Source organism: Plantactinospora sp. CA-290183, from assembly GCF_050936375.1.
Lineage (GTDB): Bacteria > Actinomycetota > Actinomycetes > Mycobacteriales > Micromonosporaceae > Plantactinospora.
In genome coordinates this window covers 227192-284529 of the sequence record NZ_JBNJMX010000004.1, presented here as the reverse complement: position 1 = coordinate 284529, position 57338 = coordinate 227192, and the positions used below count along the sequence as shown (strand labels likewise).

Genomic DNA, 57338 nt, shown 5'->3' with positions numbered 1-57338 from the left:
CGTCAGCGACCGGGCGCCCCGGCATGGGCGGAGGACCGCCCGGAGGCGGACCCATCGGCGCGGGAGGGCCGCCGGGCTCCCGGCGGAGGTCCCGATCCGGCAGTCTGATTTCGGCGGTCATGTCCGCCTTGCCGTGCCGGCCCGGCTCGAAGCCGTCGAAGCGCTCGTTCGGCCCCGGGCCGAAGCCTCCACCCGGGCCAGCCGGCCCGCGCGGCGGAACCGGCGGCGCGCCGGTCGCGCGGGTCGAAACCACCCCGCTGCGGCGGCTGGGACGGCTCGAAACCACCCCGCTGCGCCGGATCGAACCCACCGCGCTGCGGCGGCTGGGACGGCTCGAAGCCGCCCCGCTGGGCCGGGTCGAAACCACCGCGCTGGGACGGGTCGAAATCGCCCCGCTGCGGCGGATCGAAACCACCGCGCTGCGCCGGGTCGAACCCACCCCGCTGCGGCGGCTGGGACGGCTCAAAACCACCCCGCTGCGGCGGATCGAAACCACCGCGCTGGGACGGCTCGAACCCACCCCGCTGCGGCGGCTGGGACGGCTCAAAACCACCCCGCTGCGGCGGATCGAAACCACCGCGCTGGGACGGCTCGAAGCCACCGCGTTGCGCCGGGTCGAACCCGCCGTTGAACGTGCCGGTGGGCTCGTCGTACTGGCCGTAGGGGTCGTTCGGGCCACCGGCCTGCGCCGCCATCGGCCGGGGCGGCAGCGACGGCGCCCGGTCGTCGCGGGGCGGACCCATGCGGTCCGGCGGGCCCATCCGATCCGGCGGACCCATCCGATCCGGCGGACCCATCCGATCCGGCGGACCCATCCGGTCGCCCAGCCGAGGCTCACCCTCACGGCCGCGAGCGCCGCCGCCGCGCTCCTCCAACTCGGCGATCTGTCGCTCCACCCGGTCGAGGTGCAGGTCCACCTGCCACTCGTCGTAGCCGCCGAAGCGGACCCGGAAGACGACGTCGTGCACCTCCTGAGAGGCGACGGGCGCGCCCAGCGGCTCCCCGGCGAGCGTGGCCTCGACACGGTCGAGGAACGAGTCCACCTCTTCGACCTTGTAGCCCCGCCGGAGCGCCTTGCGCCGGAAACGCTGACCCTGACTGCCACTATGTCTCCTGGTTCGCTCGCTCACTGTGTCACCGCCGCCGCGGCCAACTGGCCACATGCTCCGTCGATGTCGCGTCCACGGGTGTCCCGGACGGTCGTCGAGACACCGGCCGCGCGCAGTCGCCGGACGAACTCCCGCTCCACCGGCTTGGGACTGGCGTCCCACCGACTGCCCGGCGTCGGGTTGAGCGGGATGAGGTTCACATGTGCCAGCCGGCCGGCCAACAACCGACCCAGTAGGTCGGCACGCCACGGCTGGTCATTCACATCTCTGATCATTGCGTATTCGATGGACACGCGACGCCCGGTGCGCTCCGCGTAGTCCCACGCGGCGTCGAGGACCTCGGCCACCTTCCACCGCTGGTTGACCGGCACCAATTCGTCGCGCAGCTCATCATCGGGCGCGTGCAACGACAACGCAAGCGTCACCGAGAGTCCCTCGTCGGCCAGCCGGCGCATCGCCGGCACCAGGCCGACGGTGGAGACCGTGATGTGGCGCTGGGAGAGACCGAGCCCCTCCGGTGCCGGCGCGCAGAGCCGGCGGACCGCCGCGACCACCCGGGAGTAGTTGGCCAGGGGCTCGCCCATGCCCATGAAGACCACGTGGGACAGCCGGGCCGGCGCGCCGGTGACCACCCCGGAGGCGGCGACGCCGGCCAGGTGGACGGCCTGGTCGACGATCTCGGCCGTGGAGAGGTTGCGGGTCAGCCCGGCCTGGCCGGTCGCGCAGAACGGACAGGCCATGCCGCAGCCCGCCTGGCTGGAGATGCAGACGGTGACGCGGTCGGAGTAACCCATCAGCACGCTCTCGACCAGCGAGCCGTCGTGCAGCCGCCACACCGCCTTGCGGGTCGCGCCGTCGTCACAGGCGACCTCCCGGACCGGCGTGAGCAGGGTCGGCAGCAGGGCGTCGGCCAACCGGTCACGGACCCCCGCGGGCAGGTCGGTCATCCGCGCGGGATCGCGTACCAGCCGACCGAAGTAGTGCGTGGAGAGCTGCCGTGCCCGGAAGCCCGCCTCCCCCAGCTCGGTGACGGCCGCCTGCCGGCCGGGCAGGTCCAGGTCGGCGAGGTGCCGGGGTGGCAGCGCGGCGCGGCGTGCGGCGGCGGAGGTGGTCGGGGCGATCGGGATCATGGGCAGACTCGTCATGGCTTGTCCAGTCTCCCACGCCACGGCGACAACGCACTCGGCCGAGGGAACCGAACCGGCGGACCGGGCCGGATCGCCCGGGTGTGATGCCTCACGTCGCGGCTCAGCCGGGCGGGGCGAAGATCGCCAGTAGGAGGTAGCCGGTCGGCACCGCGAACAGCACCGAATCGAGCCGGTCCATCAGCCCACCGTGCCCCGGCAGCAGATTGCTCATGTCCTTGATGTCGAGATCCCGCTTGATCAGGGACTCACCGAGGTCACCCAGGACCGCCGCCACCGAGACCGCGACCCCGAACAGCGCCCCCCACCAGGGTGCGACGTCGAGCAGGAGTCCCAGCAGCAGGGCGCTACCGACGGCCGCCGCCAGCACCGAACCGGCGAAACCCTCCCAGGACTTCTTGGGGCTGACCGTGGGTGCCATCGGATGCCTGCCGAAGGCGACGCCGGCGGCGTACCCGCCGGTGTCGGAGAGCACCACGGCCGCGAGGGTGACCAGTACCCGCAGGTCGCCGTCCGCCGGCACCGCGAGCAGGGCCGCGAACCCGCCGAGGAACGGCACGTAGACCGCGATCAGGGTGGCCGCCGTCATGTCGCGCTGGTAGCCGGCCGGCCCGTCGCCGAGCCGCCAGACCAGGGTGGCCAGCACCGTCACCAGCAGGCCCAGGCTGAGCGCGTCCGGCCCCGCCCACCAGGCCAGGCCGACCATGAGCAGTCCGCCCGCCAGCAGCGGTACCAGTGGGGGATGGATACCGCCCGGCCGCAGCGCCCGGACCATCTCCCAGATCCCGATCACGACCGCGGCCGCCACCACGACGAGGAAGGCCGGCCGGAGCAGGAAGAGCGGCACCACGATGGCCGCGCCCAGACCGAGCCCCACGCCGACGGCGGCCGGGAGGTTGCGTCCGGCCCGCCCGGAACCGGCGGGCCGCCCCGACCGGGTCGCCCGGCGGCGGCCGGGACCGCGCCGGGAAGGCAACGGCTCCGCGTCGGCCAGCGGCCAACCGACCGGGTCCGGCTCGATCGGGCCCGCGCCACGGTCGTCGAGCGCGCCAGGGTACGGGGAGAGGCCGCCAACCCCCGGACGGGGCCCCGCCGCCGTCACCGGGTCCGGCTGCTCCCCGCCGAGGTGACCGCCGCGGTGGGCGGTCAGCTCCCCCGGCGGCTGGTCGGGCAGCGCGTGGTCGGGCGGCGCGGCATAGGTGTCAGGCGCGGCACCGCTGCGCCGCGCCCGGACCCAGGTGTCGTCGCCGTCGGGCCACTGTCGACCCGGCGCGTCGTCCTGGCGGCGTGGAGACCGCTCGGGGCCGCGCGGCCAGTCCGGGCCGGGCGGGGAACCCGGCCGCTGCCAGCCACGCGGCTCCGCGCTACCGCCGTAGGGGTCGACCTGGGACATCAGACCTCGAGCAATTCGGTTTCCTTGTGCTTGACCAGCTCGTCGACGTGGGCCACGTACCGGTGGGTGAGGTCCTCCAGCTCCTTCTCGGCGCGGCGGCCCTCGTCCTCACCCGCTTCGCCGTCCTTGACGATCCGGTCCAGCTCCTCCTTGCCCCGGCGCCGGATGTTGCGGATCGCCACCTTGGCTTCCTCACCCTTGTGCCGGGCAACCTTGATCATGTCCCGTCGCCGCTCCTCGGTCATCTGCGGCAGCAGGATGCGCAGCTGGTTGCCCTCGTTGTTGGGGTTGACACCGAGGTCGGAGTCGCGGATCGCCTTCTCCATGGCCTGCAGCTGCGAGGCGTCGTACGGCTTGATGAGCGCCATCCGGGGCTCGGGGACGCCGACGGAGGCCATCTGGGTCAGCGGGGTCGGGGTGCCGTAGTAGTCGATGATGATCTTGGAGAACATGGCCGGAGTGGCGCGCCCGGTGCGGATGGCCCCGAACTCCTCCTTGGCGTGCTCGACCGCACGCTCCATCTTCTCCTCGGCCTCGAGGAGGGTGTCGTCGATCACCTGCTCCTTCGCCTCCTTCTGCTGGATGCTGCTCCGATAGAACTCAACCCGTGCCCCGGCCCGATCTCCCGGTCGAGGCCGCGGCTCGATGGTCCCGGCTCACGCCGTGATCAAGGTGCCGATCCGTTCTCCGCCGACGGCACGGATGATCGTGTCGTCGCCCTCGGCGCCGAACACCAGCATCGGCAGGCCGTTCTCCATACACAGGCTGAAGGCGGCGGCGTCGGCGACCCGAAGCCCCCGGCGCAGCGCCTCGTCAAACGTGATCGCGTCCAGCTTGCTGGCGTCCGGGTCGGTACGCGGGTCCGCCGTGTACACCCCGTCCACGCCGTTCTTGCTCATCAGCACCACATCGGCACGGATCTCCAGCGCACGCTGCGCGGCGACGGTGTCGGTGGAGAAGTACGGCATTCCGGCACCGGCACCGAAGATCACCACGCGGCCCTTCTCCAGGTGCCGGATGGCCCGCAACGGTATGTAGGGCTCGGCGACCTGGGCCATCGTGATGGCGCTCTGCACCCGGGTCTCGATGCCTTCCTTTTCCAGGAAGTCCTGCAACGCCAGGCAGTTCATCACCGTGCCGAGCATGCCCATGTAGTCGGCCCGGGCCCGGTCCATCCCGCGCTTCTGCAACTCGGCGCCCCGGAAGAAGTTGCCGCCGCCGACCACCACCGAGACCTGCACGCCCCGGCGTACGACCGTGGCGATCTGCCGCGCGATGGCCTGCACCACGTCGGGATCGACGCCGATGGCGCCGCCCCCGAAGACCTCGCCGGAGAGCTTGAGCACCACCCGTCGGGCACGGCCGGGCGGCGGTGCCGTGGGATCGTCCGCCGCCAGGGTCCGGTCACTCACAACCTGCGTCATCCGACTCGCCTCTCCCACGCCGACACAACCGGCGCCCCGTCACCCAACCTGCCGCTGCTGACCGTAAATGCCGCTGCCGGCCCTGTCCGCGCTGCTGACCCTACGTGACGAAGAGGCCGCGGTGCCTGTCACGTACACCTGCGGCCTCCTCTCCCGTGTCCCGGGCCGGAGCCCGGAACGGTTCACACGTACGGTCGATCGCTCAGGCCTGGCCGACCTCGAACCGGACGAACCGGGTGACCTCGATGCCCGCCTCGGCGAGCAGCTGCTTGACCGACTTCTTGTTGTCGGTCACCGAGGCCTGCTCCAGCAGGACGAAGTCCTTGAAGAAGGCGTTGACCCGGCCCTCGACGATCTTCGGCATCGCGGCCTCCGGCTTGCCCTCCTCGCGGGCCGTCTGCTCGGCGATGCGCCGCTCCGAGGCGACGGTCTCGGCCGGCACCTCGTCCCGGGTGACGTACCGGGGGCGCATGGCCGCGATCTGCATCGCCACCCCGCGCGCGTCGGCGTCGCCCGCCTCGTCGGACTTGCCGGCGTACTCGACCATGACGCCCACCTGCGGCGGCAGGTCCTGCGCCTTGCGGTGCAGGTAGACCGCGACGGTGCCGTCCAGCACGGCGAACCGGTTGAGCACCAGCTTCTCGCCGATCTTCGCGGACTGCTCCTGGATGGTGTCGGCCACCGTACGACCGTCGGACAGCGTCGAGGCGAGCAGCGCCTCGGCGTCCGCGGCCCCGCTCTGCTCGCCGTGCTCGACCAGCCGCTGGGCGAGCGCGATGAAGTCGCTGTTCTTGGCGACGAAGTCGGTTTCGCAGTTGAGCTCGAGCAGCGCCCTGCCGGAGTGCGCGACCAGACCGTTGGCGGCGGTGCGGCCGGCCCGCTTGCCGACGTCCTTGGCGCCCTTGACGCGCAGGATCTCGACGGCCTTGTCGAAGTCGCCCTCGGCCTCGGTGAGTGCCTTCTTGCAGTCCATCATGCCGGCGCCGGTGAGGTCCCGGAGCTTCTTGACGTCCGCGGCGGTGAAGTTGGACATGACTCTCTCTTCGGTGTGTGACGCGGCTGATTCCGTGTTGTGCGGTTTACCCGGCTCCGGGCCCACCGTGTCCTCGTACCAGGTCGGGTTCGCCGGCCGGACGACCGGCCGGCGGACCCGACGGCGAGGTCACTCGGCGGCGACGGTCGCCGGCTCGCCGGCCTTCTGCTCCGAGTCGTCGGCAGCCTTCGGCTCCGAGTCGGCCTTCGGCTCCGAGTCGGCCTTCGGCTCCGAGTCGGCCTTCGGCTCCGAATCGCCGGCAGCCTTCTTCTCGGTGTCCTCGATCAGCTCACGCTCCCACTCGGCCAGCGGCTCGTCGGCTCCGACGACGCCCGGCTCGGGCTTCTCGTCGGTGCCCCGGCGCTTGCCCGAGCGGGCGATCAGACCGTCACCGACCGCCGCCGCGATGACCCTGGTGAGCAGCTCCGCGGAACGGATCGCGTCGTCGTTGCCCGGGATCGGGAAGTCGACCTCGTCCGGGTCGCAGTTGGTGTCGAGCACGGCGATCACCGGAATGCCCAGCTTGCGGGCCTCGTCGACGGCGATCTGCTCCTTCTTGGTGTCGACGACCCAGATCGCGGCCGGCACCTTCTGCATGTCGCGGAGGCCGCCGAGGGTGCGGGTCAGCTTGTCCTTCTCGCGGGAGAGCTGCAGGGTCTCCTTCTTGGTGTAACCCTGCGCGGTGCCGGAGAGGTCGCCCAGCGCCTCCAGCTCCTTCATCCGCTGCAGCCGCTTGTAGACCGTCTGGAAGTTGGTCAGCATGCCACCCAGCCAGCGGTGGTTGACGTACGGCTGACCGACCCGGGTCGCCTGCTCGGAGATGGCCTCCTGGGCCTGCTTCTTCGTGCCGACGAAGAGGATGCTGCCGCCCTCGGCGACGGTCCCGCGCACGAACTCGTACGCCTTCTCGATGTACTCGAGAGTCTGGCGGAGGTCGATGATGTAGATGCCGTTGCGCTCGGTGAAGATGAAGCGCTTCATCTTCGGGTTCCAGCGCCGGGTCTGGTGCCCGAAGTGAACGCCGCTCTCAAGCAGCTGGCGCATGGTTACCACGGCCATGGTGGGGTGCTCCTTCAATGTCCCTGGTTTGTCACGCCGGGCCGGGCGGCCTGGCGTCCTGGCACCTGGTCGCCGGCCATGACCGACCCGATGGAGACATCGGGACCAGGGGGCCGTCGCTCCGCAGTCGGGACCGTGGAGAGGGCGCGCGAGGTCGACCGCGCGAGGCGGTCGCCAGTCGACAAGTGTACGCCCCGCCGTACCCACCGGCGCGCAAACCCCCGTCAGCCCTTCGACCTGGGCCAGGACACCCATATCGGCGCACCCGGGCCGCGCCGGTGGCGGCGTCCGCGGCCGGCGGACCCGGGCCGGCGGCTGCGGCCCGCGGGCGGCCGGTCGGGGCGGACACCGGCGGCAGCCGCGGCCCCGAGTCGGGTGATCAGCCGGCCGAGGCGGACACCGCCGGCAGCCGCGGCCCCGGCCCGGGCGGTCAGCCGACCGCGAGCCCCGCCGCGACGAAGAGCACCAGACCGGTCACCAGGTACCCGACCGGTGGCCGGAGCCAGACCCGGCCGGTGTCGGAGAGGGCGGTGGTGGTGATCAGCCCGTACAGACCGCTGGCGAAGATCGGCAGGCCCAGCGCGAGGAAGGTCCCGGCGAGCACCCCGGACGGCGACACCTGATCACCGACGGCCGAATCCAGGAGCACCCGTACCGCCGGCACCTCGAAGATCACAGTGAGGAGGGCCAACAGCAGCGCCACGGCGGGGCGCCGGGTCCGGTAGATCCCCTCGGCCGGGGCGAACCCCGTCGTGGGCCCGCTATCCGCGCCGAATCCGGCGGGGGCCCCGCCTCCCCCACCGAACCCGGCCGGGTTCACCGCCAACGCGCCCGACGGGCCCGTCCCCGAGGCGGTGCCGGAGGCGTACGACGATGCGGACACCGGCGACGACTGCGACGCCGATCTCCCGGACCTCCCCTCCGGGTAAACCGAGGCGACCTCCTGCCGGGCCTCGCGGTCGGCCGACTCCCGGTACGGCGCCGCTTCCGGGTCCGCGTTGCCGGGATCCGCGCTCGGTCGGGACCCGACCTGCGGCACCGGGCCCGTCGGCTGCTCCAGCGACCCGGTCCGGTCCCCGGCGCCACCCGGCCGCACGATCGGGTAACCGCTCAGCGGGGAACGACCCGGGTCGGCGACGGAGGGAGCCTGGTCGGATTCCGTCCCGACCGGGTGCGCCTCGCCGCGACGGGTCAGCAGCGGAGCGTGTGGGCCGGCGTCGCGGTCGTCGGTCGGGAAGCCCTCACTGCGCAGGCCGCGACCGTCCAGGCCGCGACCGTCCGCGGAGAGTCCGTCGTCTCCCGAGCCGTCGAACCCGTTGGAGTACCCGTACGCGACGCCGGTGGTCCGACCCGGCCCGGCGGCGGAGTCGCCGGAATCGGCGGTGGGGTAACCGGGCTGGGCCGATGAGTAGCCGGGCTGGGCGGCGGCGTAGCCGGACTGGGCCGACGAGTGGCCGGGCTCGGCGGCGGCGTAGCCGGACTGGGCCGACGAGTGGCCCGGCTGGGCCGGGTAGCCGGTCTGGGTGACGGAGTAACCCGGCTGGGCCGAAGAATGGCCGGGCTGGGTGGCGGAGTAACCGGGCTGGCTCGTGGCGGGACGGGACGCATCCGTGGCGGAACCGTCGAGCATCGTGGAGAAGCCGGGCTGGACGGTGGAGAGGGCGGGCTCGACCGCGGAATAGCCGGGCTGAGCCGGTGGGTAACCGGGCTGGGCGGTCGGATGACCGGCCTCGGAGTGCGGGTATCCGCCCCGGGACTGAGTTTCGGCCTGGAGCCCGGACTGGGTTCCGACCCCGAGCCCGGACTGGCCCGGCTGGGGCGTGGACTGATCCGGCCGGAACGCGGACTCACCGTACTGAGCCGTGGGGTAACCGGGCTGCGCCGCGGAGTAACCGGGCTGCGCCGCGGGATAACCGGGCTGAACCGCGGACTCACCCGGCTGGAGCGCGGAATAGCTCGACGGAACGGGCGCCGCCGACGGATCGAGGCGCGGCAACGGCAGTTCCAACGCGGACTCCTGCCGGTGCGGCGCCGAGCCGGCGTAGCCGTCTCCGCCGAGGTGGCCCGCGCCGGATGGCTCCGCCGGGCCGAACCGCTCCGCGACGCCGTGCCGGCCCGGCTCGCCGTACCGGTCGGATCCGGGGTCACCGGGCTGGCCGTACCGGTCCTCGGTCGCCGTACCGCCGAACTGCCCCGGCGCGGCGTGGGCGGCAGCGTCGTAGCGGTCCTCGCCCGGGCCGGGCCACTGCGGGTCGGCGGCGCCCTGCTCGCCGGCTCGCCAGGCGGGCACCGGCTCTTCGGGGGAGTTGCGTCGGGTGGGCCACGGCACGGACGTGCCGTGTGCGGGCAACCGCCAGCCGGCTGCCGGATGCGGGTTGCCACCGGCAGTCCGAGGATTCCAGGTCGATGCCCTCTCGGCGAGAAGGCCTGCTTTGGCAGACCCTTGATCGTCCGGCCGTCCACAGGCTGCCCGGATATCCACAGCTCCGCCCTCGGGGCCTTTCCCGGCCCGGCGGTACCGGCCACGGTTGGCGCATGACGACGGCGAGACAGGCCCTCGGCGCGTACGGCGAGCGGTGTGCCGTGCGGCACCTGATCGAGGCGGGGCTGCGCGTGGTGGCGCGGAACTGGCGGTGTGCGGACGGGGAGGTCGACATCATCGCCTGGGAGGGCGACGTCCTCGCGTTCTGCGAGGTCAAGACCCGCCGGTCCGACGCCTTCGGCACGCCGGCCGAGGCGGTCGTCGGCACCAAGGCGCGCCGGCTGCGCCGGCTGGCCGCCGAGTGGCTGCGGAGCACGGACGCCCACCCGGAGCAGGTACGCTTCGACGTCGTCGAGGTGTACGCCGCGCGGGCCGGGGCGGCACGGGTCGAACACACCCGGTCCGCCTTCTGAGCCGCGCTCCGCCGTTGCGGCGACGGCAGGCTCCGCGTCCGGCGACCCGTCGGATCACCGTCGGTCTCGGCATGTGATGCGCTCATTGCAAGGGTATGCTCGGGGATCGCCCGCCATGCCGTCGGCGACTCCAGCCCGTCCGCCACCGGCCAGGCCATGTCCACGTCGTTCTGGGCTACCGCCCGCCCCGCTGAACGGTTTTCCAGCGCGGTGCTGCGACAACTGCTGGACCACGTCGACGACGACACCCCGCCGTCCGGGCCGCACGGGCCGGTCGCCCGGCTGGAGCGGCGGATCGCCGACCTGCTCGGTACGGAATCCGCGCTGTTCTTCCCGACCGGGACGATGGCGCAGCAGGTCGTGCTGCGGATCCACGCCGCGCGGCGGGCTCGGCCGGGCTTCGCGGCGCACCCGCAGACCCATCTGGAGCTGTGGGAGGGGCAGGGTTACCAGGTGGTGCACGGCCTGCGCTTCCACCCGGCAGGTGACCGGCACCGGTTGATGACCACTGCGGATCTCGCGGCGATCGGCGAACCCCTGGCGGCCGTGCTCTGGGAGTTGCCGCAGCGGGACATCGGCGGGCAACTGCCGGAATGGGAGGACCTGGCCGAGCAGGTCGCCACCGCCCGAACCCGCGGGGCGGCGGCGCATCTGGACGGAGCGCGAGTCTGGGAGGCCCAGACCTACCTGGCGTGGTACACGAGATCGCCGGAGAACAAGGGCCTTCAGGGCATCCGGGGCGCCGTCCTGGCCGCCGATGCCGCGACCATCGCCGAGGCGATGCCGTGGCGTACCCGACTCGGCGGCGCCATCCACGACGCCTGGCCGCTCGCGCTGGCGGCGCTGGTCGGGCTGGACACGCTGGTGCCCCGGATGCCGGCCTTCCGGGAGCACGCGATCGCGATCGCGGCGGCGATCAACGCGGACGGCGCGGCCCTCGCCTGGCCCGATCCGCCACAGACGCCGATCTTCCACGTGCACCTGCCCGCGCCCGTACCCGCTGTCGAACGCGCCGGTGCCGCCATGGTCGCCGAGCACGGTACCCAGCTGTTCGGCCGGGTCCGGTCGGCGCCGGATCCCACCCGGTGCAGCTTCGAGGTCAGCGTGGGCGAGAACGCGATGCAGTTCAGCCCGGCGGAGGTCGTCGAACTGGTTCACGAGCTGCTGCGCCGGGCCGCCGTCGCCTGATCGGTCCATCCCGCTCGGTCTGCTCCGCTCCGACCTCTCGCTCCGGCCTCTCCGCTCCGGTCTGCTCCGCCCCGACCTGCTCCGCGCCGACCTGAAATGACGACCTGCCCGGCGGTGCCGCACCGGCGGACGCTTAGCACACCGAGGGCTTGATCGTCCGGACATCCACAGGGCACCTGGTTATCCACAGTCACCGATCACCGGGTATCGCCGACCGCCACCGCCCCGGCACCGTCGAGGACATGACGCCGCCGAACCAGTCGATTCCCGGGACCCGACGATGAGCTACGCCAAGGTGCTCTGCGTGGGACTCGTCGGGGTGACCGGACACCTCGTCGAGGTCGAGGCCGACCTGGCCCCGGGCCTACCCACCGTCGTCCTGTCCGGACTGCCCGACACCGCGCTGAACGAGGCGCGGGACCGGGTCCGTGCCGCCATCGTCAACTCCGGACAGCGGTGGCCGAACCGCCGCATCACCGTCAACCTGCTTCCCGCCACGCTGCCCAAGCACGGCTCCGCGTTCGACCTGGCGATCGCCGCCGCGCTGCTGGGCGGTGCCGGGGAACTGCCCCTCGCCCCGCTGGACGATGTCGCCGTGCTCGGCGAGCTGGGCCTGGACGGCACCGTCCGCCCCGTCCGGGGCGTACTGCCGATGGTCGCGGCGGCGGCCCGCGCCGGGATCCGCCGGGTGGTCGTGCCGCTGCACAACGCCACCGAGGCGGCGGTCGTGCCCGGGGTACGGATCCGGGCCGTCGACACCCTGCACCGGCTGGTGGCGTTCATCCGGGACGGTGCCCCGCTGCTCGATCCGCCCTGCCGACCGCCCGCCGTGCCCTCCCCCGGGCTCGATCTGGCCGACGTGGCCGGCCAGGGCCTCGGCCGTCGAGCCCTTGAGGTCTCCGCGGCGGGCGGGCACCACCTGGCGCTGCTCGGCCCACCGGGTGCCGGCAAGACCATGCTCGCCGAGCGCCTCCCCTCGATCCTTCCCGAGCTGGACGACGCGGCAGCGTTGGAGGTGACGGCGCTGCACTCCATCGCCGGTGTCCTGCCCCCGGACGGCCAACTGCTGCGCCGGCCACCGTTCCAGGCACCGCACCACACGGCCACGGTGGCCTCACTGGTCGGTGGCGGCAGCGGACTCGCCCGGCCCGGCGCGATCTCGCTGGCCCACCGCGGGGTGCTCTTCCTGGACGAGGCCGCGGAATTCGGCAAGGGGGCGCTGGAGGCGCTCCGGCAACCGCTGGAGAGCGGCCGGGTCATGCTCACCCGGGCCCGGGGCGGCACCGAATACCCGGCCCAGGTGCAGCTGGTGATGGCGGCGAACCCGTGCCCCTGTGCGAAACCGGCCGGCGACGCGTACTGCGAATGCACCCCGCTGGCCCGCCGCCGCTACCTGGGGCGGCTCTCCGGCCCGCTGCTGGACCGCATCGACGTACAGGTGACACTGGCCCCGATGCGCGCCGCCGAGCTGATGGAGGGCGGGCTGACCACCGAGTCCTCGGCGCTGGTCGCCGAACGGGTCGGCAAGGCGAGGGCGGCGGCCGCCGCGCGCTGGGCCGACGGGGGTTGGCGGGTCAACGCCGAGGTGCCGGGGCCGCACCTGCGCCGACCACCGTGGCGGCTGCCGGCGGACGACACGCACTCGCTGCGGCGCCGGCTCGACAGCGGTTCCCTGTCGGCCAGAGGCTTCGACCGGGTGATCCGGCTCGCCTGGACCATCGCCGACCTCGACGGCCGGGACCGCCCGGACGCCCACGACGTCGACGAGGCGACCCAGCTGCGCGTCGGGAGCGCGGGATGACGCCGCCGACGGATCCGGTGGCGGGCCCGGCGACCGATCCGGCGGCGGAGCCGCCGTCGGGGGTACCCGGGGGTGCCGGGATGGACGAGATCCGGCTCGCCCGGATCGCCCTGACCTGGCTCGCCGAACCCGGCAACCGGGCGGTGTCGCTGCTGGTCGCGCGGCTCGGCCCGGTGGACGCACTCCGTCACCTGCTCGCCGGAGAGGCTTCCGACCCGAAGCTGCGGGCGGCCGTGGTGTCCCGGACCGCCGCCGACGATCCCTGGGAGATCGCGGCGGACGCGGCGGAGCGAACCGAGCGGATCGGGGCACGCCTCGTCACGCCCGAGGACGAGGACTGGCCGCCGAGACTGCGGGACCTGAGCCGTCTCGCCCTGGCCAGCGCCGCCCGACGGGTTGACCAGGAGACCGCCCCGCCACTCTGCTTCTGGGTACGCGGCGCCTGGCCGCTGGCCGAGGCGTTACAGCGGTCGGTGGCGGTGGTCGGCTCCCGCGCCGCCACCCCGTACGGCCTGCACGTGGCGACCGAGATCGGTTTCGGGCTCGCCGAACGGGGTTGGACCGTCGTCTCCGGCGGGGCGTACGGCATCGACGCGGCGGCGCACCGGGGGGCCCTCAACGCCGGCGGGTTGACCGTGGCGGTGCTCGCGTGCGGGGTGGACCGGCCCTACCCGGTGGGTCACACCGCGCTGTTCGACCGGATCGCCGAGGACGGTCTGCTGATCAGCGAGTGGCTGCCGGGCGCCGAACCGCTCCGGCCCCGCTTCCTGATCCGCAACCGGGTCATCGCGGCCGCGACCAGCGGCACGGTCCTGGTGGAGGCGGCTGCCCGCAGCGGAGCGACCCAGACGCTGCACCGGGCGCTCGCGCTCAAGCGGCCGGCCATGGTCGTGCCAGGGCCGGTCACCTCGGCCATGTCGGTCGGTGCGCACGAGACACTGCGGGAATATCCCGAGGCCCGGCTGGTCACCGGGTTACCGCACATTCTGGAGGAGGTCGGCCGGATCGGCGCCGACCTGGCCCCGCCCGCGCGCGGTCCGCAGCGGCCGCACGACGCGCTTGACGACGAGTCGGCGCTGGTCCTCGAATCGGTGCCCCGACGGGGCTCGCTCGGTCCGGACGCTCTCGCGGCGCGGTCCGGGCTCGCCCTGCGTACCGCGCTGCGCAAGCTGTCCATGTTGGAGCAGCTGGGCCTCGTCGTACGCCGTGACAACGGGTACGCGCTCCCACCGGCCCGGGTCCGACCCCGGGGACAGCCACCCGGACCACCGTCGGGATGAGCGCCGTCACCGGCTTTGGGCACGGCGATGGCCGGTCGGTCACGTCTCCCCGTCCGGCGCCCCGGCCGGTCCGGGGTGGGCCGGGCCGGGCCGGGTGACAGCCGGGTGGGGGTATCCGTCGGCCAGCGCCGTCGTGCCGGACGAGCTCGCGAGCGGCGACTCGCGCCGGGGGTCGCCGCTCCGGACCGTCAGATCGGAGGCACGTTCACCCAGTACCGGACGTCGTTGCTGCGGTTGGCCGAGTTGGAGTTGAGTTGGTCGCGGATCCAGTAGACGGCCGTCTTGTAGCGGTTGATGTCGGCCGTGTTGGGGTTGTTGATGCCGGTCTCCCCGTTGCGGTGGCCGGCGAACCAACGGTCGGTCCCGTAGTAGCTCTCGCTGGCGTGCCGGCACTGCACGTCCGCACCGAGGTTGCTGTTCAGCGCGGCACCGTTGTTCCAGTTGCTGGCGCTCTGCCCCTGGAAGCGGGAACAGGCGTTGCGCAGCATGAACCAGTTCTGCTTGAAGATCCCGAAGTTCGCGGCGTCCCCGGACTTGTTGTCGCCGTAGGGATAGTTGGTCTGCATGTTGTCGGTTTCGAGCATGGCGATCGCCAGGTCCAGGACGTTGCCGCCCGCGCTGGTGACCGCCTGCTTGCGGGCGCCCAGCCCGCTGACGGTGTACGAACCGCAGGTCGCCCCGGACGGACAGGCGAGGCTCGCGCCACCGCCACCGCCACCGCCGCCACCACCGTCGGCGGGACCGCCGCGCACGACGCAGGACTGGTTGTTCTCCCAACCCCAACCGTCGCCGTCGGGGTCGCTGGCACTGCCGTTCACGCAGTACGGGTAGCCGTTCGGTGCCGGTTCGGCGCTCGCGGGCGCGGCCAGGGCCAGCGCGCCGGCGACCGCCATCGCGGCCATCGTCACGAGCGAGACGAGACGTTTCATCTGGATTGCTCCCCCCTAACAGTGAGGTTAATCGATGTCTGTCTCCGCATGGTGGACGCCTTAAACGGTTAAGTCAATCCCTCCTCCGGCCCGCCGGCCCGATCACCTCTCCGGACAACGACACAGTGGTTAACCGCTCAAGCAAGCGATCACCGAGCTCGGCCTCCTTGGAGCGCGATGGTCTCGGGTCGTGCGGCGAGCCGGCTTGACGTACCGCCCTCGCGGACCCACGGTCGAGGGTGATGAGTCGCCAGGAACGCAGCACCCGATCGGTCCACGAGGCCCTGCCGGAACCCTTCCGGGACGCCGTGGACGAGTTCGCCCGGCACCTGGCCCAGGTCGACAACCGGTCGGTGCACACCGTTCGGGCCTACGTGGCCGACACGGTCTCACTGCTGGACCATGCGGGCCGGATGGGCTGCACGACCCTCGCCGAACTCGACATCACCGTGCTGCGCAGCTGGCTGGCCAAGCTCCGTACGCTCGGCGCCGCCCGCGCGTCGCTGGCCCGACGCGCGGCGTCCGCCCGTACCTTCAGCGCCTGGGCGCACCGGACCGGGCTGTTGGAGACCGACGTCGGTGCTCCGCTCGCGAGCCCTCGGGCACACCGTGAGCTTCCCGCCGTGCTCCGGGCCGACCAGGCCACCGAACTTGTCCTGGCGCCCGGCCAGGAGCCCGCCCCGGTGCTGCTCCGGGATCGGGCCGTGCTCGAACTGCTCTACGGCACCGGGATCCGGGTGGCCGAACTCTGTGGCCTGGACGTCGGCGACGTCGATGCCGCCCGCCGGGTGGTACGGGTGTTGGGCAAGGGCGACAAGGAACGCTCGGTGCCCTACGGGGTGCCGGCGCAGCGCGCCCTCGACGAGTGGCTGGAAGTGGGACGGCCGGCGCTGGCCGGACGGAGCAGTGGCGGCGCACTGCTGCTGGGCGCCCGGGGTGGCCGGCTCCAGCCCACCGTCGTCCGGCGGCTGGTCGCCAACTACGCCCGGGCCGCCGACCTGCCCCGGATCACCCCGCACGGGCTGCGGCACACCGCGGCCACTCACCTGCTGGAGGGGGGCGCGGACCTCCGGGCGGTGCAGGAACTGCTCGGGCACGCCTCCCTGGCCAGCACCCAGCTCTACACCCATGTCTCGGTGGAGCGACTGCGCGCCGCCTACCGCCAGGCGCACCCCCGGGCCTGACGGGAGGCGAAGGAGCCAGCTGCGCGCCACCGTCCCCATCTCGGTAAAACGGCCACCCCAGCTACCGCCAGGCCGCCGGGGCCCTGACGGGAAGCCCAGGAATCAGCCGGGCGTAACCTGCGTCGCCAGCGTCGCCGCCGGACCGGGCGCGCGCCGAGCGGGCTGGAACCCTGCCGGCCAGAACCGCGGCCGACGGGCCGAAGGGACGCGGCGGCGGGAACGACCCCCCGCCCCGGAGCGCGGCCCGCCTGACCAAGGAGGAAGCCGATACGTGATCGTCCGGGCGGTACGATCACCGGGTGAGCGCCGCCGGACCACAGCCGCCCGCGCCGATCCCCGGGGCCCGGCTCCTCTTCTCGCTCGATCCGGCCGTCGCCCACCTCAACCACGGGTCGTACGGCACGGTGCCGATCGGCGTCCAGCGGACCCAGCAGCGGCTCCGCGACGAGATCGAGTCCAATCCGATGCGGTTCTTCAACCGAGGGCTCGTCGATCGGCTCGCCCATGCCCGGCGACACCTGGCCGCCTTCCTCGGCGCCGACCCCGAGGGCACCGCGCTGGTCGGCAACGTGACCACCGGAGTGGCCGTGGTGCTTCAGTCACTGCGGCTGGAGCCGGAGGACGAGGTGCTCTGCACCGACCACGGGTACGGAGCGGTGGCCATCTCCGTGGACCGGGAGACCCGGCGGACGGGGGCGGTACGCCGCACCGTCGCGGTGCCGCTGGACGCGACCGACGAGGAGGTCGTCGAGATCGTCCGCGCCGGCATCCGGCCGGGGCGCACGCGGTTGCTCATCGTCGACCAGCTCACCTCCTCGACCGCCCGTCTCCTGCCGACCGCCGCGATCGTCGCCGTGGCCCGGGAACGGGACGTACCGGTGCTGGTCGACGGGGCGCACGCGCCCGGCATGCTGCCGGTCGACGTGGACGCCATCGGTGCCGACTTCTGGGTCGGCAACCTGCACAAATGGGGGTTCGCCCCGCGCGGTACCGCCGCGCTGGCCGTGGCGCCGCCGTGGCGGCCCCGCATCGAGCCACTGGTCGTGTCGTGGCAGCAGGACACCGGGTTTCCGGCACGGGTGGAATGGCAGGGCACCCTCGACTACAGCGGCTGGCTCGCCGCACCGGTGGGCCTGTTCACCCTGCGCACGCTCGGTCTGGATCGGGTCCGGTCCCACAATGCCGCGTTGGCAGCGTACGGGCAGTGGGTCGTCGGCCGGGCTCTCGGCGTACCACCGGCGGACCTGATCGACCCGGGCGGCCCCACGGTCTCCATGCGGCTGCTCCCGCTGCCGCCCGGCATGGCGACCACCTATCCCGCCGCCATCGCGCTGCGGGACCGGATCGCCGGCGAACTCCGCACCGACGTCGCGATCAATCCGTGGCAGGAGCGGGGTTGGCTTCGGCTCTCCGCGCAGGTCTACAACCGGGCCGAGGAGTACGACCGGTTGGCCGACAGCCTTCCCGCCCTGCTCTCCGCCGCGGCCTGACCACCGGCAGCAGCCGGACCCGGCCGAACCCCAGCAGCAGCAACGGGTCCAGGTAGTCCGCACCCCGGCGCAGCCCCCAGTGCAGGCAGGTCCCCGCCCCGGCCGCACAGCCGGGGTGGCCGGCGACCAGTATGCCGATCGGATCCCCGGGCTCGACCCGGTCACCGGCAGCGACCACCGGTCGTACCGGTTCGTAGGTGGTGCGCAGCCCCCGGGGATGGGAGACGCTCACGACCGGACGGCCGGCGACCATCCCGGCGAAGAGGACCGTCCCGCCCCCCGCGCTGCGGACCGTCGCGCCGGCCCGCGTCGCCAGGTCCACCCCGCGGTGGCCCGGCATCCACGGTCGGGGCGGCGGATCGAACCCGCGTACCGGTCGGGGCGCGCCGTCCAGCGGCCAGCGGAAGCGATCGACGGCCGGTGCCACCCACCAGGCGGCGGGCCCGGCCGTCGGCGACGGCGTCGCCGGCCGGGGCCCCTGCCCGACGGCCGGGACCGACCAGGGCGGTCGCGCGGTCGGGTCGGGCGACGATGACACCCGGGACACCGGTGCCAGCAGCAACGGCAGCGACAGGGTCAGGGCCAGCGCCCGGCTGTGCCATCTCGTGATGTCGGGCAGCGTCATGCCGGCCAGCCTCGCGGCGTCCGGTCGCCGCCACAACCACGCCAGCCGCGAGCTGTGGACAACCGAGCGCCCTGTGGAAAACGCCCAACCAGGCCGATGATCTGGTATGGCGGCACAAACCGGGCGGAGGCCGGCCCGGGCACCGCCGGGCCCTCGATCCACCGCCCGGTCGCCTCGCCTAGGCTGGCAGCCTGCGCGGGTACCCATCCGCGACGGCCGGACGAGGGAGCGCCGATGAGCACTGTGGACGATGTCAGCGGCCCGTCCCGGCTGGCGGAGCCGGAGGAGGGCATCAGCGTCGAGGAGCTCGCGCTCGCCGCGCGCAACCACGCGCTCCCCCTGGAGGCCCTCCGGTACGACGTGACCCCGACCGGGCTGCACTACCTGCTCATCCACTACGACATCCCGGACCTCGACCCCGCCCAGCACACGCTGACCATCGACGGTCGGGTCGACCGGCCGATGACGGTGGACCTGGCCGGGCTGCGGGCACGGCCGAGGGTGACCCGGCGGGTCACCCTGGAGTGCGCGGGGAACGGGCGCGCGCTGCTCACCCCCCGCCCGGTGAGCCAGCCGTGGTTGACCGAGGCGGTGGGCACCGCCGAGTGGACGGGCACGCCGCTGGCCCCGCTGCTGCGGGAGGCCGGGATCGACCCGGACGCGGTGGACGTGGTCTTCACGGGGGCGGACCACGGCGTGGAGCGCGGCGTCGAGCAGGACTACCAGCGCGGCCTGCCGGTCTCCGAGGCGCTGCGCGAGGAGATTCTGCTGGCGTACGAGATGAACGGCGCTCCCCTGCTGCCGCAGCACGGCGCCCCGCTGCGCGTGGTGGTGCCGGGCTGGTACGGCATGGCACACGTGAAGTGGCTGCGCCGGATCACCGTCCTCGACCGGGAGTTCGACGGCTACCAGAACGCGGTGGCCTACCGGCTCCGGGCGCACCCGGAGGATCCCGGGGTGCCGGTCACCCGGATCGAGCCGAGGGCGCTGGTGCGACCGCCCGGTTTCCCCGACTTCATGTCGCGGGCCCGGGTGCTGCGTCCCGGCCCGTGCACAGTGGAGGGTCGGGCCTGGTCGGGGTTCGCCCCGGTCACCAGGGTCGAGGTGACCACCGACGGCGGCGCCACCTGGAGCGAGGCGACGCTGGACCCGGGGACGGTCCCCGCCGGGTCGGGCGTCGACGGCCAGGCCGCCGACGAGCGGTGGGCGTGGCGCCGCTGGCGGTACGAATGGACGGCGACCCCGGGCCGCCACACGCTCGGCGCGCGGGCCACGGACGCGTCCGGTCGTACCCAGCCGGTGGAGCAGCCGTGGAACCGGGGCGGGTTCGCGAACAACCTGGTGCAGTGGGTGGTGGTGGCGGTCGTTCCGGAGGATCTTCCGGCCGGCCGGTGAGCGGACCGGACCGCGCCAGGTGAGCCGGCGGCGGGCGCGCGGTGGGGACCCCGGCTCGCGGGCAGCGGCCGCCGGTCGGCGGGGCGGAAGGGACGGGACGTGGCCCGGCCGGGTCAGCCGCCGAAGCCGGAATCCGCCGGCAGGGAAATGTCCGGCTTTTCGAGCTCCTCGACGTTCACATCCTTGAACGTCATTACTCGGACATTTTTCACGAAGCGCGCCGGACGGTACATGTCCCATACCCAGGCGTCGTGCATCTCCACCTCGAAGTAGACCTCGCCGTCCGAATTGCGGACATGCAGGTCCACCTGGTTCGCCAGGTAGAACCGCCGCTCGGTCTCCACCACGTAGGAGAACTGGCGAACGATGTCGCGGTACTCCCGATAGAGCTGCAGCTCCATTTCGGTCTCGTACTTTTCGAGATCTTCCGCGCTCATCCCACTCCGCCTTCCATGGCCACATCTTCCCCCACCGGCGCGGACGGTCGAGGCCGCTCGCCCAACGCCACGCCGACGGTACCCCCTGCCCGGCCCGCCCGCCCCATCGACTCGATCCCGCTGAGGTGAGCCGGCCGCCTGGTCCGGGGCGGCGACCCGATCCGTCCCGAGACAGCGGCGACATTGACGTACGAGAAGCGATGTTCCGGGCACGGGCCGTGATGCTCCAGCGCCGCGGTGTGCTCGGGCGTGATGTATCCCTTGTGCTCGGCAAAGCCGTAGCCGGGATGGTGGTCGTCCAGCTCCACCATGATCCGGTCCCGGGTGACCTTGGCGAGCACGCTCGCCGCCGCGACGCAGGCCGCGACCTGGTCCCCCTTCCAGACCGCCAGTCCCGGCACGCCGAGGCCGTCCACGCCGAACCCGTCGGTCAGCACGTATTCCGGCGGAACGGACAGCAGAGCCAACGCCCGGCGCATCGCGGCCAGATTGCACACGTGCAGCCCACGCAGGTCCACCTCGGCGGCGGGGATCACCACCACGGCGTACGCGGCGGCCCGGGCCACCACCTCGGCGTAGACCCGTTCCCGGGCGGCCGGGGTCAGCAGCTTCGAGTCGGCCAGCCCCTCGATCTCGCCCCGGCGCCCCTCCGGCAGCACGGCAGCGGCGGCCACCAGCGGACCGGCGCAGGCCCCACGACCCGCCTCGTCGGCCCCGGCCACGTGCCGGAAGCCACGCCGCTGTAGTGCGCGTTCCATCGCGTAGAGGCCGCCCTCGCGGCGGACCACGGTACGGGGTGGGGTAAGCACCCTACTCGCTCCCCAATGCCCGACGCAGCACCTCGGGCAGGTCGGTCGGATAGAACCGCTCGGTCGTCCGGGCCAGCTCGCCCGGCGTCCACCAGCGGTGTGCGTCGATCGTGTCCCGTTCGGCCGGGTCGAAGCCCCTGGTGTCCACCTCCCAGCTCTCCACCCGGACCAGGAAGAACTGCTGATCCTGGCGGTACCAGCGGCCGTCGAAGGAAAACTCGGTGACCTCCTGCCAGACGGGTTCGCCGAACTCCTCGGGCGGCATCCTGAGCCCGGTCTCCTCGGCCAGCTCGCGGGCCGCGCCCAGCGCCGGCGTCTCGCCCGGGTCGAGCCCGCCGCCCGGAGTGAACCAGTAGCGGCGCTCGGGTCGAGCCGGATCCCAGCCGTGGAAGAGCAGCAACCGGCGCTCGGCATCGACCAGGAGCACCCGGGCGGCCCGGCGAGGGGTGAACACGGTCACCGGACCAGACTAGTCGCGCCGCCGGCTCCGTCCGCACACCCCGGCCAGCGGGGGCGGAGCGGGACGCCGTCAGCGCCGCGCCACGGGGTCGGTCGCCGGCTCAGCCCTGCGGTGCCGGGATGTTGTCGTAGGAGGGCGGCACGGAGAGCCAGGTGGCCCGGCCAACCGGCCAGAAGACGGTGAAGGCCCGTCCCACCACCGACTCCTCGGGTATGGTCGCGAGCTGGATGTTCTGGTTGCTCTGCTGCCAGTGCTCCAGCGAGTCGCCCGAGGCGGACCGGTGGTCGCCCATCACCCAGAGCCGGCCGGCCGGTACGGTGATGTCGAACTCCTCGTCGGCGACCGGGTCCCGGACCCCGTTCTCGGTGAAGACGTACGGCTCGTCGAGCGGCTGTCCGTTGATCATCAGGCGGTCCTCGGGGTCGCAGCAGACCACCCGGTCGCCACCGACTCCGATGACCCGCTTGATGAAGTCCTCCCCGTCCGGGTTGCCGCTCCACTCGGTGGGCGCCACGAAGACCACGATCTCGCCCCGGTGCGGTGCCCGGAAGTCGTAGACCAGCTTGTTGACGAGGACCCGGTCGTAGATGTCGAGGGTGTGCTCCATCGACGGCGACGGTATGTAGAAGGTCTGCAGGACGAACGCCCGGACCAGCACCGCGACCAGAATTGCCACGCCCAGCAGAATCGGCAGCTCTTTCCAGAAGGAGCTGCGGGGCTTTGACTTGTCCGTCTGCTCGTCAATCACGAGTGGAGCCTACGATGCCGAGTCCCGGATGAGCGTCGAGAACGCGCGGTAATGAGCAGAGTGCCCATGATTGGCAGTGTAATGGCGGCATCTCCCGTGTTCGCAGTGATAGCTCCCGCATTTTCCGGATTTTCCGGGCTGCCCGGTACGGACGACGGCGTTCCGAGCCCGGCCGCCGCGACGGGCTTCGGCAGGTTGTCGAAGGTCTCCGGCACCGGCAGCGAGGTCCAGTGCGTGGACGGCCAGACGATGACGAAGGCCCGGCCGATGACATTGTCGATCGGCACCGGCCCCTGGCAGCGCCCGTCCTGGGAGACGAGCCGGTGGTCACCCATCACGAAGAGCTGTCCGGGCGGCACCACGACCTCGTCGAACCGGCGCGAGCGACACTCCTGCCGGTTCGGCGGGGGCTCCAATGGGGAGTTCTCCAGCACGTACGGCTCGTCGAGCGGCGCACCGTTGACGGTCACCCGGCCCTGGTCGTCACAGCACCGCACCCGGTCGCCGGGCAGCCCGATGACCCGCTTGATGAAGTCCTTGTCGCCGGGGCGGCTCACCCCGACCAGGTCGCCGATGGTGCGCCCGAGCTTGCCGACGAACCCGGGCTCGGGCTCGTCGGAGAGCTGCGGCGCCCAGTCGGCGGTGCCCCGGAAGACCACGATCTCGCCCCGGACCGGATCGCGCAGGTCGTAGACGATTTTGTTGACCAGGACCCGGTCGCCGATCAGCAGGGTGTCCTCCATGGACCCGGACGGGATGAAGAACGCCTGGAGGAGGAAGGTGCGGATCAGGACCGCGAGGCAGAAGGCGACGATCAGCAGCAGCGGGAGTTCCTGCCACAGCGGCATCTGCCGGCGGGTCCGGCGGGACCGCCGGGTCCGGCGACGCCACGGTTCGACATCGCTCGCTTCGTCCACCCTACGCACCACGCGTCTCCCCGGTCCCGAGATACAGCGCTACCGCCCAGGGAGACCTGGGCGGTAGGCACCGCGAGCGGTGGCGCGGGGCCGTCCCGCAACCTCGGCGGCCGCCGGGTCGCGTCTCGCGTCTGCCCGTGCCGCCAGCGTAGTCGGCGTCGGGGGGAACGGCATCCCGCGGTTGATCGTGCAGTCCGCCGGGATCAGCCGACCCGCTTCTCGCGCCGCTCCTTGATCTTGGCCTTCTTGCCGCGCAGCTCGCGGAGGTAGTAGAGCTTCGCCCGGCGTACGGCACCACGGACGGTCACCTCGATCCGGTCGATCACCGGGCTGTTGACCGGGTACGTCCGCTCCACGCCGACGCCGAAGCTGATCTTCCGAACCGAGAAGGTCTCCCGCAGGCCCGCGCCCTGGCGCCGGATGACGACGCCTTCGAAGACCTGGACCCGGGACCGGCTGCCCTCGACGACGCGGGCGTGCACCTTGACGGTGTCACCGGCACGGAACTCGGGAAGGTCGGTCCGCTGCGACTGGGCGTCGAGGGCGTCCAGGGTGTTCATCGCTGCATCCTTGAAGGCTCACGGCGCACCGGTGGTCGGCGCGCGGATGGGTGATTCTGATCTCCGCTGGCGATCCTGGCTCGGACCCTGGCGGAGATCCTCGCGGTCGTCCCGTGGCACGGGTCGACTGCGGCAACCCCTCTACTTTGCCATATGGTCGGCCGGCGGCTGAAATCCGGCCCCGGCCAACGCGGTGACGTCCCGATTGTCCAGGTCCGCCGGTGGCAGTGCGGCGAGCATGTCCGGGCGCCGTCCGGCGGTACGGATCAACGCCTGGTCCCGCCGCCACCGGGCGATCCGCCCGTGGTCGCCGGAGCGGAGGATCTCCGGGACGTCGTGCCCCCGCCAGCTCGGCGGCTTGGTGTACACCGGGGCCTCCAGCAGCCCGTGCGCGTGCGACTCCTCGGTCAGCGACTCGGCGTTGCCGAGCACCCCGGGCAGCAGCCGGGTGACGGCCTCCATGATCACCAGGACCGCGACCTCGCCGCCGAAGAGCACGTAGTCGCCGAGCGAGACCTCGGTCACCGGCATCCGGGTGGCCGCGTGCTCCAGCACCCGCTGGTCGATCCCCTCGTACCGGCCGCAGGCGAAGATCAGGTGCGGCTCCGCGGCCCACTCGTGCGCCCTCGCCTGGGTGAACGGGACCCCGGCCGGGCTCGGCACCAGCAGGCGCGGCGCCGGGTCCTGGCCGGGAGGCGCCAGCGCGTCCAGCGCCTCGCCCCACGGCTCGGGGCGCATGACCATCCCCGGGCCGCCGCCGTACGGGGTGTCGTCGACCGTACGGTGCACGTCGTGGGTCCAGCCGCGCAGGTCGTGCACGGACAGGTCGAGCACCCCGGACGCTCGGGCCCGCCCGATCAGTGACAGCTCCAGCGGGGCGAGGTAGTCGGGGAAGATCGACACCACGTCGACGCGCATCTGCGGAACGGCCACCTTTATCGTTTCCCGTACAAGAAGGGGCGTCTCAACCGTCCGAGGACGGGACCGCCACGCGGCTCACAGGTCGAGCAGCCCGGCCGGTGGGTCGACGACCACCCGGCCACCCGCGAGGTCGACCTCGGGCACGATCGCCTTGACGAACGGGATCAGCGCGGTGCGCCCCTCCGGTCGGCGCAACACCAACAGGTCCGAGGCGGGCGCGTGGTCGATCCGGGCCACCTCGCCGAGCGCCTCCCCGGTCGGGGTGACGACGGCCAGCCCGATCAACTGGTGGTCGTTGAACTCGTCCGGGTCCTCCGGCGGCGCCACCTCGGCGCTGTCCACCACCAGCATGGTGTCGCGCAGCGCCTCGGCCACGTCCCGGTCGTAGAAACCGTCGAAGGTGACCAGCAGGCGGCCCTGGTGCCAGCGGACGGTCTCCACGGTGAGCCGCTCCGGCACCCGTACCAGCTCACCGTCGGCCGTCATAGGGGGAACGCCGGCCGCCGACGCCCCCGTCGGGTCGGTGCGCAGCACCGACCCGACGGCGAAGCGTACGTCCGGCTCGTCGGTCCGGACCTCGACGGTGACCTCGCCACGAATGCCGTGTGGCCGGCCGATCCGGCCGATGACCAGTTCCATCGATGCCAGCGCGGTCAGTACGAGTCGACGATGTCGACCCGCACCCCGCGTCCGCCGATCGATCCGACCACCTGGCGCAGCGCCTTGGCGGTACGGCCGGAGCGGCCGATCACCGTGCCCAGGTCCTCGGGGTGCACGCGAACCTCCAGGCGCTTGCCCCGCCGGGAGTCGACCATCCGTACCCGTACGTCGTCCGGGTGGTCGACAATCCCCTTGACCAGGTGCTCGAGCGCCGGCCGGAGTGCCACGTCAGGCCTGCTCGCCGGAGGCGGCACCGGCCTGCTCCTCGGGCTTCGCGGGCGCTTCCTCCTTGGCCTCCGCCGCCGGGGCCGCAGCCGCCTTGGCCGCCTTCTTCGCCGGCTTGGCCGGCGTCTCGGCGATCCCGGCCGCTGCCTTGGCCTCGGCCTCGTAGGCCGCCTTGCGGTCCGCGCGCTCCGGCGCCACCAGCAGCGGCGGAGGAGCGGGCAGGCCCTTGAACTGCTGCCAGTCGCCAGTCTTCTCCAGGATGCGCTGCACGGCCTCGCTCGGCTGCGCGCCGACGGAGAGCCAGTACTGCACCCGGTCGGACTTGACCTGGATCACCGAAGGGTCTTCCTTCGGCTGGTAGATCCCGACGAACTCGATCGCCCGGCCGTCGCGCTTGGTGCGCGAGTCGGCCACGACGATGCGGTACTGCGGGTTGCGGATCTTGCCCATCCGCAGGAGCCGGATCTTTACGGCCACGTTGTGTTCGCTCCTGTTGCGATTCGAACCGGCCCGGAAGGGCGGTGCGCGGGTGAGCGGCGACCGGCACAGTGGGGTTGGGCCGGAGGCTGCTCGATGGACTGGCGACACGCCCGGGGTAGAGGGCGCCGAACGTGTGCCGGGTACCAGCGACCCATTCTGCCAGACCCGGCCCCGAGACCTCACACCGGCCGGCGAACTCGCCGTACGACCCGGGCCGGCGGTCACCACAGGCTACGGGTCGACGATCGTGACCGACCGGACCGGCGCCGGGACGGGCGCGACGGGACGGGACGGGACGGGACGGGACAGGTGAGATTCCGCCCGCGCCGTCCCGGTCGTCCCGCCCGTCCCGGTCACCGCCTGCCGCGATGCCTGCCGGGGGGATGGCCCCCGCTGGCCATCGGCGCGACCGCCGGTCTGTCGGGGGTCTCCCCCGGCCGTCGCGCGGGTACCGCCTCCGGTCAGCCCTTGACCGCGCCCTGCAGGCCACCGACGATCTGCTTCTCGGCGAAGGTGAAGAAGAGCAGTGCGGGCAGCATCGCCAGCGACGTGAACGCGAGGATGCCCGCGGTGTCGGAGGTGTACTGGCTCGAGAAGTTCTGGACGCCCAGCGGCAGGGTGTGCAGGCTGGCGTCGCTGAGGACGAGCAACGGCAGGAGGAAGGCGTTCCAACTCGTCACGAACGTGAGGATCCCGACCGTGACGAGTGCGGGCCTCGACAGCGGCAGCACGATGAGCCAGAGGAAGCCGAGCCGGCCCGTGCCGTCGATCGCGGCGGCGTCCTCCAACTCGCGAGGAATGGCGGCGAGGAAGGGGCGCAGGATCACGATCGTGAGCGGCAACGCGAAGGCGACCTGCGGGAGGATCACCGCGTAGTAGGAGTTGACCAGGTTCAGGTCACGCAGCATGAGGTAGAGCGGCAGGATCGCCGCCCCGGCCGGGAAGAGCAGACCGAGCGTGAAGAAGGTGTACAGCGCCTCCCGCCCGCGGAAGGCGTACCGGGCGAGCACGAACGCCGCACTGACGCCGAGCGCCACGACGGCGAGCGTCGTACCCAGGGAGATCACCGCGCTGTTGAACGTCTGTCCCCAGAAGTCGCTCTGCGTCAGCACCCTGGCGTAGTTGTCGAAGACCCACGGGTCGGGCAGCCCGGCCGGGTTCGCGACGATCTGCGGGGTGGTGCGGAACCCGCCGACGATCACGTAGACCACCGGGGTGATCGACACGGCCGCGATCGCAAGCGCCAGCGCGTAGGTGAGCGGGCTCCCCCACGACACCGGGCGGCGCTTGGCTGGTGGGGGCAGGACAGCGTTCCCGGCCACGATCAGTTCACCCTTCTGGTGATGGCGCCCTGGAGGTCGCGACGGAGGAAGAAACGCTGGAACAGCAGCGCCGCGACGAAGGAGATGACGAACAGGATCACGGCCACCGCGTTGCCGTAGCCCCAGAGCCGTGCGAAGAAGCCGTTGTCCACCATGTACGTCGCCATGGTGTTCGACGCGCCGAGCGACCGCACCGCAGGCACCGAGGTCACGAAGATCACGTCGAAGACCTGTAGTGAACCGATCATCGACAGGAACATCCAGATCCGGATCGTCGGGCCCAGCAGCGGAAGCGTGATGTGGCGCTGGATCTGCCACCAGCTCGCGCCGTCGATCGCGGCGGCCTCGGACAGCTCCTGCGGCACGTTCGACAGGCCGGCGAGCAGGAGGATGATGGCGAAGCCGATGTACTTCCAGGTGAGGACGAAGAGCAACGTCCAGATGACGACGTCGAGGTCGGCCAGCCACGCCTGCACCATGCCGCCCAGTCCCAGGGACCGCATCAGCGCGTCGACCGTCCCGCCGTCGGTCAGGAGCAGCTTCCACATGATGCCGACGGTGACCTCGGCGAGCACGTAGGGCACGAACACCAGCAGCCGGAACACGGTGCGCCCGCGGAACTGACGGTTGAGCAGCAGCGCCACGGCCAGCGCGATGGGGCCCTGGATCAGCAGCGACCCGACCACGATGAGCGCGTTGTTGCGCAGCGCGTCGAGGAAGATCGGATCCTGGAACGCCAGGACGTAGTTGTCGAGGCCGACGAACTCGGTGGGCGGACCGACGCCGCGCCACCGGAAGAGGCTGTAGTAGACCGCGAAGCCCATCGGCACGAGCACGAACATGACGTAGACGATGATCGCCGGCGTGGTGAGCCCGATGATCTCGTACCACTTGCGTCGGGTCTCCGCGGCCCGGGAGCGCGACCCCCGGCGCGTGGGCCGGAGGCCCGCCGGCGGCGCGGAGGCGCCGCCGGCGGGATTCAGGGTTGAATTGATGGAGGTCACTTGCGCGCGGCCGCCTTCATAGCCTCGACGACCTGCTCAGCCGAGCCACTGCCCGCGAAGATGGCGACGATCGCGTCGTTCATCGCGTTGCCGACGGTGCTGCCGAAGGCCGTGTCCAACCAGAGCTGTACGTAGGTCGCGCTGGACGTGGCCTCCAGGATGGACTTCAGGGCGGGGTCCGCGACGCCACCCTCCGCGCCCTTGGCGACCGGCAGACCGGTGTTGGTCTGGGCGTACGCCGTCTGCACCTCGGGGCTCACGATGTACTTGAGGAACTCGACGCACTCGGCCGGGGCGTTCTTGGCACAGGAGAACCCGTCGCCACCGCCGAGCGCCGCCTTCGGGTCACCCGCCGCATTGGAGAGCGCCGGTACGGGGAACCAGCCGAGGAACTTGTTGAGCGCCGCCTTGTCCTCGGCGACGGTCTCCAGGGTGCCCTTGTTCCAGTCACCCATGAGCTCCATCGCGGCCTTGCCGTTGGCGAGCATGCCGTTGGCGCTGGTCGGGTCGTTCTGGCCCGGGGTGGCGATGAAGTTGGGCTGAAACGGGTTGGTGCCGATGAAGGCCTTCAGGTCCTGGCCGGCCTTGATGAAGCACGGGTCGTCGAAGACGGTCTCGGCGGACGCCTTCTTCAGGGTGTCGACCGAGCAGGCGCGCAGCGCGAAGTTGTACCACCAGTGCGCGGCCGGCCACTTGTCACCGGCGCCGAGGGCGATCGGAACGACGTTGATGGCCTTGAGCTTCGTGACCGCGTCGTTCAGCTCGTCGAAGGTGGTCGGCGGAGCGGCGATGCCCGCCCGCGCGAACATGTCCTTGTTGTACCAGATGCCCTCGATGCCCATCCGGTACGGCAGGCCGTACTGCTTGCCGTCCACCTGCCAGATCTCGACCGCGCTGCCGATGTTGGCGGTTTCCGTCTTGACCTGGTCGGTGATGTCCTTGAGGTAGTCGGCCTCCACCTGTTCGCGGATCTCGCCACCGCCCCACGCCTGGAAGATGTCCGGCGGGTCGCTGGTCAGGAGTGCGGCGGGGAGCCGGGTGCGCTGGAGCTGGTTGGTCTCGATCGCCTCGATCTGGATCGTGACCGTCGGGTGAAGTGCGGAGAAGTCCTTGGCGACCTTCTCCCAGTAGGTCTTTCCGGGCCCGTCCTGGGAGGCGTTGTGCCACCAGTTCAGGGTCACCGGGTTCTTGTACAGCTCGTTCTCAACGGGGGTCTCTCCGGCGCCGCCGCCACATCCGGCGGCAAGGAGCGCGCTGGTCGTCAACAGCGCGAAGACGGCGCCCGTACGGCGCTTGATCGGCATCGAATGTCTCCTCGACTAGGCAGTCGCGGTACTTCAACCTGAACGGCGAGTTTTACAGCCCCGTAACGGGGTGTCAACCGTTGTCGATAACGTTTTCGACTCCGCTGCGAGCGGCTTCGGACGGGCCTCTATCATCGTCGGCGTGGCGTTTCCGCAGCGTGTCAAGATGTCGGACGTGGCCAGGGCGGCGGGCGTCTCCGTGGCGACGGTATCCAAGGTGATCAATGGCCGCTACGGCGTCGCCCAGGCGACCGTGGAACGCGTCCAACAGGTCATCCAACAACTCGGGTACGAGGTCAGCCTCGGCGCGCAGAGCCTGCGCAGTCACCGGACCAACGTGCTGGGCATCCTGGTCGACGAGTTCGAGCCGTTCTCGACCGAACTGCTCAAGGGGGCATCCAGGGAGGTCGCGGGCACCGGCTACCAGCTGCTGGCCTACTCCGGCGGCGACGGCGACGTCAGGGCCATCGGCTGGGAACGGCGGTCGCTGGCGCGCCTGTCCGGAACGCTCATCGACGGGGCCGTGATCGTCACGCCGACCGTGGTCGAAACCAAGCAGGGCTTCCACGTCGTCGCCGTCGACCCCCACACGGGCCCGTCCGGCCTGCCCACCGTCGACTCCGACAACTTCGCCGGCGCCGTGCTCGCGACCGAATACCTGCTGTCGCTCGGCCACCGTCGCATCGGGCACATCAGCGGACGCCCCGACCTCGAGTCGGCGCGCCTGCGCGAGGCGGGCTTCCGCAAGGCCATGGCCGACGCCGGTGTCGCGGTGGACGAGAGGCTGGTGCGTGTCGGCGGGTTCCGGATCGAGAGCGCCGCCGGTACCGCCGCGGAGCTGCTCGCGCTCCCCGACCGGCCGACCGCGGTCTTCGCGGGAAACGACCTCTCCGCGATCTCCACCCTCGACGTCGCCCGGAGCATGGGTCTGAGGGTGCCCGACGACCTGTCCGTGATCGGCTTCGACAACGTCCCGGAGTCGGCGCTGGTCAACCCGCCGCTGACGACGATCACGCAACCCCTGCAACGCATGGGTGCCGAGGCGTTACGACTGCTCATCGACCTGATCCGCGGCGTCGAACGCGACACACACATCCGGCTCCCCACCGAACTGGTCATCCGCGCGTCCTGTCGCCCCTACGCGCCTGCCCGGCAGCAACAGCTGCCGCTGCCCACCCGTACCGCTCCGGCGGGTGGCTGAGCCGGGCTCGAGGTTCAGCGCGCGGGCGGGCGGTCCCAGCCGGGCGGCAGCGCCGTCGGCACCGTCCAGCCCGGATCGGGTACGAAGTCGCACCAGGTGCCGTCGAAGGGGAACTGCCCCGCCTCGGCCAGCTTGACGACCCGCTCGCCCTCGGCCCGTACCGCGGCGGCGTCGGGCACCCAGTAGTGCTCGGGGACGGCCAGCCGCTCGGCGAACTCCTCCTCGTCCTTCCAGTGCCAACTGCGGTCGGGCCGGACCACCACGTCGAGATCCTGGTCCACCACGTCGACCCCGGCCACCGCCCCGTCATCCCAGCGGACGCCGTGCTCTTCGAGGTTGACGTACCAGTTGGCGAACCGGCCGTCGGCGCCGCGGAAGAACCAGACCGAGTGGTCCGCCCCGGCGGGCAGGAACTTCAACACCGGCGGGCCGTTCCAGACACCCTGCTCGAGCCGGTAGGAGCGGGTCAACCACTCGGTGAAGGGCATCGCCCGCATGCCCCGGCCGTCGTCGGCGACCTCGTACGCCACCGGGGCGCCCCGGGCGATCCAGAGCAGCAGCCCACGACTGTCGTCGCTGACCACCCGGGCCAGCCGGACCCAGCCGATCCGTCCGCGCCGGACGTTACGGTGCAGGATGATCCGACTCGGCGTGAAGCGCACCTCGCCGGCCGCGTCAGTAGGAGCGGGCCAGGATGGCGACCAGCTCCGGCTCGTCCTCCGAGTCCGGCACCGTGCCGTCGGCGCGACGCAGGCAGCGGACCGTGACGCCCTCGGCGTTGGCCCGCGCCTCGCCCTCGACGCCGACCGCCGCCCACGGCACCCGGGCCCAGCCGGTGGCGGCCGCCTCGATCGCCTCGGGCAGCGAATCCACCGACACCGTCCGCGACTCGCGCATGGCGAGCGCCTCGTCGTGCAGCGCCTGCTGGTCGGCCGCCAGGGCGGCGAGGACCGCCGACACCACGTCCGGCACCGGCACCGGCGCCTTTGTCCCGCCGGTCCGGCGTACCACCACGGCGTTGCCGGTGGCGAGATCGCGGGGACCGACCTCGACGCGTACCGGATAGCCCTTGAGCTCGGCGTCGACGGCCCGGCGGCCGAACGGGGTGTCGACCCGGTCGTCAAGTGCGACCCGGACCCCGGCGTCGCGCAGCGCGTCACACAGCTTGGCGGCGGCCTCGGCCACCCCGTCACCGGCCTTGACCACCATGACGTACGCCTGCACCGGCGCGAGCCGGGGCGGCACCCGCAGCCCGTTGTCGTCACCGTGGGCCATGATCAGGCCGCCGAGCATCCGGGTGGAGCTGCCCCAGGAGGTCGTCCAGGCGTGCTCGACGCCGCCGGCCGCCGAGGTGTAGGTGATGTCGAAGGCGCGGGCGAAGTTCTGCCCCAGCTCGTGCGAGGTGCCCATCTGCAGCGCCTTGCCGTCACCCATCATGCCCTCGAGGGTGTAGGTGCGGACGGCGCCGGCGAACCGCTCCCGGGCGGTCTTCAGGCCGGGCAGCACCGGGATGCCGAGGACGCCGACCATGAAGTCCTCGTAGACCTCGTGCAGGATCTTGCGCGCGTACGCCCGCGCGTCGGCGGCGTCGGCGTGTGCGGTGTGCCCCTCCTGCCAGAGGAACTCGCTGGTCCGCAGGAAGATCCGGGGCCGCAGCTCCCAGCGCACCACGTTGGCCCACTGGTTGAGCAGCAGCGGCAGGTCCCGGTAGGAGTCGACCCACTTGGCCATGAACTCACCGATCACGGTCTCGCTGGTCGGCCGGACCACGACCGGCTCGGCGAGCTGCTTGCCGCCACCGTGGGTGACCACCGCCAGCTCCGGCGAGAAACCCTCCACGTGCTGCGCCTCGCGGCGGAGGTAGCTCTCCGGGATGAAGAGCGGGAAGTACGCGTTCTCCGCGCCGGCCGCCTTGATCCGGGCGTCCATCTCCGCCTGCATCCGCTCCCAGATGGCGTAGCCGGCGGGCCGGATCACCATCGTGCCCCGGACCGGCCCGTTGTCGGCGAGCTGGGCCTTGGCGATCAGGTCCTGGTACCAGCGGGGGAAGTCCTCCGCACGGGGAGTGAGCACGCGTGCCATGAGGACACATCCTAGGCGGCGAGGGCCGGTGCGACGCGCCGGGGCGGGCGCGCCGCACCCCTACCCTCTCTTTCAATATCAAACGGTTCATTCGAACATCAATCGGTGCGGGCAGCCGAGCGACCCGCCGCCACTCCGGGCGTCGGCGGCACGATCTCCGACCAGGTGCTCAGCAGGCGGCCGTCGGGTCGCCGATCTGGGCGGCGTAGCTGCCGACCGCGTGACCACCGACGTTGTCCCGCATGACGTTTCCGCAGATCCTGCCCTGTGACCCCGGCTCCTGGACCTTGATCCCGCCACGGGCGTTGTCGGTGATCACGTTGCCGTGCACGGAGTTGCCGATCGCGTCTCCGGGCCGGTCGCCGCCGAGCCGGATACCGGCGGCGGCGTTGTGGTGGATCCAGTTTCCGCGGAAGGTGTTGTCCGAGCCACGCGATTCCATGGCGCCGGAGTTGCCGTTGCGCGGGTGCTGTCCGGTGCAGGTGTTGAGGGCGACGTCGTTGCGGCTCGCGCCCTCCTTGATGTCGACGCATTCGGCGCCGCGGGTGTCGAACACGTTGCCGTACACCTGGTTGTGGTCGCTCGCGTCGGGCTCCGGCGTCGGGTTCAGGTAGGTCTGCTCGGGTGCCGTGCCGATGTAGACCCCCTCACCGTTCTGTCCCGTTGTGGTGTTGGGGATCCCGAAGTCGTACACGCCACACGGGCCGATCTGGTTACCGGCGACGAGGTTCCCGGTGGCCAGGTACTTGATCCGGACACACTCGCCGCCGAGGTTGGTGATCCGCATGCCGATGATCCTGGTGCCGCTGACGCCGTCGCCGGGGACGAGGCTCACCACGTAGATCGCCTTGTCGCGGTAACACGCCTCCACCGGGTCGGCGCAGACCCTGCCGTCGACGGTGAATCCGTTCAGCGTGGTGTCGTCGTGGTGCACCTGCACCACCCGCGTCGAGGTTCCGGCGCCCCGCAGCACTGCGGTGCGCGGGCCGACGATGGCCACGCCGGGCCGCACGGTGGCGATGTCCTCGTCGTACGTGCCGGGGCGGAGCACCACCCGCTCACCGGGCCGGGCGTCGGTCAGCGCCCGGGAGATGCTCCGGAAGGGACGGTCACCCGTTCCGGTGCCGGTCTCGTCGTCCCCGCTGATCGGGTCGACGACGTAGCTGCCGACGCTACCGGCAGTCGGGACCGCGGCGGTCGCGCCGGCAGGGAGCATGGCGACAAACAGCGTGGGCAGGGCGGACAGGGCCAGCCAGCGCCGGACGCGCAGGAGGGCGGAAGGTCGGATCATCGGCGGTGCACCTCTCGGTCGGAGGCGCCCTCACCCGAGCGATTCTTGGACGCGGGAGCGTTCGTCGGACCGAACGCCGTACGTGATGGGGCACGAGGTTAGGCGGAGTTTTGCCGCGCTGTCAACGGGCCGGGCCCGATGACGCCCGGACCACGAGTTCGGGGCGCATCAGCAGTGAGCGCCCCGCCGAGGCGTCGTCGCCGTTCTCGATGCGGGAACGCAGGTGCGCGAAGGCCGCGGCGGCCATCTGCGGCAGCGGTTGCCGGATGGTGGTGAGCGGGGGGGCGGCGAGGTCGGCCAGCACGATGTCGTCGAAACCCACCACCGAAATGTCCTCGCCGACCCGCAGTCCCGCGTCACGGATGCCCGCCGAGACGCCCAGCGCGCACATGTCGTTGATGGCCAGCACGGCGGTTGGCGGCCGGTCGTCGCGGATCAGTTCCCGAGCGGCGGTACGGCCGAGGTCGGCGACATCGAGGTCGCCGTACCGCTCCTCCGGCCCGCCGGACCAGACGATCGCGTCGGCGGTGCTCAGGCCGTACTCCTCGAGGGCGGCCGCGAACCCGCGGAACCGCTCCTTGCGGTTGACGCTGCGCAGTGAGCCGGAGACGAACGCCAGCCGACGGTGGCCCAGCTCCAACAGGTGTCGGGCGGCCAGTTCGGCGCCGACGACGTTGTCGACGCTGATGTTCACCAGGGACGCGGGGTCGCCGACCTGCGCGGTCCGGTCGAAGGCGACCAGGCCGAGCCCCCGCTCGATCAGCGGCAGCACGTGGGAGAGCGAGGGCAGCGACGAGCAGAGCACCACTCCGCGGATTCCGTCGGCCCACAGTTCCTCGACGTAGCCGCGCTCACGGTCGGGGTCGCGCTCGCTGTTGCACAACAGCACGTGGTAACCCTCCGCGAGCGCCGCGCCCTCGAGATGCCGGGCGAAGGTCCCCCAGAACGGGTTGGCGACCGAGGGCACGACCAGACCGATGACCTGGATGCGGCCGGTACGCAGCTGGCGGGCGGCCCGGTTGGGCCGGTACCCGAGGCGGACGATCGCCTGCTCGACGCGCTCCCGGGTCTGTGGCAACATCCGTCCGGGCCGGCCGTTGAGCAGATTCGACACCGTGCTGGGCGAGACCCCGGCTTCCCGCGCGACCTGGTAGATCGTCACACCACTCATGCCTCGGCGCTCCCAGCAGTGCATCGGTTTCCTGTCGGCCCCGAACATTCTAGGTCGGCACCGCCGTAGCGGATTCGGCGTGCCGGCCGTAACGCCTGAGCTCGCGCCCGCACCCGGTTACGAATCGGCGTCAACCGCGTTCCCGCCCCGTTGACAGCGTCGAACGCCGGCCCTAGCCTCTGCTGCATCGATGCACCACTGTATCGATGCACCAGCGACCTACCACCGCACGTGCACACCACCGCCCACCCGGTCTCACCGCCGGATCCGTCCGCTCAACCGCCCGCCGATCCCGAGCCGGCAGGCGGTCCGACGGACGGCCGGCCCAGCGCTTTCCCGTACGCCGCCTCGTAGTGCCCAGCGGCCCCGCCGCCGCGGAGGGAGATCAGCATGAGATCCATACCCCGGTCGCCAGCCACCCGTGTCATCGCCGGCGCGACCCTGCTCCTCGGGCTGCTCGGCGCCGCCGCCTGCGGCGGCCCGGCGCCGACCGCCGACGGTGACGGCACCGCCGTCAGCGGCGAGATCCGGCTGCTGACCCCGATCTTCGAAGGTTCCGACGGCGCCGCGGTGCTCCAGGAGCAGCTGGCGGCGTTCAGGTCGGCCAACCCGAAGGTCACGGTCCAGGTCGACTACACGACCTACGCCAAGCTCAACGAGAAGCTGACCACGTCGATCGCCGGTGGCCGCCCGTACGACGTCATGCTCATGGGCATCGGCTGGGTCCCGCCGTTCGCGTCCAAGGGCGTCCTCGCCGACCTGGGCGAGGACCAGGCCACGCTGCGGCAGCAGTTCAACCAGCGGGTGGTCGACCCCGGCATCTACCAGGGCAAGGTCTACGCGCTGCCGATCATGTTGGACATGCGGTTCGGCATCTACCGCAAGGACCTCTTCACCCAGGCCGGCCTGACCTCGCCGCCGAGGACCTTCGCGGAGTTGCGGGAGCACGCCGTCAAGCTCACCCGGCGCGACAGCGGCGGCAAGCTCACCCGGGCCGGGGTGGACATCCTCTCGATCGACCCACGCCAGACCTTCGAGACGTTCCTGTGGGCCAATGGCGGCGAGTTGTTCACCGCCGACGGCAAGGTCGCGTTCAACTCCGACCGGGGCGTCGCGGCACTTCAGACGATGACCGACATCATCCGCACCGACCGGTCCGAGGACTTCGGCTTCACCCAGTCCGGCGCGGCGACCGGAATCCCGCTGGTGCAGGGCCGGTCGGCGATGATGATCGGCCACAACAACACCTGGCTGGAGATCGAGAAGAACGCACCGGACCTGATCAGGGACGACAAGATCGGGTTTTTCCTCCTCGCCAACGAGCGTCCGGCCATGTTCCAGGGCGGCACGCTCGGCACCGTCTCGGCCCGGTCCGCACACCCGGCCGCGGCCAGGGCGCTGGTGCGGTTCCTCGCCGCCGAGGACGCGGCGCTGGCGGCCAACGCGCAGCGCGGCAACGTGCCCGCGCTGAAGAGTTTGGAGAGCTCGGAGTACGTCAAGGGCAACCCCGCGGTCCAGTTCGCCATGCGCAATCTCGACTCGGCCTACTCCGAGGGCGGCGTTCCCGCCTGGCTCGACATCCGCAGTGAGTTCAAGGCAGCGATCGAGTCGGCCCTGCTCGGCAGGAAGACGCCCCGACAGGCGCTCGACGAGTTGGCGGCCCGGGCCGAAACGGCCATTGCCCGGGGCTGACCCCCGATCGTCGCCGCACCGACTCCCACCCCCGTGCACGAGAGGAGCGCCCGTGGCAGTCACCGCGACGGCCGGCAAGGCGCCGGCAGGTCCACGGCGGTTCCGCCGTCTCGGATACGAGCGCCGCCGCGCCGCGTACCTCATGCTGGCCCCGGCGCTGATCCACCTGGGGTGGTGGATCGGTATCCCCACCGTCGTCTCGTTCCTGCTCGCGTTCACCCACTACGACGTGCTCGCCGGTACCGCGTCCTGGGCCGGGCTGGACAACTTCCGCGCGATCTTCGCCGACGAGGTCTGGAACACCTCGATCTGGCACACCGCCGTCTACACGTTCTTCACCGTGCCGGTGGCCATGGCGATCGCGGTGGTCGTCGCGGTGCTGCTCAACACGAAGCTGCGCGGCCGATCCTGGTACCGCGCGGCGTTCTTCCTGCCGCACATCACCGCGACGGTGGCGATCGCCCTGGTCTGGATGTGGATGTTCGAACCGAACATCGGCCTGTTCAACTGGATACTCGCCAGCTTCGGCGTCAACGGCCCGGCGTGGTTGTCGGACCCGGCGTGGGCCATGCCCGCGGTGATCCTGGTCAGCGTCTGGAAGGGCATCGGGCTCAAGATGCTCATCTACCTCGCCGCGTTACAGAGCATCCCGCACGACGTGTACGAGGCGGCCGACCTGGACGGGGCCAGCGGCGTACGGCGGTTCTGGTCGATCACCCTGCCGCTGCTGCGCCCGGCGACGTTCTTCATCTTCGTGATCTCGCTGATCGACTCGTTCCAGGTCTTCGAGCAGGTCTACGTGCTGACCCCGGACGGCGGGCCGGCGAACGCGACCACGGTGATGACCTACGAGATCTACAAGAGCGCGTTCGGCGAGTTCGACCTGAGCACCGCGAGCGCGCAGAGTCTCGTGCTCTTCGCCTTCCTGCTGGTGCTGACGCTCATCAGCAAGCGGCTCACCGGGAGGGACGACGATGTCGACTGACACCCTGCGGACCACCGCGGACGACGGGGCGGGCCGGTCGGCGCGGCCGGGGCCCCCAGCCTCCCGGGCCGACGGCCGGGTCGCGGACCGGGTCCGGGCCGGTCGGGTCGCGCTGCACCTCGCGCTCATCGTCGGCTCGTTCGCGATGGCCGTGCCGTTCATCTGGATGGTGCTCTCGTCGCTCAAGAGCCATACGGAAATCACCTCCTATCCACCCACACTCCTCCCCACCGAGTGGCGCTGGCGCAACTACCTCGACGCGCTCGACTACGCCCCGTTCGGCACCTACTTCCGCAACAGCCTGTTGATCTCGATCGGGCACACCGTGATCAACCTGGCGCTGGCCACGATGGCCGGCTACGCGCTGGCCCGAATTCCGTTCCGCGGCCGCACCGTGCTGCTCGTGGCGGTGCTGGCGATGATGATGATCCCGACCTACACGAAGATCGTTCCCCAGTACCTGATCGCCAAGACGATGCCGTTCTTCGGCGGCAACGACCACCTGGGCCGCGGTGGGTCCGGTTGGCTCGACTCCTGGTGGGCGCTGATCGTCCCGGGCGCGCTGACCCCGCTGGCCATCTTCCTGTTCCGGCAGTTCTACCTGTCCCTGCCCCGCGAACTGGAAGAGGCCGCCCGGATCGACGGGCTGGGCGAATTCGCCATCTTCGCCCGGGTGATGACGCCACTGATGAAGCCGGCGATCGCCACGGTGTCGCTGATCACGTTCGAGAACAGCTGGAACAACTTCCTGTGGCCACTGATCGTGACGACCCGGCAGGACCTGCGGGTGATCCAGGTCGGGCTGGCCGCGTTCCAGCAGAGCGAGCGGACGCTGTGGGAGTTCCTCATGGCCGGCACCGCGCTCGCCACCCTGCCAATGATCATTCTGTTCCTGTTCACCCAGCGGTACTTCGTGCAGGGCTTCGCCACTGCCGGCATCAAGTGAGGGGTAAGAGATGTCCTTCGACCTGACGGGTATGCGCGCGCTGGTCACCGGCAGCGGCCACGGCATCGGCGCGGCCGTCGCGGTGGCCCTGGCCACCGCCGGCGCCGACGTCGTCGTCCATTACGGACGGTCGGCCGACGCCGCCGCCCGGACCGTGGGCCGCATCGAGGCGCTCGGACGTAAGGCGACGGCCGTCGCCGCGGACGTGACCGTCACCGCCGAGGTGGACCGGCTCGTTGACGAGGCCGTCGGTTTCCTCGGCGGCCTGGACATCCTCGTCTGCAACGCCGGGCACATGGTGGGCCGGGTCCCGGTCGCGTCGATGACCGACGAGCACTTCGCCCGGGTCGTGGACGTCAACCTCGGCGCCACGTTCCGCACCGTCCGGGCGGCGATGCCGCATCTCAAGGCCGCCGGTCGGCGCGGCCGGATCGTCACGATGTCCTCCCTCGCGGCGCACAACGGCGGCGGCCCCGGCTCGGCCGTCTACGCCGCCGCCAAGGCCGGTGTACGAGGGCTCACCAAGGGGCTGGCCAAGGAACTGGCCGTCGACGGGGTGACCGTGAACGCGCTCGCACCCGGCTTCATCGGCCAGACCGCGTTCCACGACACCTTCACCGCGCCGGCCGCCCAGGAGGCGATCATCTCCGGTGTGCCGCTGCGCCGTGCCGGAACGCCGGACGAGGTCGCCGCGACGGTCGTCTGGCTCTGCTCGGCGGCAGCCGGCTACGTGACAGGCTCCACGGTGGACATCGACGGCGGCGCGTGGTTCCGGTGATCCGGCTGCCGACGGAGCCGGGTGGCTGGTGGCACGCCTACGTCTGCCCGGCGCACGGCGTCGAACTGGGCCACGTCGGCCTGCTGGACGGCGCCTTTCCCACCGGCGGCGCCCCCTGCCCGCACGGCTGTGCCGTCGACACTCCCGCCGTCCGGGCCGCCTGGACCGTGCTCGCCCACCAGGAGTGCGCCCGCGAGATCCTCAGCGCGGCACGATCCCCGGCCGTGGCGGACCGCACCGTCGCGGTCCGGCTGCTACGCGAGTACGAGGCGCGCTACCTCGCGTTGGGCACCGAGCCACCCGACGGAGCGGCGGACTGGATGCTGCGCGGTCGGCTGTTCCACCAGGCGCTGACCGAGGCGATCTGGGCGGTGTCCATCGGCCGGGCCGCCCGCTGCGCCGACGACGCCGTCCCGGCGCTCCGGGAGGCACTCGTCGAGGCGTCCGCCCAGGCTCGGGACCGGCTCGTCGCCGAAGGCCGGTTCACCTCCAACTACACCGCCTGGCTCTGCGCCGCGGGCGCGGTCTGCTCGGGCCGGCCGGAATGGCTGGACGGCCCGCACGGCATCTACGCGCACGTGCTCGCGGCGACCCACGACGACGGCTGGGAGTGGGAGGCGAGCACCTACTACCACGCCTTCGTGCTGCGGGCGTACCTGCTCGCCGTGCGGGCGGTGCCCGGCGCGGCGCCGCCGGCGCCCGTCCGGGCGCGACTGGCGGCGATGGCGCGGGTTCTCACCGACCTGCGCACGGCGGGCGGTCTGCTGCCGGCGCTGCACGACGGGCCGTACTCCCGCCGGGGCTACGACCGGGAGCTGACCGAACTCTCAGAGCTCTGCGACCTGACCCCCCGGTCGGAATCGAGCGGTGTGACCGTCCACGACGGTGGCGGATACGCGGTCGTGCGCGGCGGTGGCGTGCATGCCGTCCTCGACTTCGGCGGGCACGGCGGGTCGCACGGTCACCGCGACAAGCTCGCGCTCTACCTGTACGGCGCGGACACTCCGTGGCAGCCCGATCCCGGCCAGGTTCCCTACGGCCACGGCGAGTGGCGTCGGTACTACGCCTCGACGGCGGCCCACCCCACCTTCGCGGTGGACGGCGAGGAGCAGGCCGAGTGCACCGGGCGGCTCGTCGCCGTCGACGACACGGCCGTGACGGTGAGCTGCGACCGCGCCTACGACGGCGTCTCGGCCGACCGCCGGGTCGCGGTGACCGCGGCCGGTGGGGTGGTCGACGAACTCACCGTCACCGCCGACCGACCCCGGCGGATCACCGCCCACCTTCGCCCCGACGTCCCGCTGACCGTCCGGGTGACCCCCGTCGGCGATGCCGAAACCGCCTGGTCCGGCTTACAGGCACTGCGCGGTACGCACACCGCCTCGGTGCCGGCGCGGTTCGTCACCCGTCCGGGGCCCGGCCCCGCCGACGACCCGCAGCGGACGCGCACCCACGTGGACTGGACCGCGGACGCGACGACCCGGGTGACCTTCCGATCTGTCTACCGGATGGAGGAGTGATGGAACCGCTGCTCATCGCCGGCCGGCTGGACGCCCTGCGCGCCGGGCTCGGCAGCACCCACGCGGAGCAGTGGCGGCGACTCCACGAGCAGTGCGACTGGTACCGCGGACAGACGCCCCCGGCGGAACACCCGACCGCGAGCATCACCTACCTCGGGCCGGCGGCCGCCAACCTCGCCCTCGCCTACCGGCTGACCGGACAGCGCGGCTACCTGGACGAGGCATGGCGCTGGATCTCCACCGCGGTCTCCTATCCGCACTGGGGAAAGGCGAAGCTGCCCGACCACGACCTGGACGCCGGGTGGCTCCTGCACGGGCTGTCGCTCGCCTACTCCTGGCTGCGCGACGACCTGCCGCCCGAGCGCGCCGAGGCGCTGCGCGACAAGCTGATCCTGCAGGGCCGCCGGCTCCACGACTTCGCCGTCGAGACCGAGGGCAGCTGGTGGTCGTCGAGCTACTGGCAGAATCACAACTGGATCTGCTACACCGGCCTGGCCACCGCCGGCTACGCCCTGGACCGACCGGAGTGGGCGCGCCGCGCGAAGGCGAACATGGCCGACGTGCTCGACCTGATGCCGGCCGACGGTTCCGACTCCGAGGGCGTCGTCTACTGGCGGTACGGCGTGCCCTGGCTGGCCGCCTACGTCGACCTGTTGCAGCACGTCGAGGGCGACGACTGGTGGCATCGTGGATCGTTCCTGCGTAACACGTTCGACTGGCGGCTGCACCAGTGTGCGCCGGGCTTCGAGGAGAACGTCGACCACGGTGACTGCCACGACCGCCGTAGCGGGCACAGCGTCGCGCTCTACTACAAACTGGCGTCCGCGTACCGGTGCGGGGAGGCGCAGTGGCTGGCCCGGACCGTGGCCCGGCGGCACTTCTGGCGCGAGGCGTACGCCTCCGGGGTGAAGCCGGGTGTCATGCCCGAGGCCTACTACGAACTGCTCTGGTACGACCCGGGGGTCCCCGCGCTCGATCCGGCGGCGACGAAGCCCACCACGGCCTTCTTCCCGGACCTGGGCCAGGTCACCGCGCGCACCTCGTGGGCGGACGACGCGACGTACGTCAGCTTCAAGGCGGCGCCGGGCGGCGGGCACGGCGCGTGGGAGGCGGCGGAGCGGTTCCGCCGCGACCGCGGCTGGGAGACGCTCAACGCCGGTCACCACCACCCGGACGCCGGCTCGTTCGTCCTCGTCTCGCACGGCGCGTTCCTCGCCGTGGACGAGGGTTACAGCAACCGCAAGCGGGCGGGCGACCACAACCTCGTGCTGGTGGACGGTCAGGGCTGGGCCGGGGAGGGGCGGTACCACGTCTACAAGGAGTTGCCCTACGAGCGGCAGCCACGGATGCGTGACGTGCACACGGGTGACGGCTGGGTGCACGCGACCGCGGAGTCCGCGCTCATGTTCGACCCCTCGCTCGGCGTACGCCGGGTGGACCGGACCCTCGTCGTCACGCCTGCCGGGCGGCTGGTGCTGCTCGACCTGCTCGCCGCCGAGGAGCCTCGCGAGTGGACCTTCCTGCTCCACTCGGACTGGCCGGCGACGATCGGTGCCGACGGCCGGATCGCGTTGCGGTCCGGCCCGGCGCAGGGCTGGCTGACCCGCTTGGCGCCGGACGACGCGGTGTTGTCCGAGCTGGACACCCCGATCGAGGCCAACCCCACGGCGAGCACGCCGAGCCTGCGCATGACAAAAACCCTGCGGACGCTGCGGATCAGCACCCCGCGCACGACCCGGGCGCACTTCCTCAGCGCGATCGAGCCGACCAGCGCGCTCGATCCCGCGCCGCCCCGGGCGGTCGCCGTCGACTGCGCCAGCGGGTACGGCGTCGACTTTGGCGACGAGGCCGTCTATCTGGCGCCGGTGAGCCGGCGGATAGCCGCGCCGGGTGTCGAGGCGGACGCGACCGCGGTCCTGATCTCCGGCGGTCGGACGGTACGTCTGTGAGCGGGCCGCCGGCCGCGCGGCGGGGGTCGGACCGACGGGCCGGCGGCTGGGAGGCCGTCGCGCTGCGCGGCCTGGAGTACGTCGCCTATCCGGCGCTCGCCGGGATCGCGTTCTGCCTGCTCTGCGTCGGCGTGGTCACCTGGCTACCGGCGCTGGCGGCGGTGGGGAACGCGTTGCAGCGCTGGCGCGTCGAGAACGCGACGCGGCCCTTCGTCGGCGTCCTGACCGCGTTTCCCGGGTACTGGCGGGCACTGTGGCGGCACGCGGTCGTCTCCACGGCGGTGCTGGCCGTGCTCACCGTGAACGGGATCTTCCTCGCCGGCCAACCCGAGCCGGTGGCGATCCCGCTGCTCGCCGTACAGCTGGGCATTCTCGCGGCGTTCGCGCCGTACCACCTCGCGCTGGCGGTCGTCGCCGGCCGCGTTCCGGACGGCGGCCTGCGACTGTGGCGGGGTGCGGCCCTGCTCCTGGCGTTCGGCTCGGCGCGCCGTGGGCTCACGCTGCTCGCGGCCGCCGTGCTGATTCCGATCCTCACCCTGCCCCTCGCACTGGGCCCGTTCCTGCTCGGGACGACCCTGCCGGTCCTCGCCGGACTGGCGCTGGCCGACCACGCCACTGGCACCGCGGCACCACGTCGATAACCCGTTCCGAAAGAGACCCGGAGAGAGGTATCACCGTGAGACACGTTCGCACCCGCACCACCCGCGCCGCCGTCGCCGCGACGGCCCTGATCGGCAGCCTCCTCGTCGCCACCCCCGCCAGCGCGGCCGATCCGTTGGCCGTCTCGGCCGTGACAGCCAGCGGTGATGACGGCAACGTACCCGCCAACACGCTCGACGACGACCTCGGCACCCGCTGGTCCGACGAGGGTGACGGGGTCTGGATCCGCTACGACCTCGGCGCGAGCCGGACGGTCGGCTGGCTCGCCATCGCCTGGCACGGCGGTGACCAACGGGTCTCCACATTCGATGTGCAGACCTCGTCGGACGGCTCGTCCTGGACGACCGTGATCGGCAACCGCGACAGTAGCGGAGCCACCAGCCAACCGGAGAACTACGACTTCTCCGACGTCGCCGCGCGCTACGTGCGGGTGGTCGGTCATGGCAACACCCGCAACGAGTGGACCAGCATCACCGAGGTGGACATCTTCGGCGCGGGCTCGCCGGACGGCGGCGGGAGCGACGACTGCCGGTACCCGGCCGAGATCCTCGACCTGAGGAACTGGAAGGTGACGCTGCCGACCGGCTCGGCGGGCAGCCCCACCGAGATCAAGCAGCCGGCGCTGGCGACGCACGCCACCGATCCCTGGTTCCGGGTGACCCCCACCTGCGACCGGGTCCAGTTCCGCGCGCCGGTGAACGGCGTGACGACGAGCGGTTCCAGCTATCCCAGGTCGGAGCTGCGGGAGATGACCAACAACGGTACGAGCAACGCGAGCTGGTCGTCGACCTCCGGCACCCACACCCTGGTCGTCGACCAGGCGATCACGGACCTGCCGGGCGACAAGCCGCACGTCGTCGCCGGTCAGATCCACGGCGGTTCCGATGACGTCTCGGTGTTCCGGCTGGAGGGCAGCAACCTCTACGTCACCAATGACGACAACAGTCATCACAAGCTCGTGACGAGCAGTTACGTCCTCGGCACCCGGTTCGAGGCGAAGTTCGTCGTCAGCGGCGGACAGGTCAGGGCCTACTACAACGGAGTCCTGCAGACGACGATCAGCAGGAGCTTCTCCGGCGCCTACTTCAAGGCGGGCGCCTACACGCAGGCCAACTGCACCAACTCCGCGCCGTGCAGCGCCACGAACTTCGGACAGGTCCTGGTCTACGGCATCTCGGTGACCCACTCGTAGGCACCCGCTCGCACACCCGCGGCCGCCGGGGCGTCGCCGACCGGCCCGGCGGCCGCGGGGCACCCTCAGGATCAGAGGTACGACGTGCGGAACGGCCACCGGTGGTGGGCGGTCGTGGGGTGGGACCGCCGGGGACACCGGGGCTCAGAGCAGGACGCGGCCCCGCAGGACGATGCGTTCCGGCGCCTCGATCACCCGCAGGTCGAGCCGCGGGTCGGCCCCGTAGACCACCAGGTCGGCGAGGCCCCCCTCGACCAGGCCGGGGAAGCCCAGCCACTCCCGGGCCCCCCAGGAGCCGGCGGCCAGCACGTCCGATGTGGACATACCGGCGCTGGTGTGCAGCAGCAGCATCTCCCGGGCCGCCATCCCGTGGTCGATGCCGCCGCCCGCGTCGGTGCCGACGTAGATCCGCACCCCCGCCTCGTACGCGGCCCGGACCACGTGCGGAAAGCCGTCGCGGAGCGCGAGCATGTGTTTGGCGTACCCCGGGAACTTGACCCGGGCCCGCTCGGCGATCCCGCCGAAGGTGCCGATGTTGAGCATGGTGGGGACCAGCGCGGTGCCGCGCCGGGCCATCTCGTCGACGAGGTCGACGCTGAGCCCGGTGCCGTGCTCGACGGAGTCGACCCCGGCCCGGACCATGATCTCCACCGCCGATTCGGAGAAGGTGTGCACCGCGGCGCGCGCCCCGGCGTCGTGCGCGGCACGCACGGCGGCGGTCAGGGTGTCGGCGTCCCAGGCCGGTGTCAGATCGCCGGCGTCCCGGTCGATCCAGTCCCCGACCAGCTTGACCCAGCCGTTGCCGGCCCGGGCCTGCGCGGCGACGGTGGCCGGCACGTCCGCGGCGGCCACCTCCAGCCCGATGTCCGGCAGGTAGCGCCGGACCGGCGCGATGTGCTGACCGGCGCGGGCCAGCCGGGGCAGCTCCGGGGAGTCGTCCAGCTCCGGATAGGGGTACGGGGAGCCGGCGTCGCGGATCGCCAGTACGCCGGCGTCCCGGTCGATGGCGGCCAGTTCACGGGCCTCGTCGAGCGAGCCGACCGGCCCTCCGCCGGGAGCGATGCCGATGTGGCAGTGCGCGTCGACCAGTCCGGGCAGGACGAACCCGCCGTCGGCGATGGTGACCGCCCCGGGAACGGGGGTGAGGGTGACCCGGTCACCGACCAGCCAGAGGTCGCGGACCTCGTCGTCCGGGAGCACGACCCCGCGTACGTGCAGCGCCATGCCACATTCCTACCGGATCATGGCCGGTCCGGCGCGCCCACCCGCCGCGACTCGCGGGTCACGCCCCGCCCGGCGGCTACTTGTCGTCGGGACGCTTGGTGAGCTTGTTGAAGTCCAGCTTGGGCAGCTTGAACCCGGGCGGCAGTCCCTGGCCGCCGCCGGGCAGCGCGTTCGGGTCCAGACCCGGCGGCAGCTGCGGCATGCCGGCCGGGAAGCCGCCGGCCGGACCGCCGGCCCGGGGACGCCCGCCGCCCTTGGTCCCCTTGCGCTTGTTCTTCGGCGACTTGGTCGCCTTCCGCCGGCCGCCCGGCAGGCCCATCATGCCGCCCATCTGCTTCATCATCTTCTGCGCCTCGGTGAAGCGGTTGAGCAGCTGGTTCACGTCCATCACGGTGACCCCGGAACCGGTGGCGATCCGCGCCCGCCGGGAACCGTTAATGATCTTGGGGTTGGTGCGCTCCCCCGGCGTCATCGACCGGATGATCGCGGTGACCCGGTCGAAGTGCCTGTCGTCGACCTCGGCCAGCTGGTCCTTCATCTGCCCCATGCCCGGCATCATGGCCAGCACGTTGGCGATCGGACCCATCCGACGTACCGCGATGAGCTGGTCGAGGAAGTCCTCCAGGGTGAACTGCTCGCCGCCCATCAGCTTGGCGGTCATCTTCTCCTTCTGATCGGCGTCGAAGGCCTGCTCGGCCTGCTCGATCAGAGTCAGCACGTCACCCATGCCGAGGATCCGGCTGGCCATCCGGTCCGGGTGGAAGACGTCGAAGTCCGCCAGCTTCTCGCCGGTGGAGGCGAAGAGGATCGGCTGGCCGGTCACCTGCCGTACGGAGAGCGCGGCACCGCCGCGGGCGTCACCGTCGAGCTTGGAGAGGACCACACCGGTGATCCCGACGCCGTCCCGGAACGCCTCCGCGGTACGCACCGCGTCCTGACCGACCATCGCGTCGATCACGAAGATGACCTCGTCCGGGTCGACGGCGTCCCGGATCCCGGCGGCCTGCGCCATCATCTCGGCGTCGATGCCGAGCCGGCCGGCGGTGTCCACGATGACGATGTCCCGGGCCGCCCGGCGGGCGTGCTCGATCGAGGCGCGGGCGACCTGGATCGGGTCACCGACACCGTTGCCCGGCTCGGGTGCGAAGACCTCCACCCCGGCGCGCCCACCCAGCACCTGGAGCTGGCCGACGGCGTTGGGACGCTGCAGGTCGGCGGCGACCAGCAGCGGCTGGTGCCCCTGGCCCTTGAGCCAGTTGGCCAGCTTGCCGGCGAGCGTCGTCTTACCGGAACCCTGGAGGCCGGCCAGCATGATCACCGTGGGCGCCTGCTTGGCGAACTGCAGCCGGCGGCTCTCGCCGCCGAGCACGCCGACCAGTTCCTCGTGGACGATCTTGATGACCTGCTGGGCCGGGTTCAGCGCCTGTGACACCTCGGCACCGCGCGCCCGCTCCTTCAGGCTGGCGATGAAGCCCTTGACCACGGGCAGGGCGACGTCCGCCTCCAGCAACGCCAGCCGGATCTCCCGGGCGGTCGCGTCGATGTCGGCGTCCGTGAGCCGGCCCTTGCCACGCAGCTTGGTGAAGATCCCGGAAAGGCGGTCACTCAAAGTGTCAAACACGGCGCAGCATCCCGTTTGTCGTATTTACCCGAGCATGGCATGGCCGGGTGTTGCCTGCCCGGCCCCCGCAAGGGTAGCCGCCCGCGCCATCCGGCGCTCCCACGCCGCCGGCCTCCGGGGCGGCTCAGGGGTCGACCAGCCCCGACTGGTAGGCGTACACCACCAACTGGGCCCGGTCCCGGGCGCCGAGCTTGACCATCGCCCGGCTCACGTGCGTACGGGCGGTCGCCGGGCTGACCACCAACCGGGCGGCGATCTCGTCGTTGCTCAGCCCCTCCCCGACCAGGCCGACGATCTGCCGCTCCCGCTCGGTCAGCGTCTCCAGCCGGGGATGCGGGCGGAGCACCCGGGACGGGCGGGTGGCGAACTCCCGGACCACCCGTCGGGTGACCGAGGGCGAGAGCAGCGCCTCGCCGCCGGCCACCAGCCGGATCGCCCGGAGCAGTTCGACCGGCGGGGTGTCCTTGATCAGGAAGCCGCTGGCGCCGTACCGGAGCGCGTCGAAGACGTACGCGTCGAGTTCGAACGTGGTCAGCACGACCACCCGGGTGCCGGCCAGCGCCGGATCGGCGACGATCCGGCGGGTCGCCTCGATGCCGTCGATCCCGGGCATCCGCACGTCCATCAGCACCACGTCCGGACGCTCCCGCCGGGCCGACCGGACCGCGTCGAGGCCGTCCGCCGCCTCCGCCACCACCCGCAGGTCCGGCTCGCTCTCGATCAGCGTGCGCAGGCCGAGCCGGATCAGGTCCTGATCGTCCGCGATCAGCACGCCGGTCGTCGAGCCGGCCCCCGGGCCGCCCGCGCGATCGGCACCGGCGCCGCTGGCGCCCGCCGGCTCGCCGGTCATCGCGGCGGCTCCAGGGGCAACCGGGCGAAGACCCGGAACCCGCCGTCCGGGCGCGGCCCGGCTTCGAGGTGGCCACCGAGCGCGACGACCCGTTCCCGCATCCCGGTCAGCCCGTGGCCGGCGCCCGGCCCCGCCGCCCCGGGCCCGCCGTGGCCGGTGTCGGTGACCTCGACCGTGACCTCGGTGGGCAGGTAGCCGATCCGGACGGTCGCGGCGGCCGCCCCGGCGTGCCGGAGCACGTTGGTCAACGCCTCCTGCACCACCCGGTACGCGGCCAGGTCGACGGCCGCCGGCAGCGGTCGCCGTGCCCCGGCCAGGGTCAGCGTCACCGGCAGCCCGGTGCCGCGCAACCGCGCGGTCAGCGCGTCGAGCTGGTCCAGCCCGGGTGCCGGGGACCGGGCGTCGTCGCGGCGGACCACCGCCAGGGTCACCCGCAGCTCGTCCAGCGCCTCCCGGCTGGTCCGGCTGATCGCGGTCAGCGCCAGCTCCGCCTGCCCGGGTCGCTTCGCCAACAGGTGCAGGGCGATCTCCGCCTGCATGTGGATCGCGGCGAGTCCGTGCCCGACCACGTCATGCACCTCCTGGGCGATGCGCAACCGCTCCTCGTCCGCGACCCGCCGGGACTGCTCGACCCGGGTACGCGCGGCGGCCTCCCGGGTGAGCCGGACGGTGACCCCCAGAGCGAAGGGTACGACGACCCATGCCGAACCGGGGAGCACGCCGACCAGCCCCTCGGGCGGAAAGCGGACCGACACCACGGTGTGGGCCAGCAGGACGACCAGCGAGACGGCGCCCGCGACCGTCGCCGCCCGCACGGGCAGGTACGCCGCGACCGTGTACACCGCCACCAGATAGCCGAGCAGCACCGGCCCGTACGGGAAGTCGAGCACCAGGTAGGCGGAGGTGGCCACCGTGGCGACCGCGAGCGTGCCGAGCGGCCACCGGCGCCGTACCGCCAGCGCCAGCGTGCAGGCCGCGATCAGGGCGTAACCCCAACCGTCCGGCGGCACCGCCCCGGGCTGGTGCTGGCCGATGAACCTGGTCACCGGCGCGGCGACCGCGAAGAGGGCGACCGCCAGCGCCACGTCGGCCAGCACGGCCCGCGAGTTCGGCCGGAACGCCCCCGACTCGTCGACCGGACGGGCGGCCGGCGGGTCGGGTCGGACGCGCTCGGACGACGCGTGCGCGCCCACCGGCCGGGACCCGGAGACGCCGGCCCGCTCCGGCGTCCGTGCCGGTTCCGCGGTCCGTGCCGGTTCCGCCGTCGGTCCAGCTTCCCCCGTCGGTGCGGGGTCCGGCGTCGGTGCGGGATCCGGCGTCGGTGCGGGATTCGGCGTCCGAGCCGGCTTCGGCATCGGTGCGGTAGCCGGCGTCCGTGCGGGGTCCGGCATCGGTTGAGGGTCCGGCATCGGTCAGAGGATGTCACGGCGACGCAGCAGCGCGCCGGCCAGCAGCGCGAAACCGACCAGGTAGCCGGCGACCGCCAGCGCCGCCCGGCCACCGCCGACGACCTGCTCGACGCCGGGGGTGGCCGGGGCGGCACCGAGCGCGGCCACCAGCGAACCGGCGTTCGGTCCGGGCAGCCACCGTTGCAGCTCCGCTACCCAGTCCAACAGCGGCGCGGCGAGGCTGGCCAGCAGATTCTGTACGGCCAGCAGCCACACCAGGCCCAGCCCGATCGGCAGCGCCACCCCGCGCAGCAGCACGGCGAGCAGGACACCGAGGGCGGCCCACATGGCGGCGACGAGCCAGCCCGCGGCCACCCCGGTCAGCAGTTCGGCGGGCGCCGGCCAGTGCACCGGTTGGTCCTCGACACCGGCGATCACCGCGCTCGTCACCGCCCCGGCGGCAAAGAGCGCCACTACGGTGACCAGCGTTGCCACGGCCAGCGCGAGGAGCTTTCCGGCGTATCCGACCAACCGCGACGGTCCCCGGGTGAGCAGCGTCTTCCAGGTGCCCCAGCCGTACTCGGCGCCGACGGTCAGCACCCCGAGGATCAGCATGATCGCCCCGAGGAAGACCGGCAGGCCGCCGATCGAGTTGCCGACCAGCTCGGCCGGGAGCAGTGTGGCCACCGTCGGCGCGCCGGGCGGTCCGCCCTCCGCACCCGCCGCCCCGCCGGCGTCACCGGCGTACGGGACGAGGTAGCCGAAGGTCAGGCTGAGCGCGACCGTCACCGCCAGCAGCAGCCAGTTGGCCGGCCGGCGTACCAGCTTGACCAGCTCGGCCACCGTCACGTTGCCGAGCCCACCGGCTCGGGGGCGCGGGGCGTCGCGACCGCCCGCCACGGACGTCAGGTCAGCGAACAGTCCGGACATCGCCGGCCTCCTCCCGCAGATCGCCGCCGGCCCGGCCCGCGCCGACGCCGGTGAGTTGCGGGCCTCCGTCCGGGCCGGCCCGCCCCTCGGCGTCGGGCACCCGCCCCTCGGCCGTGAGTTCGAAGAACACCTGCTCCAGGTCGCGTTCCCGGGGGCGCAGCTCGTGGACCGCGACCCCGGAGCCGACCAGCTCCGCGTTGACCCACGCCGCCCGGTCCGGATCCACCGCGAGGTCGAGGCCGCCGTCGACCACCCGTACCCGCTCGGGGCCGAGCAGCGCGCGGGCCCGGCTGGCAGCGGTGTCGAGCGGCTCCGCCACCACCCGCAGGCTGGCCGTGCCGCGCAGGTCGGCGACGCTGCTCTCGGCGACGAGGCGTCCCCGTGCCACCACGCCGACCCGGTCGCAGACCTGCTGGACCTCGCCGAGCAGGTGGCTGGAGAGCAGCACGGTGCAGCCGGTGGCACCGAGCCTGCGGATCAGGGTCCGCATCTCCGCCATGCCGGCCGGGTCCAGCCCGTTGGTCGGCTCGTCGAGGATGAGCAGTCGGGGATCGGCGAGCAGCGCCGCCGCCACGCCGAGCCGCTGCTTCATCCCGAGTGAGTAGGTCTCGTACCGGTCGCCGGACCGGTCGGCGAGGTCGACCAGTTCCAGTACGGTCCGGATCCGCCCGGTGGGGCTGCCGGCGTAGCGGGCCAGCACCCACAGGTTGTCCCGCCCGGAGAGGTACGGGTAGAAGGCCGGTCCCTCGATCAGCGCACCGACCCGGTTCAACTGTCCCGGGGCGGTCGGCGGCCGGCCGAACAGCCGGACCGTTCCGGCGCTGGGCCGGACCAGGCCGAGCAGCATCCGCAGGGTGCTGGTCTTGCCGGCGCCGTTGGGGCCGAGGAAGCCGTAGACCTCACCCGCGCGGACGGTCAGGTTGAGCGCGTCGACCGCGGTGAGGTCGCCGTACCGCTTGGTCAGGCCGCTGGTCTCGACCGGATGCCGCGGTCCGGCGCCCGGCAGTCCGGCCGCGACGCCCGTCGGTTCTGTCATGCCACCGACGATCCCGCCCCGCCGGCCCAGCGACGTCCGCCGCCGAGCGACTCCCCGGCTACGTCCGCTGACGTAGCGCGCGGTTAACAGGGGGCCCTTCCTCTACCGAAAGCGATAACAAGGGCCCCTTCCTTACACCCCCTTCCTTACACGGCGGCGGCGAGCACGGCGGCCTCGACCCGGTCCCGCTCGGCGTCGTCGGGCCAGCTCCCGACCAGGTAGAACGCGTCCACCACGTCGCCGCCCAGGGTGGAGATCCGGGCCGCCCGCACCTGGGCGCCGGCCTCGTCCAGCGCGCTGGTCACCCGGTAGAGCAGTCCGCCCGCGTCGGCGGCGCGCAGCTCCAGCACCACCGCGTCGGTGGCCGCCGCGCGGTGCCAGACCACCCGGGGCGGCGATCCACCGCCGCGGGCCGCGAGCGCCCGGCCGCGCAGCCGCTGGGTCACCGAGACGTCCCCGCTGACCGCCCGGCGCAGGTCGGCGGCGAGGGCGATCGGATCCGGCGGGGTGCCGTAGCGGGGCTGGACCAGGAACTCCACCAGTGCCCGCCCCTCGACCATGGAGGCGTCCGCGGCCAGCACCTCCAGCCGGTGCAGGGCCAGGCAACCGGCGACCGCGGCGAGCAGGCCCCGCCGGTCCGCCGCGGCCACGGCCACCCGGTCCCCCTCCAGGTGTACGGCCGGCAGCGGCCCCGCCACCAGGGCCGGGTCCGGGGCCGGCGGGTCGGGCAGCAGGCCGGTGTCGAGCCGGGTATGCACCCGGCGGACCAGCTCGGCGATGAGCCGGGCCTTCCAGTCCGACCAGGCGGCCGGTCCGGTCGCCTGGGCGTCGGCCCGGGCCAGCGCGTGCAGCAGGCTGAGGGTGGTGCTGTCCCCGACCGCCTCGCCGACGCCGGAGATGGTGACCGGGTCGCCGATGTCGCGCCGGGTCGCCACGTCGGGCAGCAGCAGGTGCAGCCGGACCAGCTTCTCGATCAGCGCCACCTCGGCCGGCGGCAGCCCGACCCGGGCGGCGATCCGGGCGGCGACCGGCGCCCCGACCAGGCTGTGGTCCCCGCCGAGCCCCTTGCCCACGTCGTGCAGGAACGCGGCGAGCAGCAACAGGTCGGGCCGGTCCACCTCGCGGGCGTACCGGGTCGCCTCCGCCGCCGCCTGCACGAGGTGCCGGTCCAGGGTGTACCGGTGCACCGGGTTGTGCTGGGGCAGGCTGCGCATCCGGGTCCACTCCGGCAGCCAGCGGTCGACCAGGCCGTACCGGTCGCAGGTCTCCCAGGTGGCGACCAGGCCGGGACCGGCGCCGAGCAGGGTGACCAGGGCGGCCCGGGCGGCCGGCGGCCACGGCGTGGGCAGCGGCGGGCAGTAGGCGGCGAGCCATTCGCAGGTGGCCCGGGCGATCGGCAGCCCAGCGGTGGCGGCCGCGGCGGCGACCCGCAGCGACAGGCTCGGGTCGGGGCGGGCCCCGATGGCGGTACGGGCGAGCACCAGCTCGCCGTCCTGCTCCACCACGTCCCGGGCGACCGGGCGGCGCTGGGGCCGGCCGTCGGCGCCCCGCCGTCGGCCGGAGCGGAGCCGGTCGGCGGCCCGGAACGCGTCGTCCAGGGCGTGGCTGACGGTACGGGCGTCCCCGGCGACCCGGCGCAGCACCGCGTCGCCGTCCTCCAGCCGGAGCAGCCCGGCGACGGCCGCCCGCTCCTGGGCGAGCAGCCGGTCGACCCGCCGCCGCAGCGACTGGTGCAGGGCGTCCCGGATGTCGAGCAGCCGTACGTGGGCGGCCCGGACCGCCGGACGGAGGGTGTCGCTGATCCCGGCGAAGGCGATGGCGCGGAGCAGGCCGACGTCCCGCAGCCCGCCGGCGGCCTCCTTCAGGTCCCCTTCGAGCAGGAAGGCGAGTTCGCCGTGGGCCCGCCAGCGGTTCACGGTGATCTCCCGCAGCCCCGGCAGCGTCCGTACGGCGGTCCGCCGCCACTGGTCGGCGGCGGCGTCGACCAGCCGGGCGGAGAGTTCGGCGTCCCCGGCGACGTGCCGGGCGTCGAGGAGGCCGAGCGCGACCTTCACGTCGTCGTGCGCCACCGAGAGCGCTTCACCGATGGTGCGCACCGAGTGGTCCAGCCCGAGCCGGGCGTCCCAGATCGGGTACCAGAGCGCGGCGGCGAGTTCGTCCATGCCGGGCACCCCGGCGTGCAGCAGCACCAGGTCCAGGTCGCCGCAGGGCGCGCACTGCCGCCGGCCGAGGCCGCCGACCGCGATCAGGGCCACCCCGCGGGCGTTGGCCAGGTCGGGGGCGATGCCGGTGTCGCGCAGGCCCCCGGCGAGCAGCCGGGCCAGCCAGGCGTCGAGCGCCGCCGCACGCTGCTCGCGTGCGGCGGCGCCGATGCCGGCGATGACCGGGGGACTCGGATCACGCTTCGTTCCGGTGGTCACCGGCACCGGCCCCCTGGTCATCGTGGGTGTCAGAGCGCGTCGAGGCCGCGCTCGCCGGTACGGACCCGGATCACGTCCTCCACGCCGGTCACCCAGACCTTCCCGTCGCCGATCTTTCCGGTACGGGCCGCGGTGACCACCGCGTCCACCACCTTCTCGACGTCGATCTCGTCCGTCAGGACCTCGACCCGGATCTTCGGCAGGAACTCCACGGTGTACTCGGCACCCCGGTACACCTCGGTGTGGCCCTTCTGCCGTCCGTACCCCTGGACCTCGCTGACGGTCAGGCCGGCCACGCCGAGGGCGTGCAGGGCCTCCTTCACCGCGTCCAGCTGGTACGGCTTGATGACCGCGGTCACCAGCTTCATGTCCAACCCCTCCATCGCTGCAACGTTAACCGGCGACCTTTTCACTGACCGGGGCGGCCGGCTCGGCCGCCCCCGTGCTGCTGCCGGGCGTACCGATCCCGGCCATGGCGAACGCGCCGCCGGTACCACTGCTACCCGCCGTGGACAGGTCGTAGCCGCTCTCCGCGTGTTCCGCGATGTCGATGCCCTCGACCTCGGCCTCGCTGGCCACCCGGAAGCCGATGGTCTTCTGGATGACGAACGCCAGCACCCAGGCGATGGCGAAGGACCAGACGGTGACGATCAGGCCCGCCAGCGCCTGCCGGCCGAGCTGGGTCAGCCCGCCGCCGTAGAAGAGTCCGTCGGAGGCGCCGACAACGTCGCTGATGGCGCCGTTGACCTGGTTGGTGGCGAACAGGCCCAGCCAGAGCGAGCCGATCCAGCCACCGACGAAGTGCACGCCGACCACGTCGAGCGAGTCGTCGTAGCCGAGCTTGTACTTCAGGCTGACCGCGAGCGCGCAGACCCCGCCGGCGACCAGGCCGAGCAGCACGGACGCCCAGGGGGCGATGAAGCCACAGGCGGGGGTGATCGCGACCAGACCGGCGATGGCGCCGGAGGAGGCACCGACCAGGGTCGGCCGCCCGTCCTTGACCCACTCGACGAAGATCCAGCCGAGCACGGCGGCGGCCGTGGCGAGCTGGGTGTTGATGAACGCCAGGCCGGCGACGGAGTCGACGGTGAGTTCCGAACCGGCGTTGAAGCCGAACCAGCCGAACCAGAGCAGCCCGGCGCCGAGCGCGACCAGCGGGATGTTGTGCGGCTTCATGCCCTCCCGGGGCCAGCCGAGCCGCCTGCCGAGCACCAGCGCCACGGCGAGCGCCGCCGCACCGGCGTTGATGTGCACGGCGGTGCCGCCGGCGAAGTCCAGCGCGTGGATGTCGCCGCCGATGATGCCGCCGCCCCACACCCAGTGCGCGACCGGGAAGTAGACCAGGGTGGCCCAGCCGAACGCGAAGAGCAGCCAGCCGGCGAACTTCGCCCGGTCGGAGATGGCGCCGCTGATCAGCGCGACGGTGATCACCGCGAAGACCATCTGGAACGCCATGAAGACGTACAGCGGCACGCCGATGCCGCTCACGTTCTCGGCCGTCGCACCCCAGAGGTCCGTCTCGGCCAGGAACGTCTTGGTGCCCAGGTACTGCGCGGGGTCGCCCCAGAATCCGTTCACGTCGGTGCCGAACGCGACGCTGAAACCGTAGAACCACCACAGAATCGAGATGAGCCCGATCGCGGAGAAGCTCATCATCATCATGTTGAGCACGCCCTTGGACCGGTTCAGGCCGCCGTAGAACAGCGCCAGACCGGGCGTCATGAGCAACACGAGCGCCGTCGACACCAGCAGCCAGGCGGTGTTGCCGGTGTCGATCGTCGGTGCGTCAGGCACGCTGGCCTCCTAATGATTGGTTACCCTCCTTCCCGGCCCACCGAGGCAGCATCGCGCCCGTACGCCGGTTGGGCGGAAGCTTCCTGCGTAGCTGTTTCACACATGGTGCCCGCTCCGTTTCAACCGGGTGACGGGTTGTTTCGAACATGTGAAGAAACGCGCACTATCGATGGAACGGACGGGGGCATACCAGCCGAATAGCCCGTCGCCGTTGTACGGACAGCGACGAACGGCTACCGGAGCGCGTATTCCAGCGTGTGCCGTTCGTAGTCCAGCAGCCGCAGATCGCGCATCGGCCGGCGCAGGTGCCCCTTGTGCACGATCCGGACGAACGCCGGGTCACCCGCGGCCGCCATCCGGCGGATCCCCTCCACGTGGTCCACGATCCGCTTGCGGATGGTGCGGACCAGCCGGTGCCGGTCCCGGGGGATCAGCCCGTACGCGTCGGCGAAGAGCCGCAGCCGACGCGGACGGTTCGGCCGCTGCCAGCCGAGGGTGTACGAGTCACGGTCGGAGAAGAGGGGCACCCAGGTCCAGGCCGCATACGCCACGTCGTAGATGCGGGCGCCGGGCGAGGCGAGGTCGAAGTCGATCAGCGCCAGGGTGCCGTCCGGGCGCCAGATCACGTTGTGCGGCGCGGCGTCGTGGTGGCAGATCACCTCGGTGTCCGGTGGGGGCGGCCCGAAGGACCGCCACACCGCGCTCGGCGGTGGGGTGAAGCCGTACTGCGCGTCGTGGAACATCCGCAGCATGGTGGCGACGGTCACCAGCGCCTCGTCGGTGACCCAGTGCGGGGCGAGCGGGTATTCCC

Annotated in this window: 53 protein-coding genes (1 of these 53 cut by a window edge); 16 read left to right on the top strand and 37 right to left on the bottom strand. The window is 72.2% G+C overall.

Annotated elements, in window-relative coordinates:
- Window positions 1–2: 2 nt before the first annotated feature.
- The 8 genes from ACQEUR_RS12105 to ACQEUR_RS12070 all read right to left on the bottom strand — a co-directional run bounded on the left by ACQEUR_RS12105 (window position 3) and on the right by ACQEUR_RS12070 (window position 9492).
- Window positions 3–1130 (bottom strand): DivIVA domain-containing protein, encoded by a 1128-nt coding sequence (locus ACQEUR_RS12105; protein WP_433029503.1) that lies wholly within the window; start codon window positions 1128–1130, stop codon window positions 3–5.
- On the bottom strand, window positions 1127–2254 hold the full coding sequence (gene rlmN / locus ACQEUR_RS12100) for a 23S rRNA (adenine(2503)-C(2))-methyltransferase RlmN (protein WP_433029501.1): 1128 nt from the start codon (window positions 2252–2254) through the stop codon (window positions 1127–1129). Before rlmN ends, ACQEUR_RS12105 begins: the two co-directional genes overlap by 4 nt.
- 103 nt (window positions 2255–2357) lie before the next feature.
- Entirely contained in the window at window positions 2358–3647 is a 1290-nt protein-coding gene (locus ACQEUR_RS12095) for a phosphatidate cytidylyltransferase (RefSeq protein ID WP_433029499.1), read from the bottom strand.
- Window positions 3647–4204, bottom strand: a complete 558-nt coding sequence (frr, locus tag ACQEUR_RS12090; protein WP_433029497.1) for a ribosome recycling factor — start codon at window positions 4202–4204, stop codon at window positions 3647–3649. Before frr ends, ACQEUR_RS12095 begins: the two co-directional genes overlap by 1 nt.
- A gap of 99 nt (window positions 4205–4303) precedes the next feature.
- On the bottom strand, window positions 4304–5071 hold the full coding sequence (gene pyrH, locus ACQEUR_RS12085; protein WP_433029495.1) for a UMP kinase: 768 nt from the start codon (window positions 5069–5071) through the stop codon (window positions 4304–4306).
- Between the two features lie 202 nt (window positions 5072–5273).
- Complete coding sequence (gene tsf, locus ACQEUR_RS12080) at window positions 5274–6104, bottom strand: translation elongation factor Ts (RefSeq protein WP_433029493.1); 831 nt, start codon at window positions 6102–6104, stop codon at window positions 5274–5276.
- A gap of 129 nt (window positions 6105–6233) precedes the next feature.
- Window positions 6234–7163: a 30S ribosomal protein S2 gene (gene rpsB / locus ACQEUR_RS12075; RefSeq protein ID WP_433029491.1), complete on the bottom strand. Its 930-nt coding sequence runs from the start codon at window positions 7161–7163 to the stop codon at window positions 6234–6236.
- A 430-nt stretch (window positions 7164–7593) separates the two neighbouring features.
- Window positions 7594–9492, bottom strand: a complete 1899-nt coding sequence (locus tag ACQEUR_RS12070) for a hypothetical protein (protein ID WP_433029489.1) — start codon at window positions 9490–9492, stop codon at window positions 7594–7596.
- A 206-nt stretch (window positions 9493–9698) separates the two neighbouring features.
- Between ACQEUR_RS12070 and ACQEUR_RS12065 the strand changes: the two genes are divergently transcribed.
- From ACQEUR_RS12065 to ACQEUR_RS12050, 4 genes are all read left to right on the top strand, one after another.
- The gene (locus ACQEUR_RS12065) at window positions 9699–10058 is read left to right on the top strand and encodes a YraN family protein (RefSeq protein ID WP_433029487.1); all 360 of its coding nucleotides are present in this window, start codon (window positions 9699–9701) and stop codon (window positions 10056–10058) included.
- A gap of 156 nt (window positions 10059–10214) precedes the next feature.
- Window positions 10215–11246 carry a threonine aldolase family protein gene (locus ACQEUR_RS12060; protein WP_433029485.1) on the top strand — a complete coding sequence of 344 codons (1032 nt, stop codon included), beginning with the start codon at window positions 10215–10217 and terminating at the stop codon, window positions 11244–11246.
- Between the two features lie 280 nt (window positions 11247–11526).
- The gene (locus tag ACQEUR_RS12055; RefSeq protein WP_433029483.1) at window positions 11527–13047 is read left to right on the top strand and encodes a YifB family Mg chelatase-like AAA ATPase; all 1521 of its coding nucleotides are present in this window, start codon (window positions 11527–11529) and stop codon (window positions 13045–13047) included.
- Entirely contained in the window at window positions 13044–14327 is a 1284-nt protein-coding gene (locus tag ACQEUR_RS12050; RefSeq protein ID WP_433029481.1) for a DNA-processing protein DprA, read from the top strand. Before ACQEUR_RS12055 ends, ACQEUR_RS12050 begins: the two co-directional genes overlap by 4 nt.
- A gap of 188 nt (window positions 14328–14515) precedes the next feature.
- Here ACQEUR_RS12050 and ACQEUR_RS12045 read toward each other — a convergent pair whose 3' ends face one another.
- On the bottom strand, window positions 14516–15256 hold the full coding sequence (locus tag ACQEUR_RS12045) for a carbohydrate-binding domain-containing protein (protein WP_433029479.1): 741 nt from the start codon (window positions 15254–15256) through the stop codon (window positions 14516–14518).
- Between the two features lie 242 nt (window positions 15257–15498).
- On the opposite strand from ACQEUR_RS12045, the gene ACQEUR_RS12040 reads away from it, so the two are divergent.
- The gene (locus tag ACQEUR_RS12040) at window positions 15499–16440 is read left to right on the top strand and encodes a tyrosine recombinase XerC (RefSeq protein WP_433029477.1); all 942 of its coding nucleotides are present in this window, start codon (window positions 15499–15501) and stop codon (window positions 16438–16440) included.
- Window positions 16441–16739: 299 nt separating this feature from the next.
- On the top strand, window positions 16740–17930 hold the full coding sequence (locus tag ACQEUR_RS12035) for an aminotransferase class V-fold PLP-dependent enzyme (RefSeq protein ID WP_433029475.1): 1191 nt from the start codon (window positions 16740–16742) through the stop codon (window positions 17928–17930).
- Here the strand turns inward: ACQEUR_RS12035 and ACQEUR_RS12030 are convergent.
- Window positions 17815–18270, bottom strand: coding sequence for a murein hydrolase activator EnvC family protein (locus ACQEUR_RS12030; protein WP_433029537.1), 456 nt, complete (start codon window positions 18268–18270; stop codon window positions 17815–17817). The two genes, ACQEUR_RS12035 and ACQEUR_RS12030, sit on opposite strands and share 116 nt — an antisense overlap.
- A gap of 519 nt (window positions 18271–18789) precedes the next feature.
- Here ACQEUR_RS12030 and ACQEUR_RS12025 point away from each other — a divergent pair.
- Window positions 18790–19950, top strand: coding sequence for a sulfite oxidase (locus tag ACQEUR_RS12025; RefSeq protein ID WP_433029473.1), 1161 nt, complete (start codon window positions 18790–18792; stop codon window positions 19948–19950).
- Between the two features lie 113 nt (window positions 19951–20063).
- Here ACQEUR_RS12025 and ACQEUR_RS12020 read toward each other — a convergent pair whose 3' ends face one another.
- The 13 genes from ACQEUR_RS12020 to ACQEUR_RS11960 form a co-directional block, all read right to left on the bottom strand.
- The gene (locus ACQEUR_RS12020) at window positions 20064–20387 is read right to left on the bottom strand and encodes a DUF2469 domain-containing protein (protein ID WP_007075222.1); all 324 of its coding nucleotides are present in this window, start codon (window positions 20385–20387) and stop codon (window positions 20064–20066) included.
- Window positions 20384–21196: a ribonuclease HII gene (locus ACQEUR_RS12015; protein ID WP_433029471.1), complete on the bottom strand. Its 813-nt coding sequence runs from the start codon at window positions 21194–21196 to the stop codon at window positions 20384–20386. The genes ACQEUR_RS12020 and ACQEUR_RS12015 overlap by 4 nt, the downstream gene beginning before the upstream one ends.
- Before the next feature lies 1 nt (window position 21197).
- Window positions 21198–21656, bottom strand: coding sequence for an NUDIX hydrolase (locus tag ACQEUR_RS12010; RefSeq protein WP_433029469.1), 459 nt, complete (start codon window positions 21654–21656; stop codon window positions 21198–21200).
- A gap of 100 nt (window positions 21657–21756) precedes the next feature.
- Window positions 21757–22404 (bottom strand): signal peptidase I, encoded by a 648-nt coding sequence (gene lepB, locus ACQEUR_RS12005; protein WP_433029467.1) that lies wholly within the window; start codon window positions 22402–22404, stop codon window positions 21757–21759.
- Window positions 22401–23333, bottom strand: a complete 933-nt coding sequence (lepB, locus tag ACQEUR_RS12000; protein WP_433029465.1) for a signal peptidase I — start codon at window positions 23331–23333, stop codon at window positions 22401–22403. The genes lepB (ACQEUR_RS12005) and lepB (ACQEUR_RS12000) overlap by 4 nt, the downstream gene beginning before the upstream one ends.
- A gap of 191 nt (window positions 23334–23524) precedes the next feature.
- Entirely contained in the window at window positions 23525–23881 is a 357-nt protein-coding gene (gene rplS, locus ACQEUR_RS11995) for a 50S ribosomal protein L19 (protein WP_433029463.1), read from the bottom strand.
- A 141-nt stretch (window positions 23882–24022) separates the two neighbouring features.
- Window positions 24023–24799 carry a tRNA (guanosine(37)-N1)-methyltransferase TrmD gene (gene trmD / locus ACQEUR_RS11990; RefSeq protein ID WP_433029461.1) on the bottom strand — a complete coding sequence of 259 codons (777 nt, stop codon included), beginning with the start codon at window positions 24797–24799 and terminating at the stop codon, window positions 24023–24025.
- A gap of 78 nt (window positions 24800–24877) precedes the next feature.
- Window positions 24878–25441 (bottom strand): ribosome maturation factor RimM, encoded by a 564-nt coding sequence (rimM, locus tag ACQEUR_RS11985; RefSeq protein ID WP_433029459.1) that lies wholly within the window; start codon window positions 25439–25441, stop codon window positions 24878–24880.
- A gap of 14 nt (window positions 25442–25455) precedes the next feature.
- A complete protein-coding gene (locus ACQEUR_RS11980) occupies window positions 25456–25716 on the bottom strand; it encodes an RNA-binding protein (protein WP_433029457.1) in 261 nt (86 codons plus the stop codon).
- Entirely contained in the window at window positions 25691–26164 is a 474-nt protein-coding gene (rpsP, locus tag ACQEUR_RS11975; protein WP_433029455.1) for a 30S ribosomal protein S16, read from the bottom strand. Before rpsP ends, ACQEUR_RS11980 begins: the two co-directional genes overlap by 26 nt.
- A 464-nt stretch (window positions 26165–26628) precedes the next feature.
- A complete protein-coding gene (locus ACQEUR_RS11970; protein ID WP_433029535.1) occupies window positions 26629–27495 on the bottom strand; it encodes a carbohydrate ABC transporter permease in 867 nt (288 codons plus the stop codon).
- On the bottom strand, window positions 27492–28493 hold the full coding sequence (locus tag ACQEUR_RS11965) for a carbohydrate ABC transporter permease (RefSeq protein WP_433029453.1): 1002 nt from the start codon (window positions 28491–28493) through the stop codon (window positions 27492–27494). Before ACQEUR_RS11965 ends, ACQEUR_RS11970 begins: the two co-directional genes overlap by 4 nt.
- Window positions 28490–29797, bottom strand: coding sequence for an extracellular solute-binding protein (locus tag ACQEUR_RS11960; protein ID WP_433029451.1), 1308 nt, complete (start codon window positions 29795–29797; stop codon window positions 28490–28492). Before ACQEUR_RS11960 ends, ACQEUR_RS11965 begins: the two co-directional genes overlap by 4 nt.
- Before the next feature lie 142 nt (window positions 29798–29939).
- Between ACQEUR_RS11960 and ACQEUR_RS11955 the strand changes: the two genes are divergently transcribed.
- Window positions 29940–30998, top strand: coding sequence for a LacI family DNA-binding transcriptional regulator (locus ACQEUR_RS11955; RefSeq protein ID WP_433029449.1), 1059 nt, complete (start codon window positions 29940–29942; stop codon window positions 30996–30998).
- Between the two features lie 14 nt (window positions 30999–31012).
- Here the strand turns inward: ACQEUR_RS11955 and ACQEUR_RS11950 are convergent, their stop codons facing one another.
- The 4 genes from ACQEUR_RS11950 to ACQEUR_RS11935 form a co-directional block, all read right to left on the bottom strand.
- Window positions 31013–31660 carry a DUF402 domain-containing protein gene (locus ACQEUR_RS11950; RefSeq protein WP_433029447.1) on the bottom strand — a complete coding sequence of 216 codons (648 nt, stop codon included), beginning with the start codon at window positions 31658–31660 and terminating at the stop codon, window positions 31013–31015.
- Window positions 31661–31673: 13 nt separating this feature from the next.
- Window positions 31674–33080 carry a proline--tRNA ligase gene (proS, locus tag ACQEUR_RS11945; protein WP_433029445.1) on the bottom strand — a complete coding sequence of 469 codons (1407 nt, stop codon included), beginning with the start codon at window positions 33078–33080 and terminating at the stop codon, window positions 31674–31676.
- Between the two features lie 169 nt (window positions 33081–33249).
- A complete protein-coding gene (locus tag ACQEUR_RS11940) occupies window positions 33250–34371 on the bottom strand; it encodes a DUF1565 domain-containing protein (protein ID WP_433029443.1) in 1122 nt (373 codons plus the stop codon).
- Between the two features lie 121 nt (window positions 34372–34492).
- Window positions 34493–35542, bottom strand: a complete 1050-nt coding sequence (locus ACQEUR_RS11935; protein ID WP_433029441.1) for a LacI family DNA-binding transcriptional regulator — start codon at window positions 35540–35542, stop codon at window positions 34493–34495.
- A 390-nt stretch (window positions 35543–35932) separates the two neighbouring features.
- On the opposite strand from ACQEUR_RS11935, the gene ACQEUR_RS11930 reads away from it, so the two are divergent.
- Genes ACQEUR_RS11930 through ACQEUR_RS11895 form a run of 8 tightly spaced genes read left to right on the top strand, consistent with a single transcriptional unit; the run spans window position 35933 to window position 45264 of the window.
- Window positions 35933–37234 (top strand): ABC transporter substrate-binding protein, encoded by a 1302-nt coding sequence (locus ACQEUR_RS11930; RefSeq protein ID WP_433029439.1) that lies wholly within the window; start codon window positions 35933–35935, stop codon window positions 37232–37234.
- 52 nt (window positions 37235–37286) lie between these two features.
- A complete protein-coding gene (locus ACQEUR_RS11925; protein ID WP_433029437.1) occupies window positions 37287–38219 on the top strand; it encodes a carbohydrate ABC transporter permease in 933 nt (310 codons plus the stop codon).
- Window positions 38209–39165, top strand: coding sequence for a carbohydrate ABC transporter permease (locus tag ACQEUR_RS11920; protein ID WP_433029435.1), 957 nt, complete (start codon window positions 38209–38211; stop codon window positions 39163–39165). Before ACQEUR_RS11925 ends, ACQEUR_RS11920 begins: the two co-directional genes overlap by 11 nt.
- A gap of 10 nt (window positions 39166–39175) precedes the next feature.
- The gene (locus ACQEUR_RS11915; RefSeq protein ID WP_433029433.1) at window positions 39176–39943 is read left to right on the top strand and encodes an SDR family NAD(P)-dependent oxidoreductase; all 768 of its coding nucleotides are present in this window, start codon (window positions 39176–39178) and stop codon (window positions 39941–39943) included.
- Window positions 39940–41463, top strand: a complete 1524-nt coding sequence (locus ACQEUR_RS11910; protein WP_433029431.1) for a heparinase II/III domain-containing protein — start codon at window positions 39940–39942, stop codon at window positions 41461–41463. The genes ACQEUR_RS11915 and ACQEUR_RS11910 overlap by 4 nt, the downstream gene beginning before the upstream one ends.
- Complete coding sequence (locus ACQEUR_RS11905; RefSeq protein WP_433029429.1) at window positions 41463–43412, top strand: heparinase II/III domain-containing protein; 1950 nt, start codon at window positions 41463–41465, stop codon at window positions 43410–43412. The genes ACQEUR_RS11910 and ACQEUR_RS11905 overlap by 1 nt, the downstream gene beginning before the upstream one ends.
- Entirely contained in the window at window positions 43409–44053 is a 645-nt protein-coding gene (locus ACQEUR_RS11900) for a hypothetical protein (protein ID WP_433029427.1), read from the top strand. Before ACQEUR_RS11905 ends, ACQEUR_RS11900 begins: the two co-directional genes overlap by 4 nt.
- A gap of 35 nt (window positions 44054–44088) precedes the next feature.
- Window positions 44089–45264: a polysaccharide lyase family 7 protein gene (locus tag ACQEUR_RS11895; protein ID WP_433029425.1), complete on the top strand. Its 1176-nt coding sequence runs from the start codon at window positions 44089–44091 to the stop codon at window positions 45262–45264.
- A gap of 144 nt (window positions 45265–45408) precedes the next feature.
- On the opposite strand, the gene ACQEUR_RS11890 is transcribed toward ACQEUR_RS11895, so the two are convergent.
- From ACQEUR_RS11890 to ACQEUR_RS11845, 10 genes are all read right to left on the bottom strand, one after another.
- Window positions 45409–46488, bottom strand: coding sequence for an amidohydrolase family protein (locus tag ACQEUR_RS11890; protein ID WP_433029423.1), 1080 nt, complete (start codon window positions 46486–46488; stop codon window positions 45409–45411).
- A 76-nt stretch (window positions 46489–46564) separates the two neighbouring features.
- Window positions 46565–48109 carry a signal recognition particle protein gene (gene ffh, locus ACQEUR_RS11885; RefSeq protein WP_433029421.1) on the bottom strand — a complete coding sequence of 515 codons (1545 nt, stop codon included), beginning with the start codon at window positions 48107–48109 and terminating at the stop codon, window positions 46565–46567.
- 124 nt (window positions 48110–48233) lie between these two features.
- Window positions 48234–48959, bottom strand: a complete 726-nt coding sequence (locus ACQEUR_RS11880) for a response regulator (RefSeq protein ID WP_433029416.1) — start codon at window positions 48957–48959, stop codon at window positions 48234–48236.
- Window positions 48956–50152 carry a sensor histidine kinase gene (locus tag ACQEUR_RS11875; RefSeq protein WP_433029414.1) on the bottom strand — a complete coding sequence of 399 codons (1197 nt, stop codon included), beginning with the start codon at window positions 50150–50152 and terminating at the stop codon, window positions 48956–48958. Before ACQEUR_RS11875 ends, ACQEUR_RS11880 begins: the two co-directional genes overlap by 4 nt.
- A gap of 219 nt (window positions 50153–50371) precedes the next feature.
- Entirely contained in the window at window positions 50372–51277 is a 906-nt protein-coding gene (locus ACQEUR_RS11870; RefSeq protein ID WP_433029412.1) for an ABC transporter permease, read from the bottom strand.
- Window positions 51258–52313, bottom strand: coding sequence for an ABC transporter ATP-binding protein (locus ACQEUR_RS11865; RefSeq protein ID WP_433029410.1), 1056 nt, complete (start codon window positions 52311–52313; stop codon window positions 51258–51260). Before ACQEUR_RS11865 ends, ACQEUR_RS11870 begins: the two co-directional genes overlap by 20 nt.
- Window positions 52314–52459: 146 nt before the next feature.
- Window positions 52460–54754, bottom strand: a complete 2295-nt coding sequence (locus ACQEUR_RS11860; protein ID WP_433029408.1) for a [protein-PII] uridylyltransferase — start codon at window positions 54752–54754, stop codon at window positions 52460–52462.
- Between the two features lie 8 nt (window positions 54755–54762).
- Window positions 54763–55101: a P-II family nitrogen regulator gene (locus ACQEUR_RS11855; protein ID WP_433029533.1), complete on the bottom strand. Its 339-nt coding sequence runs from the start codon at window positions 55099–55101 to the stop codon at window positions 54763–54765.
- A gap of 25 nt (window positions 55102–55126) precedes the next feature.
- Complete coding sequence (locus tag ACQEUR_RS11850; RefSeq protein WP_433029406.1) at window positions 55127–56527, bottom strand: ammonium transporter; 1401 nt, start codon at window positions 56525–56527, stop codon at window positions 55127–55129.
- A 233-nt stretch (window positions 56528–56760) separates the two neighbouring features.
- Window positions 56761–57338, bottom strand: the 3' portion of a protein-coding gene (locus tag ACQEUR_RS11845) for an aminoglycoside phosphotransferase family protein (RefSeq protein WP_433029404.1). Its footprint extends 211 nt past the window's final position; 578 of the gene's 789 nt are visible here — the last part of the coding sequence; its start codon lies beyond the right edge, outside the window; the stop codon is at window positions 56761–56763.

Excerpts from the sequence above, each read along its gene's own strand:
- rlmN (WP_433029501.1), bottom strand. The coding sequence starts at position 2,254 with ATGACGAGTCTGCCCATGATCCCGATCGCCCCGACCACCTCCGCCGCC.
- ACQEUR_RS12095 (WP_433029499.1), bottom strand. The coding sequence starts at position 3,647 with ATGTCCCAGGTCGACCCCTACGGCGGTAGCGCGGAGCCGCGTGGCTGG.
- pyrH (WP_433029495.1), bottom strand. The coding sequence starts at position 5,071 with ATGACGCAGGTTGTGAGTGACCGGACCCTGGCGGCGGACGATCCCACG.
- tsf (WP_433029493.1), bottom strand. The coding sequence starts at position 6,104 with ATGTCCAACTTCACCGCCGCGGACGTCAAGAAGCTCCGGGACCTCACC.
- rpsB (WP_433029491.1), bottom strand. The coding sequence starts at position 7,163 with ATGGCCGTGGTAACCATGCGCCAGCTGCTTGAGAGCGGCGTTCACTTC.
- ACQEUR_RS12065 (WP_433029487.1), top strand. The coding sequence starts at position 9,699 with ATGACGACGGCGAGACAGGCCCTCGGCGCGTACGGCGAGCGGTGTGCC.
- ACQEUR_RS12060 (WP_433029485.1), top strand. The coding sequence starts at position 10,215 with ATGTCCACGTCGTTCTGGGCTACCGCCCGCCCCGCTGAACGGTTTTCC.
- ACQEUR_RS12055 (WP_433029483.1), top strand. The coding sequence starts at position 11,527 with ATGAGCTACGCCAAGGTGCTCTGCGTGGGACTCGTCGGGGTGACCGGA.
- ACQEUR_RS12050 (WP_433029481.1), top strand. The coding sequence starts at position 13,044 with ATGACGCCGCCGACGGATCCGGTGGCGGGCCCGGCGACCGATCCGGCG.
- ACQEUR_RS12045 (WP_433029479.1), bottom strand. The coding sequence starts at position 15,256 with ATGAAACGTCTCGTCTCGCTCGTGACGATGGCCGCGATGGCGGTCGCC.
- ACQEUR_RS12040 (WP_433029477.1), top strand. The coding sequence starts at position 15,499 with ATGAGTCGCCAGGAACGCAGCACCCGATCGGTCCACGAGGCCCTGCCG.
- ACQEUR_RS12030 (WP_433029537.1), bottom strand. The coding sequence starts at position 18,270 with ATGCCGGGCCACCGCGGGGTGGACCTGGCGACGCGGGCCGGCGCGACG.
- ACQEUR_RS12025 (WP_433029473.1), top strand. The coding sequence starts at position 18,790 with ATGAGCACTGTGGACGATGTCAGCGGCCCGTCCCGGCTGGCGGAGCCG.
- ACQEUR_RS12020 (WP_007075222.1), bottom strand. The coding sequence starts at position 20,387 with ATGAGCGCGGAAGATCTCGAAAAGTACGAGACCGAAATGGAGCTGCAG.
- rplS (WP_433029463.1), bottom strand. The coding sequence starts at position 23,881 with ATGAACACCCTGGACGCCCTCGACGCCCAGTCGCAGCGGACCGACCTT.
- trmD (WP_433029461.1), bottom strand. The coding sequence starts at position 24,799 with ATGCGCGTCGACGTGGTGTCGATCTTCCCCGACTACCTCGCCCCGCTG.
- rimM (WP_433029459.1), bottom strand. The coding sequence starts at position 25,441 with ATGGAACTGGTCATCGGCCGGATCGGCCGGCCACACGGCATTCGTGGC.
- ACQEUR_RS11960 (WP_433029451.1), bottom strand. The coding sequence starts at position 29,797 with ATGCCGATCAAGCGCCGTACGGGCGCCGTCTTCGCGCTGTTGACGACC.
- proS (WP_433029445.1), bottom strand. The coding sequence starts at position 33,080 with ATGGCACGCGTGCTCACTCCCCGTGCGGAGGACTTCCCCCGCTGGTAC.
- ACQEUR_RS11940 (WP_433029443.1), bottom strand. The coding sequence starts at position 34,371 with ATGATCCGACCTTCCGCCCTCCTGCGCGTCCGGCGCTGGCTGGCCCTG.
- ACQEUR_RS11935 (WP_433029441.1), bottom strand. The coding sequence starts at position 35,542 with ATGAGTGGTGTGACGATCTACCAGGTCGCGCGGGAAGCCGGGGTCTCG.
- ACQEUR_RS11930 (WP_433029439.1), top strand. The coding sequence starts at position 35,933 with ATGAGATCCATACCCCGGTCGCCAGCCACCCGTGTCATCGCCGGCGCG.
- ACQEUR_RS11920 (WP_433029435.1), top strand. The coding sequence starts at position 38,209 with ATGTCGACTGACACCCTGCGGACCACCGCGGACGACGGGGCGGGCCGG.
- ACQEUR_RS11915 (WP_433029433.1), top strand. The coding sequence starts at position 39,176 with ATGTCCTTCGACCTGACGGGTATGCGCGCGCTGGTCACCGGCAGCGGC.
- ACQEUR_RS11905 (WP_433029429.1), top strand. The coding sequence starts at position 41,463 with ATGGAACCGCTGCTCATCGCCGGCCGGCTGGACGCCCTGCGCGCCGGG.
- ACQEUR_RS11890 (WP_433029423.1), bottom strand. The coding sequence starts at position 46,488 with ATGGCGCTGCACGTACGCGGGGTCGTGCTCCCGGACGACGAGGTCCGC.
- ACQEUR_RS11880 (WP_433029416.1), bottom strand. The coding sequence starts at position 48,959 with ATGACCGGCGAGCCGGCGGGCGCCAGCGGCGCCGGTGCCGATCGCGCG.
- ACQEUR_RS11870 (WP_433029412.1), bottom strand. The coding sequence starts at position 51,277 with ATGTCCGGACTGTTCGCTGACCTGACGTCCGTGGCGGGCGGTCGCGAC.
- ACQEUR_RS11865 (WP_433029410.1), bottom strand. The coding sequence starts at position 52,313 with ATGACAGAACCGACGGGCGTCGCGGCCGGACTGCCGGGCGCCGGACCG.
- ACQEUR_RS11860 (WP_433029408.1), bottom strand. The coding sequence starts at position 54,754 with ATGACCAGGGGGCCGGTGCCGGTGACCACCGGAACGAAGCGTGATCCG.
- ACQEUR_RS11855 (WP_433029533.1), bottom strand. The coding sequence starts at position 55,101 with ATGAAGCTGGTGACCGCGGTCATCAAGCCGTACCAGCTGGACGCGGTG.